This is a genomic window from Polaromonas eurypsychrophila, from assembly GCF_014641715.1.
GTDB lineage: Bacteria > Pseudomonadota > Gammaproteobacteria > Burkholderiales > Burkholderiaceae_C > Polaromonas > Polaromonas eurypsychrophila.
The window spans coordinates 1-57,256 of record NZ_BMIG01000002.1 but is presented as its reverse complement, the minus strand read 5'-3'; the positions used below and the strand labels follow the sequence as shown (position 1 = coordinate 57,256).

Annotated in this window: 51 protein-coding genes, 1 pseudogene and 1 riboswitch (1 of these 53 cut by a window edge); of the genes and pseudogenes, 30 read left to right on the top strand and 22 right to left on the bottom strand. The window is 62.6% G+C overall.

Going from position 1 to position 57,256, the window contains the following annotated elements; translation table 11 throughout:
- The 4 genes from IEX16_RS02785 to IEX16_RS02770 form a co-directional block, all read left to right on the top strand.
- Positions 1-799, top strand: the 3' portion of a protein-coding gene (locus tag IEX16_RS02785; RefSeq protein ID WP_188706397.1) for a phosphoribosylaminoimidazolesuccinocarboxamide synthase. It extends 110 nt beyond the left edge of the window; only the last 799 of its 909 coding nucleotides appear in the window; its start codon lies off the left edge, out of view; its stop codon occupies positions 797-799.
- A gap of 33 nt (positions 800-832) precedes the next feature.
- Positions 833-925, top strand: a riboswitch (S-adenosyl-L-homocysteine riboswitch).
- A gap of 41 nt (positions 926-966) precedes the next feature.
- Positions 967-3,750, top strand: coding sequence for a methionine synthase (gene metH / locus IEX16_RS02780; RefSeq protein WP_188707145.1), 2,784 nt, complete (start codon positions 967-969; stop codon positions 3,748-3,750).
- A gap of 39 nt (positions 3,751-3,789) precedes the next feature.
- Complete coding sequence (locus IEX16_RS02775) at positions 3,790-4,380, top strand: Crp/Fnr family transcriptional regulator (protein ID WP_188706395.1); 591 nt, start codon at positions 3,790-3,792, stop codon at positions 4,378-4,380.
- A gap of 34 nt (positions 4,381-4,414) precedes the next feature.
- Positions 4,415-4,918 carry an anthrone oxygenase family protein gene (locus IEX16_RS02770; protein WP_188706392.1) on the top strand — a complete coding sequence of 168 codons (504 nt, stop codon included), beginning with the start codon at positions 4,415-4,417 and terminating at the stop codon, positions 4,916-4,918.
- Between the two features lie 23 nt (positions 4,919-4,941).
- Here IEX16_RS02770 and IEX16_RS02765 read toward each other — a convergent pair whose 3' ends face one another.
- Positions 4,942-6,477 (bottom strand): YifB family Mg chelatase-like AAA ATPase, encoded by a 1,536-nt coding sequence (locus tag IEX16_RS02765; protein ID WP_188706390.1) that lies wholly within the window; start codon positions 6,475-6,477, stop codon positions 4,942-4,944.
- A 211-nt stretch (positions 6,478-6,688) separates the two neighbouring features.
- Between IEX16_RS02765 and IEX16_RS02760 the strand changes: the two genes are divergently transcribed.
- From IEX16_RS02760 to glcF, 7 genes are all read left to right on the top strand, one after another.
- Positions 6,689-7,456: a TorF family putative porin gene (locus tag IEX16_RS02760; protein WP_188706389.1), complete on the top strand. Its 768-nt coding sequence runs from the start codon at positions 6,689-6,691 to the stop codon at positions 7,454-7,456.
- A gap of 35 nt (positions 7,457-7,491) precedes the next feature.
- Positions 7,492-7,830 (top strand): P-II family nitrogen regulator, encoded by a 339-nt coding sequence (glnK, locus tag IEX16_RS02755; RefSeq protein WP_188706387.1) that lies wholly within the window; start codon positions 7,492-7,494, stop codon positions 7,828-7,830.
- A gap of 27 nt (positions 7,831-7,857) precedes the next feature.
- Positions 7,858-9,366, top strand: coding sequence for an ammonium transporter (gene amt, locus IEX16_RS02750; RefSeq protein ID WP_188706385.1), 1,509 nt, complete (start codon positions 7,858-7,860; stop codon positions 9,364-9,366).
- Positions 9,367-9,625: 259 nt separating this feature from the next.
- On the top strand, positions 9,626-10,492 hold the full coding sequence (locus tag IEX16_RS02745; RefSeq protein ID WP_188706383.1) for an aldose 1-epimerase: 867 nt from the start codon (positions 9,626-9,628) through the stop codon (positions 10,490-10,492).
- Positions 10,489-11,406: an SMP-30/gluconolactonase/LRE family protein gene (locus IEX16_RS02740; RefSeq protein ID WP_188706382.1), complete on the top strand. Its 918-nt coding sequence runs from the start codon at positions 10,489-10,491 to the stop codon at positions 11,404-11,406. Before IEX16_RS02745 ends, IEX16_RS02740 begins: the two co-directional genes overlap by 4 nt.
- An 83-nt stretch (positions 11,407-11,489) precedes the next feature.
- On the top strand, positions 11,490-12,587 hold the full coding sequence (gene glcE, locus IEX16_RS02735) for a glycolate oxidase subunit GlcE (protein WP_188706380.1): 1,098 nt from the start codon (positions 11,490-11,492) through the stop codon (positions 12,585-12,587).
- 13 nt (positions 12,588-12,600) lie between these two features.
- Positions 12,601-13,833: a glycolate oxidase subunit GlcF gene (gene glcF, locus IEX16_RS02730; protein WP_188706378.1), complete on the top strand. Its 1,233-nt coding sequence runs from the start codon at positions 12,601-12,603 to the stop codon at positions 13,831-13,833.
- Between the two features lie 9 nt (positions 13,834-13,842).
- Here glcF and IEX16_RS02725 read toward each other — a convergent pair whose 3' ends face one another.
- Positions 13,843-14,706 (bottom strand): LytTR family DNA-binding domain-containing protein, encoded by an 864-nt coding sequence (locus IEX16_RS02725; RefSeq protein WP_188706376.1) that lies wholly within the window; start codon positions 14,704-14,706, stop codon positions 13,843-13,845.
- 171 nt (positions 14,707-14,877) lie between these two features.
- Here IEX16_RS02725 and IEX16_RS02720 point away from each other — a divergent pair, with 171 nt between their 5' ends.
- Positions 14,878-16,065, top strand: a complete 1,188-nt coding sequence (locus tag IEX16_RS02720; protein WP_188706374.1) for an acyltransferase family protein — start codon at positions 14,878-14,880, stop codon at positions 16,063-16,065.
- On the opposite strand, the gene IEX16_RS02715 is transcribed toward IEX16_RS02720, so the two are convergent.
- The 3 genes from IEX16_RS02715 to lplT form a co-directional block, all read right to left on the bottom strand.
- Positions 15,995-16,480 carry a glutathione peroxidase gene (locus IEX16_RS02715; protein ID WP_188706371.1) on the bottom strand — a complete coding sequence of 162 codons (486 nt, stop codon included), beginning with the start codon at positions 16,478-16,480 and terminating at the stop codon, positions 15,995-15,997. The genes IEX16_RS02720 and IEX16_RS02715 overlap by 71 nt on opposite strands.
- Positions 16,481-16,533: 53 nt before the next feature.
- Positions 16,534-17,415 (bottom strand): DMT family transporter, encoded by an 882-nt coding sequence (locus IEX16_RS02710; protein WP_188706368.1) that lies wholly within the window; start codon positions 17,413-17,415, stop codon positions 16,534-16,536.
- Positions 17,416-17,479: 64 nt separating this feature from the next.
- A complete protein-coding gene (gene lplT, locus IEX16_RS02705; protein WP_188706366.1) occupies positions 17,480-18,760 on the bottom strand; it encodes a lysophospholipid transporter LplT in 1,281 nt (426 codons plus the stop codon).
- 186 nt (positions 18,761-18,946) lie between these two features.
- Here lplT and alr point away from each other — a divergent pair, with 186 nt between their 5' ends.
- A complete protein-coding gene (gene alr, locus IEX16_RS02700; RefSeq protein ID WP_188706364.1) occupies positions 18,947-20,044 on the top strand; it encodes an alanine racemase in 1,098 nt (365 codons plus the stop codon).
- Between the two features lie 624 nt (positions 20,045-20,668).
- Here the strand turns inward: alr and IEX16_RS02695 are convergent.
- The 11 genes from IEX16_RS02695 to hpaR all read right to left on the bottom strand — a co-directional run bounded on the left by IEX16_RS02695 (position 20,669) and on the right by hpaR (position 29,730).
- Positions 20,669-21,571 carry a DMT family transporter gene (locus IEX16_RS02695; RefSeq protein WP_188706362.1) on the bottom strand — a complete coding sequence of 301 codons (903 nt, stop codon included), beginning with the start codon at positions 21,569-21,571 and terminating at the stop codon, positions 20,669-20,671.
- Positions 21,571-22,551, bottom strand: coding sequence for a 2-dehydropantoate 2-reductase (locus IEX16_RS02690; RefSeq protein WP_268236584.1), 981 nt, complete (start codon positions 22,549-22,551; stop codon positions 21,571-21,573). The genes IEX16_RS02695 and IEX16_RS02690 overlap by 1 nt, the downstream gene beginning before the upstream one ends.
- Before the next feature lie 38 nt (positions 22,552-22,589).
- Positions 22,590-23,366 (bottom strand): class II aldolase/adducin family protein, encoded by a 777-nt coding sequence (locus tag IEX16_RS02685; protein WP_188706358.1) that lies wholly within the window; start codon positions 23,364-23,366, stop codon positions 22,590-22,592.
- A gap of 26 nt (positions 23,367-23,392) precedes the next feature.
- Positions 23,393-24,223, bottom strand: a complete 831-nt coding sequence (locus IEX16_RS02680; RefSeq protein WP_188706356.1) for an aldolase/citrate lyase family protein — start codon at positions 24,221-24,223, stop codon at positions 23,393-23,395.
- Between the two features lie 19 nt (positions 24,224-24,242).
- Positions 24,243-25,043: a 2-oxo-hept-4-ene-1,7-dioate hydratase gene (hpaH, locus tag IEX16_RS02675; RefSeq protein ID WP_188706354.1), complete on the bottom strand. Its 801-nt coding sequence runs from the start codon at positions 25,041-25,043 to the stop codon at positions 24,243-24,245.
- Positions 25,044-25,049: 6 nt separating this feature from the next.
- Positions 25,050-25,457 carry a 5-carboxymethyl-2-hydroxymuconate Delta-isomerase gene (locus IEX16_RS02670; protein WP_188706352.1) on the bottom strand — a complete coding sequence of 136 codons (408 nt, stop codon included), beginning with the start codon at positions 25,455-25,457 and terminating at the stop codon, positions 25,050-25,052.
- Between the two features lie 22 nt (positions 25,458-25,479).
- Positions 25,480-26,352: a 3,4-dihydroxyphenylacetate 2,3-dioxygenase gene (gene hpaD / locus IEX16_RS02665; protein WP_188706350.1), complete on the bottom strand. Its 873-nt coding sequence runs from the start codon at positions 26,350-26,352 to the stop codon at positions 25,480-25,482.
- A 118-nt stretch (positions 26,353-26,470) separates the two neighbouring features.
- On the bottom strand, positions 26,471-27,934 hold the full coding sequence (gene hpaE / locus IEX16_RS02660; RefSeq protein ID WP_188706348.1) for a 5-carboxymethyl-2-hydroxymuconate semialdehyde dehydrogenase: 1,464 nt from the start codon (positions 27,932-27,934) through the stop codon (positions 26,471-26,473).
- Between the two features lies 1 nt (position 27,935).
- A complete protein-coding gene (locus IEX16_RS02655; protein WP_188706346.1) occupies positions 27,936-28,682 on the bottom strand; it encodes a fumarylacetoacetate hydrolase family protein in 747 nt (248 codons plus the stop codon).
- The gene (locus IEX16_RS02650; protein WP_188706344.1) at positions 28,679-29,302 is read right to left on the bottom strand and encodes a fumarylacetoacetate hydrolase family protein; all 624 of its coding nucleotides are present in this window, start codon (positions 29,300-29,302) and stop codon (positions 28,679-28,681) included. Before IEX16_RS02650 ends, IEX16_RS02655 begins: the two co-directional genes overlap by 4 nt.
- Positions 29,299-29,730 carry a homoprotocatechuate degradation operon regulator HpaR gene (gene hpaR / locus IEX16_RS02645; RefSeq protein ID WP_188706342.1) on the bottom strand — a complete coding sequence of 144 codons (432 nt, stop codon included), beginning with the start codon at positions 29,728-29,730 and terminating at the stop codon, positions 29,299-29,301. The genes IEX16_RS02650 and hpaR overlap by 4 nt, the downstream gene beginning before the upstream one ends.
- 104 nt (positions 29,731-29,834) lie before the next feature.
- Here hpaR and radA point away from each other — a divergent pair, with 104 nt between their 5' ends.
- The 9 genes from radA (at position 29,835) to waaF (ending at position 40,588) form a co-directional block, all read left to right on the top strand.
- Entirely contained in the window at positions 29,835-31,202 is a 1,368-nt protein-coding gene (gene radA / locus IEX16_RS02640; RefSeq protein ID WP_188706340.1) for a DNA repair protein RadA, read from the top strand.
- Between the two features lie 221 nt (positions 31,203-31,423).
- Positions 31,424-34,258 carry a calcium-binding protein gene (locus tag IEX16_RS20200; protein WP_188706338.1) on the top strand — a complete coding sequence of 945 codons (2,835 nt, stop codon included), beginning with the start codon at positions 31,424-31,426 and terminating at the stop codon, positions 34,256-34,258.
- Between the two features lie 135 nt (positions 34,259-34,393).
- Positions 34,394-35,671 carry a type I secretion system permease/ATPase gene (locus IEX16_RS02630; RefSeq protein WP_229676139.1) on the top strand — a complete coding sequence of 426 codons (1,278 nt, stop codon included), beginning with the start codon at positions 34,394-34,396 and terminating at the stop codon, positions 35,669-35,671.
- Positions 35,569-36,144 carry an ATP-binding cassette domain-containing protein gene (locus tag IEX16_RS19850; protein WP_229676173.1) on the top strand — a complete coding sequence of 192 codons (576 nt, stop codon included), beginning with the start codon at positions 35,569-35,571 and terminating at the stop codon, positions 36,142-36,144. The genes IEX16_RS02630 and IEX16_RS19850 overlap by 103 nt, the downstream gene beginning before the upstream one ends.
- 7 nt (positions 36,145-36,151) lie before the next feature.
- On the top strand, positions 36,152-37,474 hold the full coding sequence (locus IEX16_RS02625; protein WP_188707143.1) for an HlyD family type I secretion periplasmic adaptor subunit: 1,323 nt from the start codon (positions 36,152-36,154) through the stop codon (positions 37,472-37,474).
- A gap of 216 nt (positions 37,475-37,690) precedes the next feature.
- Positions 37,691-38,116 carry an FKBP-type peptidyl-prolyl cis-trans isomerase gene (locus IEX16_RS02620; RefSeq protein ID WP_188706337.1) on the top strand — a complete coding sequence of 142 codons (426 nt, stop codon included), beginning with the start codon at positions 37,691-37,693 and terminating at the stop codon, positions 38,114-38,116.
- A gap of 98 nt (positions 38,117-38,214) precedes the next feature.
- Positions 38,215-39,153, top strand: a complete 939-nt coding sequence (locus IEX16_RS02615; protein ID WP_188706335.1) for a branched-chain amino acid transaminase — start codon at positions 38,215-38,217, stop codon at positions 39,151-39,153.
- Between the two features lie 124 nt (positions 39,154-39,277).
- Entirely contained in the window at positions 39,278-39,487 is a 210-nt protein-coding gene (locus IEX16_RS02610; RefSeq protein ID WP_188706334.1) for a zinc-finger domain-containing protein, read from the top strand.
- A gap of 93 nt (positions 39,488-39,580) precedes the next feature.
- Positions 39,581-40,588: a lipopolysaccharide heptosyltransferase II gene (waaF, locus tag IEX16_RS02605; RefSeq protein ID WP_188706332.1), complete on the top strand. Its 1,008-nt coding sequence runs from the start codon at positions 39,581-39,583 to the stop codon at positions 40,586-40,588.
- On the opposite strand, the gene IEX16_RS02600 is transcribed toward waaF, so the two are convergent.
- From IEX16_RS02600 to IEX16_RS02585, 4 genes are all read right to left on the bottom strand, one after another.
- On the bottom strand, positions 40,585-41,202 hold the full coding sequence (locus IEX16_RS02600; RefSeq protein WP_188706330.1) for a carboxymuconolactone decarboxylase family protein: 618 nt from the start codon (positions 41,200-41,202) through the stop codon (positions 40,585-40,587). The two genes, waaF and IEX16_RS02600, sit on opposite strands and share 4 nt — an antisense overlap.
- Positions 41,203-41,571: 369 nt before the next feature.
- On the bottom strand, positions 41,572-42,783 hold the full coding sequence (locus tag IEX16_RS02595; protein ID WP_188706328.1) for a HAMP domain-containing sensor histidine kinase: 1,212 nt from the start codon (positions 42,781-42,783) through the stop codon (positions 41,572-41,574).
- A 56-nt stretch (positions 42,784-42,839) separates the two neighbouring features.
- Positions 42,840-43,550: a response regulator gene (locus IEX16_RS02590; RefSeq protein ID WP_188707141.1), complete on the bottom strand. Its 711-nt coding sequence runs from the start codon at positions 43,548-43,550 to the stop codon at positions 42,840-42,842.
- Positions 43,551-43,822: 272 nt separating this feature from the next.
- The gene (locus IEX16_RS02585; protein WP_188706326.1) at positions 43,823-45,226 is read right to left on the bottom strand and encodes an AmpG family muropeptide MFS transporter; all 1,404 of its coding nucleotides are present in this window, start codon (positions 45,224-45,226) and stop codon (positions 43,823-43,825) included.
- Between the two features lie 37 nt (positions 45,227-45,263).
- Here IEX16_RS02585 and IEX16_RS02580 point away from each other — a divergent pair, with 37 nt between their 5' ends.
- From IEX16_RS02580 to IEX16_RS02545, 8 genes and pseudogenes are all read left to right on the top strand, one after another.
- A complete protein-coding gene (locus IEX16_RS02580) occupies positions 45,264-46,082 on the top strand; it encodes a M48 family metallopeptidase (protein ID WP_188706324.1) in 819 nt (272 codons plus the stop codon).
- 71 nt (positions 46,083-46,153) lie between these two features.
- Positions 46,154-47,344: an HPP family protein gene (locus IEX16_RS02575; protein ID WP_229676137.1), complete on the top strand. Its 1,191-nt coding sequence runs from the start codon at positions 46,154-46,156 to the stop codon at positions 47,342-47,344.
- Positions 47,345-47,465: 121 nt separating this feature from the next.
- Positions 47,466-47,648, top strand: a pseudogene (locus tag IEX16_RS19845) (M48 family peptidase); the annotation flags it as partial.
- Positions 47,649-47,757: 109 nt separating this feature from the next.
- A complete protein-coding gene (locus IEX16_RS02565; protein ID WP_188706320.1) occupies positions 47,758-48,162 on the top strand; it encodes an Hpt domain-containing protein in 405 nt (134 codons plus the stop codon).
- Positions 48,159-51,095 (top strand): PAS domain S-box protein, encoded by a 2,937-nt coding sequence (locus IEX16_RS02560; protein ID WP_188706319.1) that lies wholly within the window; start codon positions 48,159-48,161, stop codon positions 51,093-51,095. The genes IEX16_RS02565 and IEX16_RS02560 overlap by 4 nt, the downstream gene beginning before the upstream one ends.
- Before the next feature lie 104 nt (positions 51,096-51,199).
- Positions 51,200-53,560: an ATP-binding protein gene (locus tag IEX16_RS02555; protein WP_229676136.1), complete on the top strand. Its 2,361-nt coding sequence runs from the start codon at positions 51,200-51,202 to the stop codon at positions 53,558-53,560.
- Entirely contained in the window at positions 53,561-53,950 is a 390-nt protein-coding gene (locus IEX16_RS02550) for a response regulator (protein ID WP_188706317.1), read from the top strand.
- 56 nt (positions 53,951-54,006) lie between these two features.
- Positions 54,007-55,623, top strand: a complete 1,617-nt coding sequence (locus IEX16_RS02545; protein ID WP_188706315.1) for an MFS transporter — start codon at positions 54,007-54,009, stop codon at positions 55,621-55,623.
- Positions 55,624-55,666: 43 nt separating this feature from the next.
- Here the strand turns inward: IEX16_RS02545 and IEX16_RS02540 are convergent, their stop codons facing one another.
- A complete protein-coding gene (locus IEX16_RS02540; protein WP_188706313.1) occupies positions 55,667-56,395 on the bottom strand; it encodes a GntR family transcriptional regulator in 729 nt (242 codons plus the stop codon).
- Between the two features lie 9 nt (positions 56,396-56,404).
- On the bottom strand, positions 56,405-57,094 hold the full coding sequence (locus IEX16_RS02535) for a cysteine hydrolase family protein (RefSeq protein ID WP_188706311.1): 690 nt from the start codon (positions 57,092-57,094) through the stop codon (positions 56,405-56,407).
- Positions 57,095-57,256: the final 162 nt, after the last annotated feature.

Sequence of the window (57,256 nt, the reverse complement as noted above, 5' to 3'; positions counted from 1 at the left end):
CGACCGCCTGAGCGCCTTCGACGTGATCCTTGGCGAGCCGATCCCGGGTAAAGGCGCGCTGCTAACGCAGATGGCGCTGTTCTGGTTCGACAAGCTGGGCCACCTGTGTCCGAATCACCTGACCGGCGAAGCGCCCGAAAGCGTGGTCACGCCCGCCGAAGTGCCACAGGTCACCGGCCGCTCCATGCTGGTCAAGCGCCTGAAGCCGATCCCGGTCGAAGCCGTGGTGCGTGGCTACCTGGCCGGCAGCGGCTGGAAAGAGTACCAGGACAGCCAGGCGGTGTGTGGTGTGCCACTGCCGGCTGGCCTGAAAAACGCGTCCAAACTGCCCGCGCCCATCTTCACGCCGGCTGCCAAGGCAGCGGTCGGTGAACATGACGAAAACATCAGCTATGAGCAGGTGGTCAAGGTGGTCGGCCCCGGGCTGGCAGCGCAGATCCGTGACATCAGCATCCGCATCTACGAAGCGGCAGCGGCTTTTGCGCTGACCAAAGGCATCATCATTGCCGACACCAAGTTCGAGTTTGGCCTCGATGAAAACGGCACGCTGACCCTGATGGATGAGGTGCTCACGCCCGATTCCTCGCGATACTGGCCAATTGAGGGCTACGAGCAGGCATTTGCCGCTGGCAGCAACCCGCCCAGCTACGACAAGCAGTTTGTGCGCGACTGGCTGGAGCAGACCCTGGTCAACGGCAAGCCCTGGGACAAAACCCCGCCGGCGCCGCGGGTGCCGCAGGACGTGATCGAGAAAACCGCTGCCAAGTACCAGGAAGCAATGACGCGGTTGACAGCCTGATCCACCAGGCCATTGCTTGGTCTAAAATACGCCCAACCCAAGGAGCGTTGCAGCGAAACCCCGTTTCGTCAGGCTTGGGTGACAGCAGGGCCTATCAGCCTGCCTTTGCAACGGCGCTCACCTTTGATCTGCAAGGTGAGTGAATGTCTGAAATCCTGGTTCCCCCCATGAAACTGTCCGGCCTGGAGCCGGTGGCCATAGGCGCGGGCACGTTGTTCGTCAATATCGGCGAGCGCACCAATGTCACCGGCTCCAAGGCCTTCGCGCGCATGATCCTCAACGGCGAATACGAGCAGGCCTTGGTGGTCGCACGCCAGCAGGTGGAAAACGGCGCGCAGATCATCGACATCAACATGGACGAGGCCATGCTCGACAGCCAGGCCGCCATGGTGCGTTTTCTGAACTTGATCGCCAGCGAACCCGACATTGCACGTGTGCCCATCATGATCGACAGCTCCAAGTGGAGCGTGATAGAAGCCGGCCTGCGTTGCATTCAGGGCAAGGGCATCGTCAACTCGATTTCCATGAAGGAAGGGCTGGAGCCTTTCAAACAGCAGGCCAAACTGCTCAAGCGTTATGGTGCGGCGGCCGTGGTCATGGCCTTTGACGAAAAAGGCCAGGCCGACACCTATGAACGCAAGATCGAGATTTGCGAGCGCGCCTACCGCGTGCTGGTTGACGAGTTGGACTTCCCGCCGGAAGACATCATCTTCGACCCGAATATTTTCGCGATTGCCACCGGCATTGAAGAACACAACAACTACGCAGTCGATTTCATCAACGCCACGCGCTGGATCAAGCAGAATCTGCCGGGTGCCAAGGTCTCGGGCGGGGTGTCCAATGTGTCCTTCAGCTTTCGCGGCAACGACCCGGTGCGGGAAGCCATTCACACGGTGTTTCTTTACCACGCGATCCAGGCTGGCATGGACATGGGCATCGTTAACGCCGGCATGGTCGGCGTGTACGACGACCTGGAGCCGACGCTGCGCGAACGCGTGGAGGACGTGGTACTGAATCGAACACCCGTTTACAAGGACGGCGAAGAACAGTTGAGTCCGAGCGAGCGCCTGATCGAGGTTGCCGAGACCGCGAAAAGCGGCGCCAAGGACGACAGCAAGCGCAATGAATGGCGCGCCTTGCCGGTGCGCCAGCGCCTGTCGCACGCGCTGGTGCACGGCATGAACGAACACATCGTGATCGACACTGAAGAGGTCTGGCAGGCGATCAAGGCCGAGGGCGGCCGGCCGTTGCATGTGATCGAGGGCCCGTTGATGGACGGCATGAATGTCGTGGGCGACCTGTTCGGGCAGGGCAAGATGTTTTTGCCGCAGGTGGTGAAAAGCGCACGTGTGATGAAACAGGCCGTGGCGCATTTGCTGCCCTACATCGAGGCTGAGAAGCTGCTGCTCGAAGCGGCCGGCGGCGACGTCAAAACCAAGGGCAAGATCATCATTGCCACCGTCAAGGGCGATGTGCACGACATAGGCAAGAACATCGTGACCGTGGTGCTTCAGTGCAACAACTTCGACGTGGTCAACATGGGCGTGATGGTGCCCTGCCACGAAATCCTGGCGCGCGCCAAGGTCGAGGGCGCCGATATCGTCGGCCTGTCCGGCTTGATCACGCCCAGTCTGGAAGAGATGCAGTACGTGGCGGGTGAGATGCAGAAGGACGACCACTTTCGCATCAAAAAGATCCCGCTGATGATTGGCGGCGCGACCACGAGCCGGGTGCATACGGCGGTCAAGATTTCACCCCATTACGAAGGCCCGGTGGTGTACGTGCCGGACGCCTCGCGCAGCGTCAGCGTGGCGCAAAGCCTGCTCTCTGACCAGGCGGCCAAATACATAGCCGATCTCAATATTGACTATGACAAGGTGCGCACCCAGCACGCCAACAAGAAGCAGACACCGATGTGGCCGCTGGCCAAGGCGCGCGCCAACAGCACGCCTATCGACTGGACCCACTACACACCGCCCAAGCCGAAGTTCATCGGCCGCCGTGTGTTCAAGAATTTTGACCTGGCTGAACTGGCGGACTACATCGACTGGGGCCCGTTCTTCCAGACCTGGGACCTCGCCGGTCCCTTCCCGGCCATCCTGAAAGACGAGGTGGTTGGCGAGGAAGCGGTGCGCGTTTTTGGCGATGCCAAACGCATGCTCAAACGCCTGATCGAAGGCCGCTGGCTGACGGCCAGTGGCGTGATCGGGCTGTACCCGGCCAACAGCGTCGGCGACGACATCGAGATCTACACCGACGAGTCGCGCAACGAGGTCGCCATGACTTGGTACGGTCTGCGACAGCAGGCCGAAAAAACCGCGCTCGACGGCGTGATGCGGCCCAGCCGCTGTTTGTCGGATTTCTTGGCGCCGAAAGTGCTCACTCCTGATTTGATAGCTGCGCGTGCAAGATTGACAGGGGCTAAAGGCCAGAATGACTTGAAAATTGAGGACTATATCGGTGTCTTCGCTGTGACAGCCGGCTTGGGTGCCGAGAAAAAAGAAAAGTACTTTAACGACGACAACGATGACTACTCGTCCATCATGCTCAAGGCGCTGGCCGACCGGCTCGCCGAAGCCTTTGCCGAAGCCATGCACAAACGGGTGCGCCAGGACCTGTGGGGTTACGCCGCCAGCGAAACGCTGAGCCCGGAAGACATGATTGCCGAAAAATACCAGGGCATACGCCCGGCCCCCGGCTACCCGGCCTGCCCGGACCACAGCGTCAAGAAGGACATGTTCGAGTTGCTGCAGGCCGCCGACATCGGCATGGCGCTGACCAGCAGCCTGGCCATGACGCCGGCTGCGAGTGTCAGCGGTTTTTACCTGAGCCATCCGCAGAGCGTGTACTTCAACGTCGGCAAGATAGCCGACGACCAGCTGCAGGATCTGGCCAAACGGCGTGGTGAGAAGGCGGAAGACCTGCAGCGCTTGCTGGCTCCCAACCTGTAGGTTTTGCCGCCTACGCTTGAGTATTGATTCCAAGGCGTCATGAGTGACCACCTGCTGCTGGAAGGGCTGATGGCATTGATGCCTGATGCGCCGCATCCCGCCCTCCGGCGGGCGGCAACGGGCGCACGGCTGCGTTGTCTCGAAAAAGGAGACATCCTGCTGCGGGCGGGTGAGCGGTGGAGCGAGTTCTGGTGGGTAGAAAGCGGCCTGCTGAGGCTGTACTACCTGGATCAGAACGGTGTGGAAGCCAACAAGAACTTCTTCTCTGATGGGCAGCCGCTGTGGCCCATCACCTCTGCTCTGCGTGAAACGGACAGTTCTTTTTTTGTGGCTGCACTGGAGCCAACGCGGGTGCACGCCATCCCTTATGCAACGATCGACAAGGAGATGGCGGGTGAGGCGGCCTGGACCGAACTCCGAATGCGCGCTCTTCAGGGGCTGCTGGATGAAAAGATGTGGCGCGAGCGCATATTCCTGCAGTCTGACGCGAGCCAGCGTTATCAACAGGTGCTTGTCAATCGGCCGATGTGGTGTGAGCGAATCCCCTTGAAACACCTCGCCTCCTGGCTGGGCATGACAGATGTGTCCCTTTCCCGTGTGCGCGCCAGCCTGGGGCTTATCCGGCGTTAAGAGAGCCGGGCCGCAGCTGTCTCATACTGCACCGATGAGACATACCCCCACCTCCATCTCTTTTCATGTCCTGGCCGTTGTCTGGTTCGGCATCATGGCGGGCTTCTTCTGTACCTACAGTTTCAACGTCAACTTTGCGACCCAGCAAATGGACGGTGCGACCTATGCGGTCGTGCAGTCCTCGCTCAATCGGAACGTCCGGCACAGCCTTTTTTTTGTGTTCTTCTTTTTGGCGCCCTTGTGGTGTGTTCTGGCGATCGCCCTGGACTGGCAGCGCCGTGGCTGGCACCTCTGTTTGGCTGTAGCCGCTTTGCTTTACGTCGGAGGGATCATTTTTTTGACCCGTGAGGTCAACCTGCCTTTGAACGCCTACACCGAGTCCTGGAACCCGGACGCCTTGCCTTCCGACTGGGAGCCCACACGACGCGCATGGAGCCAGGCCAACATGTGGCGAAGCGCTGCAAGCGCGACCGCCTTTGTGCTGTCAGTGCTTGCATTGGCACTGAGGGGGCATGGGACCCCTGCACGTTCCAGCTGAGAGGCGCCATATTTTCCGGGGCATCAGTGTGCCTTGAGCGCCCGCCGGTACTGCACCGCCTCAGCCACATGCGTGAGCTGGACCGACTGCGCGCCGGCCAGGTCGGCTACCGTGCGCGCCACTTTAAGACAGCGGTGAATGCTGCGGCCCGACCAGCCCAGTCGCGCCGCCGCCGTGTTCAGGAATTTCGCGGCGGCTTCATCAAGCTGACACTGGGTGTCGATGGCCTTGCCCTGCAGCGCGTGATTGCTGCTGCCCTGGCGGGTCATGGCCCGTTCGCGCGCGGCGACCACGCGTTGCCGGATCGCAGCGGTGCTTTCGCCGGGCGGGGTGTTGATCAACTCGTCGGCCGCCAACGCGCCCACTTCCACGTGTATGTCGATGCGGTCCAACAATGGACCGCTGAGCTTGCCCTGATATCGCGAGACCTGGTCGGGCGAGCAACGGCAGGCGCGCAGCGAGGAGCCCAGATACCCGCAGGGGCAGGGGTTCATGGCGGCAATCAGCTGAAAACGCGCTGGAAATTCGGCGCGCTGGGCCGCGCGAGAGATCGTGATGGTCCCCGACTCCAGTGGTTCGCGCAGGGCCTCCAGCGCGGCACGCGGAAACTCCGGCAGCTCGTCAAGAAACAAAACGCCGTGATGGGCCAGCGAAATTTCACCCGGCTTGGGCGGTGAACCGCCACCGACCAGCGCGACGGCGCTGGCGGTGTGGTGCGGCGAGCATGTCGGGCGCTGGGCCCAGCGGTCCAGCGAAAAGCGGCCGCCCAGCGAGGCTATCGCCGCGCTTTGCAGCGCTTCTTCGGTGCTCATGGCCGGCAGCAGGCCCGCAAAGCGCTGCGCCAGCATGGACTTGCCCGAACCCGGTGCGCCCACCATGAGCACGCTGTGGCCGCCGGCTGCGGCAATTTCGAGTGCTCGTTTGGCCGCCGCCTGGCCCTTCACATCCGACAGGTCAGGATAGGCCGCTTCTTTGTGCGCTGCGCTGGGCTGCAAGCGTTCCCAGCCTGCCACGGTTTCGGGCAGCGTGTCGCCCGGCAGAAACTGGCGCACCACGTCGAGCAGGTGAGTGGCGCGATACACCTCCGTGCCCGGAACCAGCGCGGCTTCTTCGGCGCTGCCTTCGGGCAGCACAAGTCTGGGTTTGGCAGCGCCGGCATCCGGTCCCGGCAGCGCCAGACTCATGGCCAGCGCGCCGCGGATGGGGCGTAACTCGCCGCCCAGCGACAGCTCGCCGGCGAACTCGTAACCATTGAGTTTGCGGGTGTCGAGCTGGCCACTGGCCGCCAGGATGCCCAGCGCAATCGGCAGGTCGAAGCGGCCAGAATCCTTGGGCAGATCAGCCGGTGCCAGATTCACCGTGATGCGTTTGTTCCCGGGAAACTCCAGCCCGGTGTTCTGGATGGCAGAGCGCACGCGCTCACGTGCTTCCTTGACTTCCGTCTCGGCCAGGCCTACCAGCGTGAAGCTTGGCAGACCGTTGGCGAGGTGCACCTCGACGCACACAGGATGCGCTTGCATGCCCAGCAGGGCACGACTTTGCACTAAGGATAGGCTCATTGCTAGGTTCTCTCCCTTATGCACCACAAATGCGCATTCAGTGACGCACTAAATCGGTGCCAATCTTGTATCTATTCCAGTTCACTGTAACGCGGGACCCCCGTTATACGACGACGAACAAGCGCAAGGCCTACAAACTTTGGCACGCTCCGTGCTAAAGGAAACCAGTAATCAAGAAACATGTCCTTTCAACTTACCTTTGGAGCCATCGATGAAATTTAAAGCCACCCACATCGCCGTCGCAGCAGCTTTCCTCGCAGCAGGCAGTGCTTTTGCCCAAGCCGCAGCCCCCGCGCCGGAATCCACAGTGTCTTACAACATCGGTGCCACCACCGACTACCGCTATCGCGGAATTTCGCAATCGGGCAAAAAGCCTGCGATCAATGGTGGCATTGACTATGCGCACAGCAGCGGCTTTTACCTGGGCACCTGGGCTTCGAGCATCACCTGGATCAAGGATTCCACCGCCAACCCCAACACCACCAAGGGCCCGGTTGAAATCGATTTCTACGGCGGCTACAAAGGCTCCCTTGCCGAAGGCGTGGGTTACGACGTCGGTGGCCTGTACTACCTGTACGCCGGCAACAACATGAAGAAGACCCCCGGTTTCGTCAGCCCGAACACCTTCGAGCTGTACGGCGCCCTGACCTTGGGCATCGTCACCGCCAAGTATTCGCACTCGACCACCAACCTGTTCGGTACGGCCAACAGCAAGAACAGCGGCTACCTCGATCTGAGTGCCAACTTTGACCTCGGCTCGGGCTGGTCGATTGTTCCGCACATCGGTGCGCAGAAGATCAAGAACGGCAACTCCTATACCGACTACTCGGTCGCAGTCAACAAGGACATCGATGGCCTGATCTTCAGTCTCGCCGTCGTTGGCACCGACGGCCTTGGCGCTCCTTACACGCTGCCAGGCTCCGGCACCCGCGACCTTGCCAAAGACGGCCTGGTGTTCTCGATCAAGAAAAATTTCTGAAATAACACAGCATCCGCTGAGGTAAAGGAGAACTCATGAAACTAGTAACGGCCATCATCAAACCGTTCAAGCTGGACGAAGTGCGTGAAGCACTGTCCGGTATTGGCGTGCAGGGCATCACCGTGACCGAAGTCAAGGGCTTCGGTCGCCAGAAGGGCCACACCGAGCTGTACCGCGGTGCTGAATACGTCGTCGACTTTCTGCCCAAGGTCAAGATCGAAGCGGCCGTGTCCGACGAGCTCGTTGACCGTGTCATCGAAGCGGTTGAAGGCGCAGCCCGCACCGGCAAGATCGGCGACGGCAAGATTTTCGTCTACAACCTGGAGCAAGTAGTGCGCATCCGAACCGGCGAGACCGGCAAAGAAGCGCTGTAAGGCTCTACCCATCAAGAGGACATCAATATGAAAAAACTACTTGCCTCCCTGGCTTTGGGTTTAAGCCTGTTCAGCGGCGCTGCCGCTGTGCTGGCCCAGGCCCCTGTTGCTGCGCCCGAAGCTGCAGCACCTGCTGCTGCAGCAGCCACCCCCGCTGTGGCCGCACCGGCCGCTGCCGCAGCACCTGCTGCGCCCGTTGCCGTCCCTAACAAGGGCGACACCGCCTGGATGATGGTTTCGACCATGCTGGTCATCCTGATGACCATCCCTGGCCTGGCGCTTTTCTACGGCGGCCTGGTGCGCAGCAAAAACATGCTGTCGGTGCTGATGCAGGTCATGGTGACCTTCTCGATGATCGTGGTGCTGTGGTTCATCTACGGTTACAGCCTGGCGTTCACCGAGGGCAATGCCTTCTTTGGCGGCTTTGACCGGCTGTTCATGAAAGGTGTCTGGGACAACACTGCCGGCACCTTCGCCAACGCCGCTACCTTCAGCAAGGGCGTTGTGATTCCCGAGATCATCTTCGCAGCGTTCCAGGCCACCTTTGCCGGCATCACCTGCGCACTGATCGTCGGCGCCTTCGCCGAACGCATGAAGTTCTCCGCTGTGCTGATGTTCATGGTCATCTGGTTCACCTTCAGCTATGCCCCGATGGCCCATATGGTCTGGTTCTGGATGGGCCCTGACGCCTACACCGCCGCTGGCGTGGTCGACGAAATGACTTCCAAGGCCGGTTACATCTGGCAGTCGGGTGCGCTTGATTTTGCCGGCGGTACTGTCGTGCACATCAACGCCGCAGTCGCCGGTCTGATGGGCGCCTACATGGTGGGCAAGCGTATTGGTTACGGCAAGGAAGCCATGGCACCTCACAGCCTGACACTGACCATGGTCGGTTCGGCCCTGCTGTGGGTGGGCTGGTTCGGTTTCAACGCCGGCTCTGCCCTGGAAGCCAACGGCTTCGCCGCCCTGGCCTTCATCAACACCCTGGGTGCCACGGCAGCCGCGGTGCTGGCCTGGTGTGTCGGTGAAGCGCTGATGCGCGGCAAGGCCTCGATGCTGGGTGCAGCCTCCGGTGCTGTTGCTGGCCTGGTGGCCATTACGCCGGCAGCCGGTAACGTTGGTATCGGCGGCGGCCTGGTCATCGGTCTGATCGCTGGTTTCGCCTGTCTCTGGGGTGTCAACGGCCTGAAGAAATTGTTGGGCGCAGACGACTCGCTGGACGTGTTCGGCGTACACGGCATTGGCGGTATCGTGGGTGCGCTGCTGACCGGCGTGTTCAACTCGCCAAGCTTGGGCGGCCCTGGCTACGTGGCCGACTGGGTCACGGCTACCATGATCACGGCAGCGGATTACTCCATCGTCGGCCAGGTCTGGATTCAGCTCAAGGCGGTCCTGATCACCCTGGTATGGTCCGGTGTCGTGTCCTTCATCGCCTACAAGGTGGTGGACCTGACCATCGGCCTGCGTGTCAGCGAGGAAGACGAGCGCGAAGGCCTCGACATCACCTCCCACGGCGAAACCGCCTACAGCCGCTAACACCGGTACACGCCGCAGCTGCGGCAGCTGCGGCAGGATTCTGAATAACGAGAGTCTCCTTTGGATGTTTGGCCCGCAAGAACTTCGGTTCCTGCGGGCCATTTTTTCCCCTGAAGAGGCAACCGCGAAGGCAGCTCTTTGCAAGCAGGGGCCGCGGGTACGGCTTCGCCGGCCCGCAGGCGCAGCGCCCTCTCGGGGGGCAGGGAATTACGCGAAGCGAACGAACATGGGGGCCCAGTTTGCGATGCACAATGGCGCCATGAGCCCTGCCATCACCCTGTCCGGCGCCCGACTGCGTTGCGAGATCAAGCCCGAGCTGGGCGGCTGTATTGCCGGCCTGTGGCTGGACGATGTACCCGTGTTGCGCTCAACGCCGGCGGCCGAACTGGCCACCGTCCGCCTTTCGGGCAGCTACCCGCTGGTACCCTTTTCAAATCGGATCGGGCATGCCACGCTCAAGTGGCAGGGCACCAGCCACCCTCTGGTGCAGAACAACGGACCCGAGCCACATGCCATCCACGGGGTGGGCTGGCAACGGCCCTGGCAAGTGCTTGATCAGGGCGATGATCTGCTGATGCTGGCTTGCGAACACCGCGCCGACGCAGCCTGGCCGTTCGCCTTTGACGCCTCGCAGACTTTTCGCATCCGCGGCGATGTGCTGGAGCTGACGCTCAGCATGACCAACCAGTCGGCCGTGCCCGCACCGGCCGGGCTTGGCTGGCACCCTTACTTCGTCAAGCGCGCGGCCAGCCATGTCACGTTTGAGGCCAGCGGGCGCTGGGAAATGAGCGGCGAAAAATTGCCGACCTATCGTCAGCCTTCGGCCGGGCTGGACACCGACTGCAGCGGCCTTGATGTAGACCATTGTTTTGACGGCTGGACCGGCAGCGTCAGCCTGCGCGACGAGTTGCTGCACACACGTATCCACTCCAGCCTGAGCCGGCTGGTGGTCTTCACCAACGCGACGCGCGACTTTGTGGCGATCGAGCCGGTCAGCCATGTCAACAATGCTGTCAACCTGTTGCAGGCCGGTACCGCACGCGCCGAGGACCTGGGGCTGGAAGTGCTGGCGCCGGGTGAATCAATGAGCGCGCAAATGAGCATCCAGGTGGAGCACGCGCGGTGAGTGCGGCCTGGCAGGTGGTTTCAAAGGCGCCTTGCGAGGTCGGTGAGTCGCCGTTCTGGCACCCACAGGAACAACTGCTGTACTGGGTCGACATTCCCGGAAAAACCATTCACCGCAGCAATGTGTTCATGGGCACGGTGGAAAACTGGTCCATGACGGCGCCGCATGATCTGGAGCCCGGCTGCATCGCACCGGCGGCCGGCGGCGGGCTGGTGATCGCGCTGCGCGACGGCATCTACCGCGCACAAAGCTGGGGCGGGGCGTTGGAAGCACTCGCGGCGGCAGGCCATGACAGCGCGACCACCCGTTTCAACGACGGCAAGTGCGACCCATTGGGCCGCTTTTGGGCCAGCACCATCTACGAGCCACGCGATGCGCGCCAAGCGGCGTTGTTTTGCCTGCAAGGTGGCGCGCTGGAGCGTATGGCGGGCGACGCAACCGTCGGCAACGGCCTGGCCTGGTCGCTGGATAGCCGCACGCTGTACTGGTCCGACACCACCGCCCATGTGATCCGCGCCTGGGACTGGGACGCGGCCGGCAATGTGCTGTCCAGCCCGCGCGTGTTCATGCAGTTCCCCTTCAAACCGGCGGGCTGGCAGACTGGTCAGCCCGGTTATGGCGGCCGGCCCGACGGCGCGGCTGTGGACAGCCAGGGCAACTACTGGGTGGCGATGTTTGAAGGCGCGCGCGTGCTCAAATTGTCTCCCGCAGGGGAACTGCTGGATGACATCGCGACCCCGATGATGTGCCCGACCATGGTGTGTTTCGGTGGCGACGACCTGCAGACCCTGTACCTGACCAGCGCGCGCCACGGTCGGCCGGCCGCAGAACTGCAGGCCATGCCCTTGTCGGGTGCCGTGTTGTCCCTGCGCGTCGATGTGCCCGGCCTGCCAGTCAGCTTCTTTGCCGGTTGACGGTACCAGCGTAAAAAACGGAACGGCCACCGTTCAAAAAAATCAAACAGGCCCGCACTGGGCCGACTTACCATTCAAGCATCATGGATTCAGCGCTTCAATTGATCACCGACCAGGTGCGGGAGGCCGCAGCAGCCGGTACCGCCCTGCGCATACGCGGCGGTGGCAGCAAGGATTTTTACGGTGAGGCGTCCACCGGCGAATTGCTGGACACCACGCCGCTGTCTGGCATCACGAGTTACGAGCCCAGTGAGCTGGTGGTCACCGTGCGCGCTGGAACGCCGCTCGCCGAACTCGAGGCCGTGCTGGCCGAACGCGGCCAGTGCCTGCCGTTTGAACCGCCACATTTCGCGGGCGGCGCGACCGTGGGAGGCATGGTGGCGTCCGGATTGAGCGGTCCGGCGCGTGCCAGTGTGGGCGCGGTGCGCGACTACGTGCTGGGGGTGACCTTGCTTAACGGCAAGGCTGAGCTGCTGACTTTTGGCGGCCAGGTCATGAAAAACGTCGCCGGTTACGACGTCTCGCGCCTGATGTGCGGCGCGCTCGGCACACTGGGCCTGATCAGCGAGCTCAGCCTCAAGGTGTTGCCGTTGGCTCCGGCCGAGGCCACGCTGAAATTTCATATGAGCCAGGCTGAAGCACTGGCGCAACTCAACACCTGGGGTGGGAAACCGCTGCCGCTCAACGCCAGTTGCTGGGTCGACGATGCCGGAGCCCCGACGCTGTACCTGCGACTGCGCGGCGCTGTCGCGGCGGTGGAGGCTGCTTGCAAATCACTCGGCGGCGAGCGCCAGGATAACGCGGCCACCGCGCCCGACTGGACCCTGTGCCGCGACCAGCAGCTGCCGTGGTTCCTGGAGCGCGGGACGCGTGAGCTGTGGCGCCTGTCGGTGCCGCAAACGGCGCCGTTGCTGGACCTGCCTGAGCCGCCACTGGTCGAGTGGCATGGCGGCTTGCGCTGGGTGCGTGCCATGTCCGAAGATGCATCTCGCCTGCGCGCAGCCGCCGCCGCCGTGGGTGGAAGCGCTACGCTTTTTATAGCTGATGACGCCCGTCCGACAAGGGATGAAGGCCGATTTGGTACCCTGAAACCGCCGCTGAACCGGATTCACCGCCAGCTCAAGCAAGAGTTCGATCCGGCCGGAATTTTCAATCGCGGTCGACTCTACCCGGACTTTTGACGCCTGACTTCTGATGCAAACCCACCTCGCCCCCGAATTCAAAAACAGCGCCGACGGCCAGGCCGCCGAGGCGATTTTGCGCAAGTGTGTGCATTGCGGTTTCTGCACCGCGACCTGTCCCACCTACCAGTTGCTCGGTGATGAACTCGACGGGCCGCGCGGGCGCATCTACCTGATCAAGCAGGTGCTCGAAGGTGAAGTGCCGACGCGCAAGACGCAGATGCACCTGGACCGCTGCCTGACCTGCCGCAATTGCGAAACCACCTGCCCCAGCGGTGTGCAGTACGGCCACCTGATCGACATCGGCCGCAAGCTGGTGGATGAACGTGTGCCGCGCCCGGCCAGGGAGAAGGCTCTGCGCTGGGCGCTCAAGGAGGGGCTGCCTTCGCCGCTGTTTGCACCTGCCATGAAAGTCGGCCAGTCCGTGCGCAGCCTGCTGCCTGCGGCACTGCAAGCCAAGGTGCCGGCGCCGCAGCCGGCCGGAGTCTGGCCCCAGCGCGAGCACCCGCGCAAGGTGTTGATGCTGGCGGGTTGTGTGCAACCGGCCATGATGCCCAACATCAATTCGGCCACTGCGCGCGTGCTTGACGCCGCCGGCATCCAGACCGTGCTGGCGCCGAAAGCCGGTTGTTGCGGTGCCGTCAAGTTTCATCTGAACGACCAGGACGGCGGCAAGGCCGAGATGAAGAACAACATTGATGCGTGGTGGCCGTTTGTGGAAAGCGGGGTCGAGGCCATCGTCATGAATGCATCGGGCTGTGGCGTGACCGTCAAGGAGTACGGCTACCACCTGAAGCAGGATGCGGCCTATGCGGCAAAAGCGGCACGTATCAGCGGCCTCACGCGCGACCTCAGCGAGCTGCTGCCCGAGCTGGTGGCGCCGCTGCGTGCGAAGGTGTCGGCCCAGGCCGGCAATATTGCCTTTCACCCGCCCTGCACGCTGCAGCACGGCCAGCAATTGCGCGGTGGCGTTGAAAAATACCTGAACGAACTCGGCTTCAGGATCAGCACATCGCCGAACGAAGCACATCTGTGCTGCGGCTCGGCCGGCACCTACTCGGTGCTCAACCCGGAGATTGCGACGCAGTTGCGCGACCGCAAGCTAGGCCATCTGGGGGCTATCAAACCCGAGGTGATTGTGTCGGCCAACATCGGTTGCATCACCCATTTGCAAAGTGGCACGGCCACGCCGGTGCGGCACTGGGTGGAAGTGCTTGACGACGCCCTGACCCCAAGCCTCAACTGAAGTTGGCAGTCAGTTGCGGCCCAGTGCCTCGCGGTAGCGCCGGCTGCAGGCGACCTGGCTGCCGTCTTTCATGTGCAGGCGGGCGTCGCCGCTGTCGAGCGGCGCTATCTCAGCCACGCGGTCCAGGTTGACAGCGTAGCTGCGGTGCACCTGGACGAAGCGGGCCGGGTCCAGCTGGCCCAGGAAGTCCGCCAGGGTGGAGCGCAGCAGGTAATCGTGGCCGTTGACGTGGATGCCGACGTAGTTGCCCTGGGCCTGCAGCCATTCAATGTCCGCCGCAGCAATCAGGAATTCACTGCGCAGCTTGCGCACCAGAAAACGCTCGGGCCGCGCCGGCGGGGTGCCGGAGGGCGGTACGCCGGGCGCCGTTTCGGGGGCATCAAGCAGCCGCGCTTCGCCCTGTAGCCGCCGCAGCAGCAGGCGGTAGCCGAGCACGGCGCCAAGAATCAGCACATAACTGCGCACGTCCTTGAGGTACTCGTAGCCGAACACGCTGATCCAGTAGCCAGTGGTGTAGCTGGCGCCTGCGGCCGCATAAGCCGCCTTGCGCAGGGCCACCATCACCAGCACATGGGCGGCGCAGAACATCAGTGTGCCGGCCAGGTGCCAGGGCAGGTTGCGGCCCAGCGTGTCCCAGCGCAGGGGAAAGCGCCGTTCAAACGCAATCAGAACCGGAATCAGCAAACCGACGGTCAGGTTGCTCGACAGCTCCCAGGCCAGGGGCTGGACAAAGGGTGCGGTGCGCAGGTCTATCCAGGTTGTGATGCTGTTGGCCAGCATCTGAATTGTCAGCACGAGCACCCAGAAGCCGACTTCGGCGCGGCGGCGCCAGGGCTGGTAACGCGCCAGCCAGGTGCTTGTTTTGTCTGACATGGCGTCAGTCTAGAGCCTTGACAGGCCTTGGGGGAAGCGCCGCCATTTTTCGTCCCCAGCCGGCCACCACCCGTCACAAAACCCCCGGTACCCGTCCCATGCCTTCACCCGGGCGGCAGCATGGGCGTAAAAATCGCGACCGTTTGCGATGTTTGCTTTCAGGAGAAACCCATGAACCGCCGCCACGATATTGACGCCTTGCGCGCTCTGGCTTTTGCCCTCGTCATTCTCTACCACGTGGCCATGTATTACGTGGCCGGCTGGCACTGGCACATAAAAAGCCCGCATGCGGCTGAATGGCTGCAAATGCCGATGCGGGCGCTCAATTTGTGGCGCATGGACCTGGTTTTCCTGATCTCAGGACTGGCGCTCGGCTTTCTGCAGCGTGGCCAGAGCCGGCTGGCCCTGCTGCGCTCGCGCAGCTGGCGGCTTTTGTTGCCACTGGTATTTGGCATGGCGGTGGTGGTTCCCTTCCAGGCCTATGCACAGGGTGTGGCCAACGGCAGCATCGCGCCGGGATTCGGCGCTTTCCTGCTGCGTTACGCCACCGGTGGACCCTGGCCGAAAAATGCGTTTGACGGCTCGGACTTCGGCATGACCTGGAACCACCTCTGGTACCTGCCTTATCTGTGGCTTTACACCAGCGTGCTGATAGTGCTGCTCCCCATGCTGCAGTTGGTCGCCGGGCAGCGCCTGCGCAGTGCTTTTACACGCTTGCGGGGTACTGCGCTGCTGATCGTGCCGGCTTTGCCGCTGATGGCCTGGTCGCTGTTGCTCTGGCCGCATTTTCCGCCCACATATGACCTGATCGGCGACGGCTGGCTGCACGCGGTGTATTTCACGCTGTTTCTCTACGGCTGGTGGATAGGGACGGACCCACACTGGTGGGCTGAGACGGCCCGGTTGCGCTGGCCGTCGCTGGGTATCGCCCTGGCATTGCTGGCGCTCTACATGGGACTGCGCGCGCTACCGGCCGGGCTGGCCGTGCCGCGCCAGTTGCTGCGCCTGATCGCTGACCTGCATGTGTGGACGGCGCTGCTGGCCATTCTCGGCTTGGCCCATGTGACGCTCAATCACCCCTGGCGCTGGCTGCCCTGGGCCAACGAGTCGGTCTATCCCTGGTATGTGCTGCACCAAACCCTCATCATCGTGGGGGTCTGGTGGCTGGCGCCGCTGCGGCTGGGACCCGTGCAAGAGCCGGTTTTGCTGGTGGCGGGCACGGTGCTCGCTTGCTGGGCGCTGACTGGCTGCGTGCGCCGCACGCCCTGGCTGCGGCCGCTGTTCGGGCTCAAGCGTTCAACGCGGCTTCCACGTCTTTCGCCAGGTCGGCCGGCTTGTCCGTCGGCGCATAACGCCTGATCACCTGGCCGTCCTTGCCCACCAGAAATTTGGTGAAATTCCACTTGATGGACTTGCTACCCAGCAGGCCGGGCGCTTCGGAAGACAGCCACTTGTACAGCGGATGCGCGGCCGGACCGTTGACATCGATCTTGCCCATCATCGGAAAACTCACGCCGTAGTTGACCTGGCAGAACTCGGCGATTTCACCGTCAGCGCCGGGATCCTGCGAGCCAAACTGGTTGCACGGGAAACCCAGCACCACCAGGCCCTTGCCGGTGTAGGCCTTGTGCAGCTCCTGCAGCCCGCCGAACTGCGGTGTGAAGCCGCACTTGCTGGCGGTATTGACGATCAGCATGACCTTGCCGCGGTATTCTGACAGCGAAATGTCCTGCCCGTTGATCTGCTGGGCTTGGAAGTCGTAAATGCTGCTCATGGTGTCCTCATGATTGGATCTGTCACTGTACTGCAGCGAGCGAATCGCGGGGGCTATTTCTGCGGAGCCGGAGCGAGCGCCGCCAGCAAGGCAGCCAGCACGATCAGGCTTCCGCCCAGCAAGGTGCGCGGGCTGAACTCGGCCGCACCCAGCAGGGCGGCGGACGCGCTGGCAAACAGGATTTCGGTCAACATCACAATCGCTGTGGTGCTGGCGGCCAGTCGCGCCGCGCCATATTGCAGCGCCATGTTGCTGACCAGGAAGGCCAGGCTCAGGCCCAGCGCCACCGGCAGCCAGGCGCCGCTCCACAGCGGTACGCTCACGATGCCGCCGGCCAGACCCAGCAACGCCGCGCCGGTGGCCAGCATCGCGCCGCCACCGAACATGGCCATCATGCGCGACGCGCTGGGCGTGTACTCCAGCTTGCGGAGCATCACATTGGTTCCGGCGAAACTGAGCCCACCCATCAGCGCCAGCCAGTCTGCCGCGTCCTGCGGCAACGGCCAGGGTGACGTGGGCTCCTTGAGCACGATCAGCACGCCGGCCATGGCCAGCATCAGGCGCAGCAGCGAAGCGCGTGTCGGTTGCTCGCCCAGCACCGCCCAGGCTAACAGCACCGACCACGCCGGCATCAGGTAAAACAGCAGCACCACGCGCACCACATCGCCGACGGTGACGGCCCAGTTGAAGCCGACATTGGTCAGGCCGGCGGCGACGGCCAGCCACCAGAGCTGCGGATGCTGCGCGAAGCTGCGCCAGCCGCCGGGTCGCCATGCCGAGATGCAGGCCAGGCAGAAGAAGTAGATCAGCGCGGTGGACCAAAGCGGGTGCAGGCCCATGGACTGCAGTTCGCGAAACGGCCACCAGGACACGCCCCAGACGAAAGCATTGCAGACCAGGGCGCCGATGGCTAGTGCGGTGGCGCGGGGGCTCACCGTGCCACCCCGGCCATAGGCTGAAAGCTGCGCGCAGGCGCATGAACCATCGCGCCGTCCCGCATCAGTGCGACTTGTCGCTGCGCGCGATACTCAGCAGGTGTTCAAGCTGCTCTTTGTGCTTGATGCAATTGCTCTTGTGCCAGCGCTGGATCAGCCACATGAAGCCCGCGACCACCACGCCAAAGGTGGTGATGGCGCCGAAGGCCGACAGGCCCATGCCGGTGGACAGGCTGTAACCGGCGCCCAGTGCCAGGATGCAGGCCTGCTCGTTGAAGTTCTGCACAGCAATCGAGCGGCCGGCGCCCATCAGGTTGTGGCCGCGGTGCTGCAGCAGGGCGTTCATCGGCACCACCAGGAAGCCGCCCAGACCGCCCAGCAAAATCAGGAAGGGCGCAGCCACCCAGACGTTGTTGATGAAGTTCATCAAAATCACCAGCACACCCATGGCAATGCCCAGCGGCATCACCATGGTTGCGTGCTCCAGCCGCATACGCATCGACGCCAGGATGGCGCCAAAAGCGGTGCCTATGGCCACCACGCCAACCAGCGAGGAAGCCTGCGTGGTGCTATAGCCCAGCGCCGCGGCACTCCAGGCCAGCACGATGTAACGCAGGTTGCCAGAGACGCCCCAGAACAAGGTGGTGGTGGCCAGCGAGATCTGTCCGAGCTTGTCGCGCCACAGCGCCGAATTGCAGTTCCAGAAGTCGGGCAACAGCTCAAGCTTGTTGCGCGGCATGGCACGCATTTCAACACCGGTGTGCGGGATGCGTGTGTTGAACCAGGCGGCCAGCGCGTACAGCAAAATCAGTGCGCAGATGGCGGCTTCAGGCGGGGAGTCGATGCCGGTGGCGAAAATTGGGAAGTCAAAGGTCAGCAGCAGGTGCGATACGGAATGGCCGACCAGTTGGCCACCCAGCAACACGCCAAGAATGATGGAGGCAATCGTCAGGCCCTCGATCCAGCCGTTGGCCTTGACCAGTTGCGAGGCCGGCAGCAGTTCGGTCAGGATGCCGTACTTGGCTGGAGAATAGGCGGCGGCGCCCAGGCCGACAATCGCATAGGCCAGCAGCGGGTGCGTGCCGAACAGCATCATCAGGCAGCCGACCACCTTGATGGCGTTGCTGATGAACATCACCTTGCCCTTGGGCTGCGCGTCGGCAAAAGCGCCGACAAAAGGCGCGAGCACCACATAAAACAGCGCAAACATGGGAACCAGCGCGGCCGGCTGCCATTTGGGCGCACCCCCGGTTCGGAGCAACTCGACGGCGGCGACGAACAGCGCATTATCAGCCAACGAGCTGAAAAACTGGGCCGCCATGATGGTGTAAAAACCGCGCTTCATTAAACTGTTTTGGTCGCCATTGTGAATGCAGCAGGCTGGCTGATGCCACAAGATAAAGTGAATGTCTCCTGACGATCAAGGTTTATAGCACGCGGCAAGCTGGCAAAATCCATAAATTGACCTTGCATTCCCTGTGTTAACCCGTGGCGCCGCCCTCCCTCCCTCCGTCCCACCCAGCCCCTTGCCATGCCCCGTCCGATTCTCTCCACCATCCACACCGCCGCGCTTGGCCACAATCTGGCGCGCGTGCGCGCGGCAGCGCCGGACGCGCGGGTCTGGGCAGTGGTCAAAGCCAATGCCTACGGCCACGGCATCGAACGGGCGTTTGAAGGCCTGCGCGGTGCCGACGGTTTTGCCCTGCTGGATCTGGACGAGGCGCGGCGCATGCGCGCGCTGGACTGGCGCGGCCCCATCCTGCTGCTGGAAGGCTGCTTTGAGTTGCGCGACCTTGAACTGTGTTCACGCCTTGGCCTGTGGCACACAGTGCACTGCGACGAACAGATTGACATGCTGGCCACGCACAAGACCCAGTTGCCGCACCGGGTGTTCCTGAAAATGAACTCGGGCATGAACCGCCTGGGTTTCACGCCCGCGCGCTACCGCGCCGCGTGGACGCGGCTCAACGCCTTGCCGCAAGTCGAAGAAATCTCGCTGATGACGCACTTCAGTGACGCCGACGGCACCAAGGGCATTGCCGCGCAACTCCAGGCCTTTGAAGCTGCCACGCATGACCTGCCCGGTGAACGCACGCTGAGCAACAGTGCCGCCGCCCTGCGCCATGGTGCGGCCATCGGGGAAAAATCCGACTGGGTACGACCGGGCATTGCTGTGTACGGCAGCTCGCCCGACTTTCCTGAACACAGTGCCACCGACTGGGGCTTGCTGCCGACCATGACACTGGCGTCAAAAATCATCGGCGTGCAGAACCTGGTGGCCGGCGACACGGTAGGTTACGGCTCCAGCTTCACCGCCGACGGCCCACTGCGCATCGGTGTCTTGGCCTGCGGTTATGCCGACGGTTACCCCCGGCACTGCACCACCGGCACACCGGTGCTGGTGGGCGGTGTGCGCTGCCGGATGGTTGGGCGGGTCAGCATGGACATGCTCACGGTGGACCTGACGCCGGTGCCCGAGGCCGGCATCGGGTCTGATGTAACGCTGTGGGGGCAATCCGCCACAGGCGTGGTGTTGTCCATCGATGAGATCGCGCGGGCGGCGGGTACGGTGGGGTATGAGCTGATGTGTGCACTGGCGCTGCGGGTGCCGGTGGTGGTGACGGACTAGTTTCCGGGCTTGTCACCCCGGACCGGTGGAGGCAGAACAAGGGCTCGGATCTCCCGCCTGTCATCCCGGACTTGATCCGGGATCCATGTGGGCAATCCCCGAGCACCGTTCGGGCTGAGCCTGTCGAAGCCATCTTTGCCTCAAGGCTTCAGGTCCTCCAACAAGCCGGGGGTTGCCCGGCGGCAACTCACTTTCTTTTTGCGTCGCCAAAAAGAAAGTAAGCAAAGAAAAAGGCGACCCGATGGTCTGGGTCCCCTTCGCTTGCGCTCAGGGGCAACCTGCGGTGCTCGCTGAAAATGGGGTCGAGCTCGAACTCGCTGCGCTCAGACAATCGCTCGCCCTGATCCATTTTCGGCTGCGCTCCTCGGCCCAGCCCGACGGGTGGGGAACAAACTAATCGGGGAAAGAATCCGGAGTGCATGAAGCGCGCAGCGCTTCATGCACGGGAATCCCAACGAACGGTCATGTTTGCACGTGAGCGCAGCGCACGCGGCCAAATGAGGCTCCCTTCCCTCGCCCAGCGGGGCGAGGGAAGGGCGGGGGGTTGGGAGTGGGGAGTCAGGCCTTGCTGTCTTCTGCATACCCGGGTGCTGGAGCTGGCCCCGCTACGGCGCGCTGGGAGTTTCAGCGCTTCCTCAGCCCCAGTACCATCACCGCGCCCACCACCAGCAACGCGCCGGCCACCTGCACCGGCGCAATCTCCTGGCCCAGGATCAGCCAGGCCAACACCAGCGCAAACACCGGCTCCACATTCATGATGGCCGAGTTGCCGACCACGCCGAGTTTCGGCAGCACGGTGAACATGATGGTGAAGGCCGTGCCGTAGAGAAAAGTCAGCGCCGCCAGGCCGGCCCAGCCGGCCACTGCCTGCGGCAAGTGAAAACCGCCCTGAGCACCCACCATCGCCAGAGCGATCAGGCCGGCCACCGTCATGGTGGTGGCGGTGCGCACGCGGCCGTCCACGTCGGCGGTTTCCTGCTGGGTGACGACCAGTGCCAGACCGAAGGTGCCGGCCGCTGCCAGGGCAAACGCCGCGCCCGCGCCTATGCGTGCCCATTGCCCGGAAGCGCCCAGGCCCGAGGCGGCGCCGAACACGTCCAGCGCCAGCGCCAGCCCGACCAGAATTACCGGCATCGCGATCAGCATGGCGCGTTCCGGCTTCTGGCGGTACACCACTGCGGCCCACAGCGCGGTCCAGATCGGGTAAGTGTTGAAGGCCAGCAGGGCCAAGGCCACCGGCAGGCGCGCCACGGCCGAGTAAAGACACAGGCTCTGGATGCCGATCAGCAGCCCAATCAGCGGCAACATGCGTTTGTGGCGCGCGCTGAAGCTGACACGCACGCGTGCCACCGCCAGCAGCGCCACGATGACCAGCGTGGTGACGCCGCTGCGGAACACCACCGCGGTTGCCACATCCACGCCATTGTTGAAGGCGATGCGCGCGGCCACATGGTTGGCGCCCATCATCAGCGCGATCAGCAGCAAGGTGGCAAAGGCGGTGCCGCTGATGGCTTTGGTGTTGGCCATCAGTACAAACCGCGGACGCGGGCATGGAGACGTGAAAGTCCCAGCAAGGCGTCGGTGAAAGGTGTCGGCACCTGGGTCAGTTCCCCCAGCTCCTTGACCACCGTGACCAGGGCGTCAAGTTCGACCTCCTTGCCGGATTCCACATCCTGCAGCATGGAGGTCTTGAAAGCGCCGAGCTTGAGTGTGACCGCATGCCGGTCTTCCGGTTGCTGGTCTATTGGTATGCCGATGCGTGCGCCTATTTCTTTCGCTTCGAGCATCACTTTCGAAATGAAATCGCGCACCAGCGGATCGCCCAGGATCAGGTCGGTGGTGGCGCCGGTAAAGGCACTGATCGGGTTGACCGTCATGTTGCCCCAGAGTTTGTACCAGCTGTCCTTCTGGATTTGCTCCGACACCGCGACCTCGTGGCCGGAATGCTCCAGCAGCGCCGCCAGCGCTAACACGCGCGCGCTTTTTTCGCCCGAGGGTTCGCCAATGATGAGCTTGTTGCCGAAGTGATTCTTCACAAAAGCCGGGCTGTTGAGCGAGCAGCTCGCGTGCACCACGCAACCGATGATGTGGCGCGAAGGAATGGCGGCGGCAATTGCGCCGTCCGGGTCCACGGCTTTGAGCCGCGTGCCGGCGTACTGCGCCCCGAAGCCTTCAAAAAACCACCAGGGCACGCCGTTCATGGCGGTCAATACGATGGTGTCGGGTCCGATCAGCGGCGCGATGGCGTTGGCGACCTCGGCCAGCGCCGGTGCCTTTACCGCAATGATGACGAGGTCCTGCACGCCGAGTGCCGCCGGGTCGGCACTGGCCTTGACCTTGACCGAGGCGATCACATCACCCGTCTGCAGCCGCAAGTCGTGTTGCTGCAGCGCCGCCAGGGTCCCACCGCGCGCCACCAGGCTGAGCGCGCAGCCGGCTTGCGCCAGCTTCACGCCCATCCAGCCGCCGATTGCGCCGGCGCCGTAAATGCATACTTTATTGATCAAATTGGCCTCCGGCCCATCCCCTGCGGGCATTGTTCGCTCTAGTTTTTATAGCTGTCATCGATCCGGTCGACCTGCCGCACCAGCGCATCGAAGACGTCCTGTCCGGCGCCGAACTGCGCGTCGAACTGAAAGGAATCGTGGGTGGTCTTTTTTGCCACGGCTTCGGGCACGGCAATCGCTGGCCCCATCGCCGCCTGCGCGAGCTGGATGTCGCAGGCGCGCTGCAAGGTCCACAGCCGCACAAAACACAGCGGCAAGGTTGATGCCCAGGCCAGCAGACCGTGGTTGCGCAGGATCACCACCGGCTTGTTGCCGATGTTTTTGAGCAGGCGCGGCGCCTCGTCGGCATGGATGGTGATGCCCTCGAAGTCGTGATAGGCCACCAGATCGTGAAGCTGCGCCGAGTAAAAATTGTTCTGCGCCAAGCCGCCCTCAGTGCAGGCCACGGCCACGCCGGCGGTGGTGTGGGTGTGCATCACGCAATGTGCGTCGGGCAGGCCATCGTGGAGAGCCGCATGTACCGTGAAGCCAGCCGGATTGACCGGCCAGGGGTTGTTGTCGAGCTTTTTGCCCTGCAGGTCGATCTTGAGTAGCTTGCTTGCCGTGACTTCGGAGTAGTGCAGGCCGAAGGGGTTGATCAGGAACTGTTTGTCGCCACCGGTTACGCTGTCCGGCAGGCGCACCGTGATGTGGTTGTAAATCATCTCGGTCCAGCCCAGCATGGCGAAGACGCGGTAACAGGCGGCCAGTTGCAGGCGGGCGGTCCACTCCTCGGGATGCATGGTGGCGGGTGGCGGGTTCAGGACGGCGTTCATGGTTCGGGCTCCGGATGAAGGGTGTGTCAGTAGGTCTTGCCGACCGGCGCGACGCTGATACTGGTTTTGAAGCTGGCGGCCAGCGCGCTGGTATGGCGCACCAGCAGATTGGTGTCCAGGCCAACAGCGACAAAAGTGCAACCGAGGGCGATGTAGTGGCGTGCCAGTTTTTCGTCGGTGGTCAGGATGCCGGCCGCCTTGCCGGACCGGATGATGCGTGCGATCGCCGACTCGATGGCCGCCTGTACCTTCGGATGGCCAGGGTTGCCGACATGACCCAGCGAGGCCGACAGGTCGGCCGGGCCGATAAAGACGCCATCTATACCGTCCACAGCAGCAATCGCGTCGAGGTTGTCCAGCGCGGTTTGCGTTTCGGCCTGCACCAGCAGGCAGACCTGTGCATTGGCCTCATGCGCGTAGCCGGGAATGCGGCCCCAGCGCGAGGCGCGCGCGCCGGCCATGCCGCGTATGCCGCCGATGTCCGTGCCCTGCGCATCGTATTGCGGGTAACGCGTGGCGCGCACCAGCGCGGCGGCCTGCCCGGCGGTATCGACCATGGGTACCAGCAGTGTCTGCACGCCGATGTCCAGGTACTGTTTGATCAGCGCTTCGCCGATATGGCCGTGGCCCATGGGCACGCGCGCAATCGGGTGCGAGGGGTAGGCCGCCACCACCTGCAGTTGCGCCAGGATGCTGCGCACATCGTTGGGCGCATGTTCGCCGTCGATCAGCAGCCAGTCGAAACCGGCGCCAGCGCAGATCTCGGTGCTGTAGGCATCGGCCAGGCTGACCCACAGGCCGATCTGCGTCTGTCCGGCGGCGATCGCCTGCTTGAAGGTGTTGGCGGTTGTTTGCATGATTTGTGCTTGGTTGTGCTCAGGAAAAAGAAAACTCAAAACGACCGAGCGGGCCGTAGTCGGCGTCGAACACATTGCCGGATTTGGCAACAACCGGCCGGGTGAAGGAACCGGCCAGCACGACCTCACCGGCCTGCAGGCATTCGCCCCAGGGCGCGAGTTTCATCGCCAGCCAGGCCACGCCGATGGCCGGGTGGCCCTGCACGCCGGCGGCCAGGCCGGTCTCCTCGACCACGCCGTTCTGCCGCAGGATGGCGCCGATCCAGGGCAGGTCCACCTCGCGCGGCGAGACCCTGCGCCCGCCGAGCACGATGCCGGCATTGGCCGCGTTGTCGCTGATGGTGTCCTGCACCTTGCGCATGGCCTTGCTGTGGCGATCAAACTGCTCGATGCGCGCGTCGATGATCTCGATGGCGGGCTGCACGTAGTCGGTAGCGTCCAGAACCTCGTCGATGGTGATGTGTGTGCCTTCCAGTTTCTTCTTCAGGATGAAGGCCAGCTCGACTTCGACACGCGGCGCGATAAAACGCGCAGACGGAAGCTCACCCGGCTCAAAAAACATGTCGTCCAGCAATGTGCCGTAGTCGGGCTCGTCGATCTGGCTGGAGATCTGCATGGCGCGCGAGGTCAGGCCGATCTTGTGGCCACGCGCAATACGTCCTCCAGCGATTTTCATCTGCACCCATGCGCGGGAGACCGCATAGCCGTCGGCCACCGTCATGTCGGGGAAGCGTTTGCTGAAGTGCTCGATTTGCACGCGGGCCTTCTCGGCCCGATCCAGTTCGGCGGCAAGCTGCTCAATCAGTTCTTTGCTGAACATAGGAAGTCAGATCTTGTTGAAAAGCGGATGCAGGCTGCTGTGTTTGCCGTCGTAGACCTGGCCTGGGCTTTCGTCGATCTGCAGGGTCATACCGACGGCCTGTCGCTCAAAAAGTGTGCCGAAATGGTCTCTAGCCCCTGCCAGAAGCGCGTCTCCTGCTCTTTTTTTTGTAGCATCCGAGCGGCCGGCAGCCATCCGCACATTGAGGTAGATGAAGCCGTAGTCCCCCTTTCCGTCGGCCACGGCGTAATGGGCCGCCGGGTAGGCCAGCACCCGTGTACCGCCGGTGGGGAAGACCTGTTTGCCCGCCTCGTCGAGGGTCTCCAGCATGATGTCGGCCAGCTTGCGACACAGCGCCGTCATGTCGGCTTCCGCTTCCAGGTTGGGGGTGTAGAGAATGACGAGGTGGGGCATGTGAAACTTGTTCAGAGTCCAGTTAATTGGCGGAGGCAGGCAGCGGGGTGACCGGGAAAATCGCATTGATCTGCCCGGTGCCCGAACTGCCGAAGTAGGGTGTGATGATTTCGGCCGGCGCCTTGTAGCTGTCCCAGCCCAGCAGGCCCAGCAGCATGGCGGTGTCGTGCATGTCGCCTTCGCCCCAGCATTTGTCGGCGTACATGGGCAGCATGCCGACAAAGGTTTTCCATTCGCCGGCTTTCCACAGCTCGACCACGCGCTGGTCCACTTGCTCGAGGAAGGGATCGTAGACCTTGTGCATGAACTCGGGCGCGCGGCCGTTGTCGGCAAAGTGGTGCGACAGCGAGCCGCTGGCAAACACCGCAACGGTGCCGGCGTAGTCCTCCTCGATGGCCTTGCGCACCGCCAGGCCGAAGCGGCCGGACTCTGCCAGGTCGTGCCAGTCGCACCAGCCGCTGATGCTGATGACCTTGTAGTGCTGGTCGCTGTTCATGTAACGCATAGGCACCAGCGTGCCGTAGCCGAGTTCCAGCGTGGTGTCCGAATGCGCGCGGCTTTTCACGCCCATGGCATTGGCCATGTTGGCCATCAGGTGGCCAAGTTCGGGATTGCCCGGATAGGCATAGGGCATGTTCTTGATGAAGTGCGGCAACTCGTTGCTGGTGTAGTTGCCCTCGAAGCGCGGCCCGCAGTTGATGTGGTACTCGCTGTTGACCTGCCAGTGCACGTCGAACACCACGATGGTGTCCACGCAGAGCGCGCGGCAGCGGCGGTCGATCTCCTTGTGACCATTGATGGCAGCGTCGCGACAGCCGAAGTTGGGCCCCGGAAATTCCGACAAATACATGGACGGAACATGCGTGATTTTGGCGGCGAGTGCTAGGGTTCCCATCGGAATGTCTCCCGGTTTGTCATTGCGGGCCTGACCCGCAATCCATCGTGGTGAACCGGGATGCAGCTTCTCGCGAGCGTGGATCCCGGATCAAGTCCGGGATGACAACCCAGGATACTCATGCGTTTCCCCAGTGCGGGATGTGGTGGCTTCCCAACGAGACCGCCACATTCTTCGGCTCGCAGAACACCTCATAACTCCAGGTGCCGCCCTCGCGGCCGGTGCCGGATGCCTTGGTGCCGCCGAACGGCTGGCGCAGGTCGCGCACATTCTGGCTGTTGACGAAACACATGCCGGCTTCGACGGCGGCGGCGACGCGGTGCGCCTTCCCGATGTTTTCGGTCCAGACATAACTTGATAAACCGTACTGCGTGTCGTTAGCCAGGCGGATCGCCTCGGCCTCGTCCTTGAAAGGGATGAGGCAGGCGACCGGGCCGAAGATTTCCTCCTGCGCGATACGCATGCGGTTGTCCACATCGGCAAATACGGTGGGCAGCACGTAGTTGCCTTTTTGCACACGCGCTGGCAAGTCCGGTGCACCGAGGCCACCACAGAGCAGTGTTGCGCCTTCTTTCGGGCCCAGTGCTATGTAGCTGCGCACTTTAGCCAGATGGGCCTGCGAAATCATGGGGCCGATGGTGGTGGCTTCGTCCAGCGGGTCGCCGACCTGGATGCGTTTGGCGCGCGCCACGAACTTTGCGGCGAAGTCGGCATAAATCGATTGCTGAACCAGAATGCGCGAACCGGCGGTGCAGCGCTCTCCGTTGTTTGAAAAAATCATGAAGATCGCAGCGTCGAGCGCGCGTTCCAGGTTCGCATCGTCGAAGATCACAAAGGGCGATTTGCCACCCAGCTCCATGCTGAATTTTTTCAGGCCTGCGGCCTGCACGATGCGGTTGCCGGTGGCGGTGGAGCCGGTGAACGAGATCGCGCGCACGTCCGGATGGCGGCACAGCGGCTCGCCGGTTTCCTTGCCGTAGCCATGCACGATGTTGAGCACGCCAGGCGGAATGCCGGCTTCCAGCGCCAGCTCGCCCAGTCGCGCCGCCGTCATCGGCGAGAGCTCGCTCATCTTGAGCACCGCGGTGTTGCCAAAGGCCAGGCAGGGCGCAACCTTCCAGGTGGCCGTCATGAAGGGCACATTCCACGGCGAGATCAGCGCGCATACGCCGGTCGGGTGGTACAGCGTGTAGTTCAGGTGCGTCTCGGTCGGGTAGGTGTGGCCATTGACCCGGGTACACATCTCGGCAAAGTAGTAAAAGTTGTCAGCCGCGCGCGGGATCAGTTGTTTGCCGGTCTGGGCAATGACCTGGCCGCAATCATTGGTCTCGGTTTGCGCGATCCCGGGCACATGCGCGGCGATCAGGTCGCCGAGCTTGCGGATGATTTTGGCGCGCTGCGGCGCCGGCATGCTTGCCCACTTCGGGAAGGCTTCTTTTGCGGCTGCCACAGCGGCGTTGACTTCCGCCTCGCCGCCGGAAGCCACTTCGGCCAGCACCTCCTGCGTGGCCGGGTTGACGGTGTCGAAATAGCTGCTGCCGGCTACGGACTTGCCGTTGATGAGGTGATCGATCTTTTTCATGTCATTCAATGGTGTTGATGAGGCCACCCAAACGTTCGATGCTCGTCACAATGACATCACCGGGCCTGCAGTCGACCACGCCGTCGGGCGTGCCGGTCAGGATCAGGTCGCCGGGTTGCAGGGTCATGAAGCTGCTGAAGTATTCGATCAGGAAGTTCACGTCAAAGATCATGTCCTTCGTGTTGCCGGATTGCGTGACCTTTCCGTTGACGGTGGTCTGCAGCGCCAGCGCCATTGGGTCGGCGACATCTGCCGCATCGACCAGCCATGGGCCCAGCGGCGTGCAGGTGTCGCGATTTTTCACACACAGGTTCGGACGGTACCAGTTCTCCAGGTAGTCGCGGATCGCGTAGTCGTTGGCGATGGTGTAGCCGGCGATGAAGTCATGCGCGTCGTCGCATTTCACCTTTTTTGCAGTCTTGCCGATCACGATGGTGAGTTCGCACTCGTAATGCATGAACTGCACCCCGGCCGGCCGACGCGTGAGCTTGCGATGCCCTATCAGCGTGCTTTCACCCTTCACAAAAACCAGCGGCTCTTCGGGGGCCTTGAATTCCAGTTCCTTTGCGTGATCGGCGTAGTTCAGCCCGAGCGCGAGGATGGTGCGCGGACGGTGGGTGGGCGCCAGTGGCGGCAGCCAGCTTACGGCGTCTTCGGCGACGAGTTGTCCGTTGTCCAGCAGGAGTTGGCCGTCGCGTTCTGTGGCTGAATGCACGTTGCCTAGGTGAACAACCCGTGCATGTTTCATGGGGCCTCCGCGACGAGTATGTTGCTCAGCGTGCCGAAACCGGGCGCCGTGATGTCAATGCGATCGCCCACTTTGGCCAGTGGCCGACCGGCGTCACAGCCGAGCATCAACACGTCGCTGACGCGCAAGGTCATGAACTCGCCAACATCAACCAGAAGTTGCGCGGCGGGGCGCACCAGCTGCGAAAAATCGGCGCTCTGCTTCAGCTCGCCGTTGATGCGTACCTCCAGCTTGAATATTGAAGGATCGCTGGCTTCTGATGCCGATAACAGGCGCTCGGCTATGCCGAGAAAGCCGTCCAGGTTTTTGAACTTGACTGGCGGACGGAAAAAACTGCCGTGGGGGATCGACAGGTCGTTCATCAGGACATAACCCTGCGCCTTGCCCGCTTCGCCGATCACCATCGCGATGGTGGCGCCGATCTCGACTTCGGGCACATGGGCCGGCACGGTGATCGCCGCGCCGTGCGCGCTCCAGGTGTTGGCCGTCTTGACATACAGCACCGGGGCTTTCGGCGGCGCCTTGTACGGCGGCTGGTTCATTTGCGGCGCGAGGGCATCCATTTCGTTCTTGAAATTGAGCAACACCCCGTACACCGTTCCTTCAGGCATCCAGCTCATGGCTGCTCCAGTTCAATCACCTTGTCGAGCAGCTCGTAAAGCTGCGACAGATTTTGTTTGCCCAGCGATTGCTCCATCCAGGCGTAGTGCGCTTCAATGGTTTGCGACAGGGTGCTAACCAGTTGCGTGCCCTTGTCGGTGGCCTCGACCACGCTGCGGCGCTGGTCGGCCGGATCGCGCGCGCGGCGGATCAGGCCGTCGCGTTCCATGCGGCTCAAAACCCCGGTCAGGCTGGGGCCGAGGATGAACGCTTCGCGCGCGACCCTGCCGGTTTCCACCACGCCGTGTTCGCCGAGCACCCGCAGCACACGCCACTGCTGGTCGCTCAGCGCATGTTCGCGTAGCCGAGGCCGGGTATGCGCCATCACGGATTCACGCGCCTGCAGCAGCAAGCGGGGCAAATTGCGGTGGATAAAAGGCGTGGTCATTGAGGTGTTTATTTATTTAACATGTTAAATGAAAGCAGCAAACACCCTCCCGGCCGCAACGCTGGGACTTACCCTTACTGTGTATAAATACAGTAACATTCGGCATGGCCAAAGACAAGACGATTTACAGCTGCACCGAGTGCGGCGGAACCAACTCGAAATGGCTGGGCAAATGCCCGCATTGCGGCGCCTGGAACACGCTGGTCGAATCGGCCGCCGAAAGTTCCTCGCCGGTCAAAAACCGTTTTGCTTCGCTGGCCAAACCCTCGGAAGTCGCCACCCTTGCTGATATCGAGGCCACCGACATGGCGCGCACCCCGACCGGCCATGAGGAACTGGACCGCGTGCTGGGCGGCGGCATCGTTGAAGGCGGCGTAGTGCTGATAGGCGGCGATCCCGGCATCGGCAAATCCACCCTTCTGCTGCAGGCGCTGGACTCTCTCCAGCGCGGCGGCCTCGATACCTTGTACGTGACCGGCGAAGAAAGCGGCGCTCAAGTCGCCTTGCGTTCCCGCCGTCTCGGGCTGGACGGTTCGCAGGTCAAGGTGCTGGCGGAAATCCAGCTTGAGAAAATTCTTGCCACGCTGGACGCCACCAAGCCGGCGGTGGCGGTGATCGACTCGATCCAGACCGTGTATTCCGACCAGCTCACCTCCGCGCCGGGCTCGGTGGCCCAGGTGCGCGAATGTGCAGCCCACCTGACACGCGCGGCCAAGTCCAGCGGCGTTTGCATCATTCTTGTCGGCCATGTCACCAAGGAGGGCGCGCTGGCCGGCCCGCGTGTGCTGGAGCACATGGTGGATACCGTGCTGTACTTTGAGGGCGACACCCATTCGAGCTTTCGCCTGGTGCGCGCGATCAAAAACCGCTTTGGTGCGGTCAACGAAATCGGCGTGTTCGCCATGACCGAAAAAGGCCTCAAGGGTGTAACCAATCCCAGCGCCATCTTTTTAAGCCAGCACAGCGAGCCGGTGCCCGGCAGTTGCGTGCTGGTCACGCTGGAAGGCACGCGGCCCATGCTGGTCGAAATCCAGGCGCTGGTTGACAGCGGTGGCCCGAGCCCACGCCGGCTGTCGGTCGGCCTGGACCGGGACCGCCTGGCCATGCTGCTGGCGGTGCTGCACCGCCACGCCGGTATCGCCTGCATGGATCAGGACGTGTTCGTCAATGCCGTGGGCGGCGTGCGCATCAGCGAGCCGGCGGCCGATCTGTCAGTGATGCTGGCCATCACCTCCAGCCTGCGCGGCAAGCCACTGCCCAAGGGTTTCATCGCTTTCGGCGAAGTCGGCCTGGCAGGCGAGGTGCGCCCTGCACCACGCGGTCAGGAGCGGCTCAAGGAAGCCGCCAAGCTGGGTTTCAGCGTGGCCGTGGTGCCCAAGGCCAATGCGCCGAAAAAGCCAATCGAGGGTTTGACCATCCATGCGGTAGAGCGTGTCGATCAGGCCATGGAAGTCGTGCGCAGCCTGAGCTGATCTACCGCAGCAGCCGTCACCAAGGCGCTTTGAGCCGAGCTCGCGCGCGGGTTGCAGGATCCAATTGCGCCATTGACCAGACAGGGGACTGACGCCTTGTCAGTCAAGGCCCCGTGAACAATGGCTTACCTTAATACGCAAGTCATTGGCGGCAGATCGCACATACATCGGCTTCCATCGGTTCTCATAATGAATTTATTCATTCAACCCAAGGAACCGACATGAGCTACACCCCGGCCTCCACCTCTGGCGACGACACCATCAACGGCGACGCGCAGCCTGACATCATTGACGCGCTTCAAGGCAACGACACTATTTACGGCGGCGGCGGCGATGACGAGTTGCTAGGCGGCCCCGGCAACGACAAGTTGTTCGGCGAAGCGGGTAATGATCGCTTGCTGGGCGGAACGGGCGATGACCGATACGAGATTGATCGCACGGACACCGTCATTGAGGAACTCAATGAGGGCAACGACAGCGTCTACTTTCGGGACGATACGTTCACCGGCATCTACTACATGCCTGCCAACGTTGAAAACCTGGTCTTGGTTGGCCGCTTTAACAACATGTCCGCGCTTGGCAACGGGCTTGATAACCGTATCTTTGGCAACAACACCGGTAACGACACGGTGTATGGCTACATAGGAGATGACTACATTCAGGGCGACTTTGCTTACTTCGGAGGAAGCAACTCGTTTTCCGGCAATACGGGCGCGGACATGCTTTACGGCGGCCATGGCAATGACGTGATCTGGGGCGACCAGGGCGAAGGCAGAGACCTGATTTATTCGCTGGCCGACGACATGTTGTTTGGTGACTACGGCAACGACATTCTGTATGGTCAAGCCGGCGCCGACACCCTGGACGGCGGCTTGGGCAACGACACGCTGTATGGCGGTGCCGGTAACGATGTGCTGAACGGTGGCTTTGACTTATTGCCCCCCGGTAAAGAGGCGGACCTCTTTGGCAGCAATTACTTTCCGGGAAACGACACGATGTCGGGAGGCGCAGGCGACGACGCTTACCTGTTTGGCCGCAGTTCGCGGTCTGACCGTATCGTGGATACATCGGTCAGCGGCGAAACCGACCAGTTGCGCTTTGAGGCCGGCGTCATTGCCGCCGACGTTGCAGTGCGCCATGAAGGCAATGACCTGAATTTTTACATCGTTGGCTTTATAGACAACAAGCTGTCGGTGGTGGACTACTTCAGCTCGGTAAACCGCCCACTCACCACAGCGGTGTTCAGTGACGGCACGGTGTGGACCAGTGCCCAGTTCGAAGCTGCGCAGCTCGGACCCATAGGCAACGGTGACCGGTTTATACGCGGCACCGACGGCAATGAAACGCTGACCGGACTGGGCGGGAATGACACCATTGATGGCAAGGATGGTTCAGACCAAATTTCAGGTGGCGATGGCAATGATTATTTGCTCGGCGGAGCCGGCCGTGACCTGTTGATGGGCGGCAATGGCAACGACGTGCTCAACGGCGGTGGCGACGGTGACCGCCTGCTCGGCGGTGCTGGTGCCGACACTCTTTTGGGCGATGTAGGTGATGATTTTCTGGATGGAGGCCATGGCAATGACGTGCTGGATGCCGGAACCGGTCAAAACCGGTTGATCTTCCAATTGGGTGATGGGCAGGACATTGTTCGCGGCATCGCTACCGCAGGTGTAGCGGACCGTACGACCATTGAACTGATGAAGTCTTACGCTGTAGGCTCTCTGGGTTCCAGCCCGGTGGGCATCGCATCTACCGAGGTTGTGCTGACCCGCACGGGAAACGATTTGGTGATTGATCGCAACGATGGCGACGACAGCGTGACGGTCGAAAACTACTTTGCATCGTCTGCGGCCAACCTTTATCCCGTTCACAACATCAGGTTTTCGGATACCGCCTGGAGCAATGCTGACATCAATGCACGCGTGGTCGCCGCGACGCCATCGCCAGTTCCGCCAAGCCCCGGCACGACGCAAATTGGCACCGATGGCAATGACGTGCTGACCGGCACCGCAGGCCACGACAACCTGTTTGGCCGTGCTGGTGACGACTATCTGTCAGGCGGTGCTGGCAACGACTTTTTGAACGGCGAAACCGGTAAGGATCTTCTGGAAGGTGGCGCTGGCGACGACATGCTGGTTGTGGACAGCGTGCTGGATGCGATCACTGAGCGCCCTGCCGAGGGGACAGACACGGTGCAAAGCTACATCAGCTACGCGCTTGGTGGCAACGTGGAAAACCTGACACTGATTGGCAACATTGCCATCAGCGCTACCGGTAATGAGCTGGACAATTACCTCGTGGGCAACGGCTTGGACAACGTGATGCTCGGCCGTTTTGGCAATGATGTGCTGTATGGCGACGCTGGAGATGATTTTCTCAATGGTGAGTTGGGCCAAGACCAGATGTTCGGCGGTGTGGGCAGCGACACCGTGATCGTCGACGATCTTGGCGACTTCGTCTGGGAGGCGGCCAACGAAGGCACAGACACTGTTCAAAGCTACATCAGCTACTCCTTGCAGGGCAATTTCGAGAACCTGATCCTGATCGGCCAGACCGGCGTGGTGGCCAACGGCAACGCGCTGGCAAATGTGATTCAGGGCAATGATTCTGACAACAGCATCGACGGCATGGGGGGGCTGGACAGCTTGAGTGGCAACGGCGGCAACGACACCCTGACCATTCATTCCGGCCAAGAGCAGGTGGCAGGGGGCAGCGGCGGCGACACCCTCCAGTTGGCAGCGGACCTCAGTTTCCTGAACATGGCAGGTCTGGCGGGCACGACTCTGACCGGTCTCGAGTCGGTGGACATGGGCAACGGCAGCGCCACATCCGTCCGACTCACCCTGGAACAGATGTTGGCTCTGTCCGCTGAAAGTGACACCCTCACCGTCGATGGCGATGCCGGGGATCAGCTTCAAATCGAGACAGGCTGGCGCCGTGACACATCAGGAACCGCAGGATATGACCAGTACAGCTCTACGGCAGGTGGCGAAACCGGCATCCTGCTAGTGGGCCAGGCCGTGACCGTGACCATGGCTGACTGGGCGGCGTAAACAGCGGTTTTCAGCAGGCCGAGGGCAGGCGCCAAGTCGAACGTAGAAAAAAGACGTGTCTGGCTTGGCGCCAAGTCGTCTCCGTCCGTCCAGGCCCCCAGAGTTCAGGCAACCAAGAGTAGTAAGCAGTCATTCATGAGCCCCCCTCCTGCCAGTTCCCCCTTGCGAGACGAGTTGCCATCGACTCTGCGCAAGTTGCGCGGGGCATTTGTGACCGTCGCCATCTTCAGCGGATTTTTGAATCTGTTGATGCTCGCGCCATCGCTCTACATGCTGCAGGTCTATGACCGGGTATTGGCAAGTCGCAATGAAACCACCCTCGTTGTTTTGACCGTTTTGCTCGTGGGGGCCATTGTGTTCATGAGCGCATTGGAGGCCATACGGACCTGGGTGCTGGTGAGAGTGGGTGCTCAACTGGATGCCGAACTCAATGCCCCGGTGTTCAACGCCACCTTCGATCGAAGTTTGGCGCAGTCAGGCAGCAATGCAACGCAGCCCATGCTTGACCTGGACACATTGCGCCAGACCCTGACCGGCCCTGCGCTGTTGACCTTGTTCGACGCGCCCTGGATGCCCATCTATCTGATCGTGATCTCGCTTTTCTCCATTGAGCTGGGCATCTTTGCTTTGGTCGGTGCCTTGCTGCTTGGCGTGCTCGCTGTGGTGAATGAAAAAATCTCCAAGCCCAAGCTTGACGAAGCGCAAAAGTACAGCGCCCAGTCGCAGTTGGCCTTGGGCCACCATCTGCGAAACGCCGAGATCATCGAGGCTCTGGGGATGCTGCCCCAGATTCGCCGGCGCTGGCATGGGCTGCATCAGAAGCAGATCCACCTGCAGGCCATAGCCAGCGATCAGGCGGCAGTGATGGGCGGCGTGACCAAATTTATCCGTATCACCATGCAATCGCTGGCGCTGGGTTTCGGCGCCCTGCTGGTACTGGAGGGCAAGATGTCGCCAGGCAGCATGATTGCCGCGTCGATATTGGTGAGCAGAGCCTTGGCGCCTGTTGAAATGCTGGTGGGGAACTGGAAGCAGATCATCACCGGGCGCTCCTCCTATGCGCGCATCAAGGAGCTCCTGAATAACTACCCGGTTCGGCAACATGGCATGCCCCTGGCCGCACCCAGTGGCGCAGTGCGTTTTGAAGGTGTTGCCGCGGCGGCGCCTTCTTCCAGGCAGTTCATACTGAAAAATCTCAACTTCACTATCGCTGCTGGCGAATCGGTGGCCATCATTGGCGCCAGTGGAGTGCCATGGCGGGGACGGTGCGCCTGGACGGCGCAGACCTTCATCAGTGGAACAAGGATCAGCTGGGACCTCATCTGGGCTACCTGCCGCAAGACATTGAATTGTTTGACGGAACAGTCGCTGAAAACATTGCCCGTTTTGGCGAACTCGACCCGGAGAAAGTGATACAGGCAGCGCAGCGCGCAGGCATGCATGAGTTGATTTTGCGTTTGCCCGAGGGTTACGACACGCCGCTGGGCGTGGGGGGCAGTGCATTGTCGGGCGGCCAAAAGCAGCGCATTGGCCTGGCGCGGGCCTTGTATGGGGACCCGGCCCTGGTGGTTCTGGATGAGCCCAATTCAAACCTGGACGAGGCTGGGGAAAGGGCGTTGTCCGAGACGATCGGTGAGCTGACTGCGCGAGGATGCACCACGATTTTGATCACGCATCGCACTGCGTCATTGGATGCGGTGCAAAAAATCATGATTCTCGCTGAGGGGACCGTGCGAGCTTACGGCCCACGGACCGAAATTCTGACTGCGATGAGAGCGCTTGCGGTGCCGAGTCCGGTGGCCGCCGCCTCCAGAGCCGCGCCACGCAAAGGGCTTGCCGCACTTCACCGTGTACCCGACAAGAAAGACATTCATCTTGACGCCTGAACCTTCGATGCGTGGCTCAGCCGAGCTTCAACCCCCGGTCCTTGTCGACACGGACAGCGCGCGACCACAGCGCTGGGGTTGGGGGCTATTGATCCTTGGGTTCGGAGGGTTTTTGGCATGGGCTTTGCTGGCGCCCCTGGATGCAGGTATTTCAGCAACGGGCACGGTGGTGGTGACCGGGAGCCGCAAGGTGGTTCAGCCCATGGTGCCCGGCAAGATTGCGGCGATTCTCGCCAAAGACGGCGACCAGGTCACCGCTGGCCAGGTGCTCATACGCTTTGACGAGACGCAGAGCCGGTCGCAGCTGGATATTTACAAGGGCCAATGGTTTACCAGCCTGGCCACGGAAGCCCGACTGACGGCAGAGCGTACCGCGCGCGAAACCCCAGAATTTCCCTCAACACTGAAAAACGAAAAATCCGACCCGAGGGCACTTGCCGCCATGGCGCTGCAAGACCAGCTTTTTATAACGCGGCGCAAGTCCCTGAGCAGTGAACTGGCGGCCATGAGAGAAAACATGCGCGGGCTGGAACTTCAAGTGCAGGGAACCGAGGCGTCGCGGCAGGCGAAGGAGGAGCAATTGAAAATACTGCAGGAGCAACTGAAAAACCTGCGCAATCTTGCGGACGACGGCTTTATGCCGCGCACTCGTGTCCTTGACCAGGAACGGGCCAACTCTGCCATGTTGGGTGCGATTGCAGAGGACAACGGCAGCATAGGGCGCAGCCGGCAGGCGATTGCCGAGATCAAAATCCGCATGGTGACGCGCGATCAAGAAGTTCGCAAGGAAGTGGAGTCGCAGCTGTCCGATGTCCAGCGCGATGCATCCTCGCTGGGCAGCCGGCTTGAGGGGCTGCAGTTTGATGTGCTCAATACCGAGATCAAGTCGCCAGCCACAGGTTTGGTGATGGGTCTTTCGGTGCACACAGTCGGTGGTGTGGTGCCGGCCGGCAGCCCCCTGATGGAAATTGTGCCGCGCGACGAGGTCTTGAAAATAGAAGCGCAAATTCCCCCTCATCTCATCGACAAGATCAAACCCGGCTTGCCCGTGGACATTTTGTTTACTGCGTTCGACCAGGTAAGCACGCCCAAGGTGGCAGGCAGGCTGACCCAGGTATCCGCTGACGTGTTGATGGACCCCAAGACAAACTTGCTTTTTTTCAAGGCATCCATTGATGTTACGACCGAGGGCATGGTCAAGCTGAAAAAAAATGAAATCAGGGCGGGCATGCCGGCTGAAATATTTGTCCGCACTGGCGAGCGTACAGCGATGAATTACCTGTTGAAGCCGCTGCTAGATCGAGTCAGACGCTCCATGACTGAGCCCTGAAGCGGCGACAACCACCTAGGCCGAGGGGGGGGTGCGAAAGGGGCTTGAGCGTCGGTTCGGGAGGCTACATATTTTGCTATCAAAATAGCAGCAAATTAATGCCGCGTTAAAGGGCAGCGTGCCCAAAATGCTGGAGACCAGCGATGAAGTGGCTCCTGCGGGCCAGCTACGCACTCTCCGCAGCCCATCGCTTTCCAGTCCTGCCAAAATGGCAACATGAACTTCCAGAAAATTCTTGTGCCCATCGCCGGCGTTACCTTTGTGGTGCTGGCCTACCGCTTTTATGGCTGGGCCGGTGTGGCGGCCGCAGTCGGCGGGCTGGTGATGTGGGTCATGCTGCACTTCACCCGGATGATGCAGGTGCTCAGGCGCGCAGCGAGCCGACCTATCGGTCATGTCGACAGCGCGGTCATGCTCAATGCCAAGCTCAGGTCACGCGTCACATTGCTGCACGTGGTGGCTCTGACCCGGTCGCTGGGTGAGTTGCTGTCTCCCAAGGATGAACAGCCGGAGGTATTCCGCTGGACAGATGCTTCGGGGTCCTCGGTGAGTTGCACATTTACCGGCGGCAAGCTGAGCCACCACGCTTTGTTTCGTCCCGCCGCAGTGGACGATTCCGGTGCGCCTGCGCCCGCCCCTTAAAATCAGTGTTCCCGGTTTTCCGGCTTCTGCCCGTCAACGGGCTGTTTGTTCGGGCTTGAAGAAATCGTTTTCATGACACTCACCACAGGATCAGCACCATGTCCCCAGTAGCCCCCTCCATGGAAGACCGCGACGGCAAAATCTGGATGGACGGCCAGATGGTGGACTGGCGTGACGCCAAGATCCACGTTTTGACGCACACGCTGCATTACGGCTGCGGCGCCTTTGAAGGTGTGCGCGCATACAACACCGCCGATGGCACGGCGATCTTCCGGCTGGAAGAACACACCGAACGGCTGTTCAACAGCGCCAAGATTCTGCGCATGAAAATCCCGTTCAGCCAGCAAGAGGTGATGGACGCGCAAAAAGCCGTTGTCCGCGAGAACAATCTGGAAAGCTGCTACCTGCGTCCGCTGACCTGGATCGGTTCGCAAAAACTCGGCGTTTCGCCCAAGGGCAACACCATCCATCTGATGGTTGCCGCCTGGGCCTGGGGCGCTTACCTCGGCGAAGAGGGCATGCGCCGTGGCATCCGCGTCAAGACATCCAGCTACACGCGACACCACGTCAACATCACCATGACGCAGGCCAAGGCGGTCAGCAACTACACAAACTCCATCCTGGCGAACATGGAGGCGCTGGACGACGGCTACGACGAAGCCCTGCTGCTTGACGCCTCGGGTTTCGTCAGCGAAGGTGCGGGCGAAAACATTTTTGTCATCAAGGGCGGCGTGGTCTACACGCCCGATTTGTCGGCCGGCGCGCTCAACGGCATCACGCGCAACACCATCCTGCACATCTGCAAGGACCTCGGCCTGGAACTGATCCAGAAGCGCATCACGCGCGATGAGGTGTACATCTCCGACGAGGCCTTTTTCACCGGCACTGCGGCCGAGGTCACGCCGATCCGCGAACTCGACCGCATCGAGATCGGCGCCGGCTCGCGCGGCCCCATCACCGAAAAAATCCAGAGCGCGTTTTTTGACATCGTCAACGGCCGCAACTCCAAATACGCCCACTGGCTCGCGAGAATATGAAGCCCCCACGGTCGCCCACTGCGTGTGGCTCCCTGCCCCCCGAGGGGGCGCTGCGCCTGCGGGCCGGCAGAGCCGGACCCGCGGCCCCTGTTTGGAAAGACCGGTCCGTTTTATCAAGGAACTTATGAGTACCTCTTCCACAGTTGAACTGCTGGCCAAAGACCTGAACCCGCAGGGCGGCGTGTTCTGCCCCAGCCCCAAGGCCGATATGGCCGTCTGGAACAGCCACCCCAAGGTTTACCTGGATGTGGCGCGTACCGGCCAGGCCAAGTGCCCCTATTGCGGCACGCTGTACACGCTGAAAGACGGCGAGCATTTTGGTAGCCATCACTGAGGGCTCGCCTCAAGCCTGTCATGCCGGACTTGATCCGGCATCCATGTTGGTGTGCCGGCGACGGATTGCGGGTCAAGCCCGCAATGACAAGACTTGAGCAGTTCCCTGATCATTGCCCCCCAGTGGATAGGCGACGCGGTGATGACCGAGCCGCTGCTGCGGCGTCTGCACGCGCGCGGTGAGAAACTCACTGTCGGCGCGCTGCCCTGGGTGGCGCCGGTGTACCGCGCCATGCCGCAGGTGAGCGAAGTCATTGAATTCCCGTTCGCGCACGGTGGCCTGCAATTGAAGGCGCGCCGTTCACTGGCAAAACGCATCGCCGGCCGGTTCGATACCGCCTACGTTCTGCCCAACTCGCTAAAAAGCGCCTTGCTGCCGCTGCTGGCCGGCATCCCGAAACGCATCGGCTACCTCGGGGAGGCGCGCATCGGCCTGCTGACACATCGCCTGAAAAACCCACGCAAGGGAAAGCGCCCGCCCATGGTGGCGTTCTATTCAGCGCTAAGCGGCGACACCCACCTGGACACGGACCGGCCCGTGCTGGCCATGCCGCCGGCCGAGGTGGACCAGGCGCTCGCCGAACTTGGCCTGCAGCACGCTACTTATGTGGTGTTTGCGCCCGGCGCCGAATACGGTCCGGCCAAACGCTGGCCGGCCACCCATTTTTCGGCGCTGGCCCAAAGCCTGGACGTGCCTGTGGTGCTGCTCGGCTCCGGCAAGGAGACGGCGCTGTGCGAAGAGATCGCGGCACCCGTCAATGCGCTGCAGCCGGGTCGCTGCCTGAACTTCGCCGGCAAAACGACGCTGGTGCAGGCCCTGTGCGCCATCGCCGCCGCCCGGCAGGTCGTCAGCAACGATTCGGGCTTGATGCATGTGGCGGCGGCTTTCGGCGTGCCGCAGGTCGCCATTTTCGGTTCGTCCAGCCCGCTGCACACACCGCCGCTGAGTGAGCGCGCCGCCGTGTTATGGCTCAAGAGTGATCCGGACTACCAGCCGCCGCTGGACTGCGCGCCCTGCTTCGAGCGCGAATGCCCGCTGGGCCACACCCGCTGCCTGAATGACATCACCGCCGCGCGGGTGCTGGCGGCCCTTACGGTTTAAGCCGGAAAAGCATCCAGCGCGTTGAAGCTGACCTGCGGCTGGCCCGGGGTGCGCGCCACGTTCATGACCCAGCAGACCATCGCGAAATAACCCACAAGCGTCGTCAGCTCGACCACGCCTTGTTCGCCGAAAATTTCAAGCGCCGCGGCATAGGACGCGTCACACACGCCGTGGTGGGCCAGCAGCTCCAGCACGAGGTCTACCGTGGCGGCCTCGTCGGCGGCGGCGCTGTGCGGGTACTTGCCGACTGCTACCGCATCCAGCACAGGCTGCGCGACACCGGCTTTCAGCGCCAGTGGCGCATGCATCAGCCATTCGAACTGGTTGCTCACATGGCGCGCGACCAGGCACATCGCGAGTTCGCGAATGCGAACCTCCAGCATGCAGTCAAAACGCAGGTACTCGCCGACTTTTCCGACACGGGCCATCAACTCGGGGCTGCGCAACAGCGGAATAAAGGGCCCCAGTACGGCCTTGCGCGGGCCCGCGATCAGCTCGTCGGCCGATGCGCGCTGCGCTGCCGTCATGGCTTGCGGTGACATCATCGGCAACCGCTCCTGCGGCACGGGCGAAAAGCCCTGGGGCACAAGCGGGGCCGGGTTCGGTGATGGCACGTGGAACTCCTGCGTCGGGTGGTTGGCGGGCAACCATGGTAACGCGGTGCAGTCCGGCCACCGGCAAAAAAAAGCCACCTCGCGGTGGCTTCCAAGTCCTCTTTCGAGAACGTCATTGAGATCCATCGGGTCTGTTGGTCGACCTGCTTCCTCGCCTTTTGCCTTGTTTTTTTACTTCCCATGTGTTGTCACAGCAACTTTTCGACTGTAGGGGGGCGCCGCCTGTGCGGCATCCCCCAAATAGGGGGGAGATGTCTCTTTGAGCATGAAAAACGCGAAAAATCGGGAGTTATTTCACGCTTGTGGCCAGCCACACGACTCGCCGTGGACTGAACGCGATCAAGCGGGCTGCTGCCCGGCCGTCGCCTGTCAGGTGGCAGCTAGCACCGGCAGTTCGACCACAAAAGAGGCGCCGCCACCCGGCCGGTCTTCGCAGCGTACCTTGCCGCCGTGACGCTCGGTGATGGACTTGACCAGCGCCAAGCCGAGGCCCACGCCGCCTTCGCGCTCGCTGGCGCCCGGCAGGCGGTAAAAGGGCTCGAAAATGCGTTCACGCTGGCTGGCCGGAACGCCGGGGCCTCGGTCATTCACGCGAATCACTACGCTTTCCTGCGTGCCCATGCCCGATTGCGACAATTCCAGGCTGATCTCGCCGGTGCCGTAACGCCTGGCGTTCTCCAGCAGGTTGCGGATCAGGCGCCGCAGCAGGCGCGCCGAGCCCTGCACCGTCAGGCTGTGGCTCTGGACGGCGGTGCCGAGCTCGGCCTGCACACGGGCGCATTCCTCCGCGGCCAGGCCGGTCAGGTCCAGGGTTTCAAACGGCTCGGCGTCGGCCTGGCGCGCGTCCAGCCGGCTGGCCAGCAGGATTTCGTCGATCAGCTGGTCCAGCTCGCTGATGCTGCGCGAGATTTCGGCGTGTTGCGCCGAGCCCGCGCCTTCGCCCATGAGCTCCAGCCCCATGCGGATGCGCGCCAGCGGCGAGCGCAATTCATGGGAGGCGTTGGCCAGCAGCGACTTGTGGGAGACGAGCAGCGACTTCTGGGTGTCCATCAGCGTCTCGATGCGCTCGGCCGCGTGGTTGAAACGCTCGGCCAGGAAAGCCACCTCGTCGCTGCCATTGACCGAGACACGCGCCGAAAGGTCGCCGTCGCCCCAGCGCTCGACGCCGCGTTGCAGGCCTTCCAGGCGCTGCGTCAGGCGACGCACGATGGGGTAAGTGCCCAGCGCTACTGCCAGCGCCACCACACCCAGCATCCAGCCAAAGCCAAAGCCAAAGGGCGGGCGGGTCCAGGAGTTGGCCTGCGGGCGCTTGGGACGCGGCAATACAAGGTGCAGATTCTGTCCATCCAGCGTCTGCACATTGAACTCGAGGCCTTCGCCGAGCTTGCGGTCGGGTTTGGTCTGGGCCTTGCCGATCACCTCGCCGGCGCTGTTGTGCACCAGCACTTCACGGATCGGCAGTTGCGGCGGATCGGTGCTCAGTTGCCAGGCCGCACCGACCAGAAAAGCCAGCACGACCACGGTGGCGACCACGGCCAGCCAGATGCGCACATACAGGTGTGAAGTAAATCGTAGCCACATAACAGCAGGCAGAAGAACAGCAGCAGGCAGAAGGTCAGGGGATGGACGCCGAAGCGTTAATCCTGCTGCTTGGCAAAAACATACCCCACGCCGCGCACCGTCAGGATGCGTTTGGGGTCCTTGGCATCGACTTCAATGGCGCTGCGGATGCGACCCATGTGCACGTCGATGGAGCGGTCAAAGGCCTCAAGCTCGCGGCCGCGCACGGCCTCCATGATCTGGTCGCGGCTGAGGACGCGACCGGCGCGTTCGGCCAGCGCCACCAGCAGGTCAAACTGGTAGGAGGTCAGGTCGCAGGTTTTGCCGCTGACCTGCACGGTGCGCGCATCGCGGTCAATCTCCAGTGAACCGAAACGCATCGCTTTCTGCGTGCCGGCGGCGGCGCCGCTTTCACTGCCTCGGCGCAGCACGGCACGTATGCGGGCAAGCAACTCGCGCGGCTCAAAAGGCTTGGGCAGGTAGTCGTCGGCACCGATTTCCAGGCCGACGATACGGTCCATCGGGTCGCCTTTGGCGGTCAGCATCAGCACGGCAGTGCGGGCGCTGTCGCCCCCCAGGTTCTTGATGCGCCGGCAGACTTCAAGGCCATCCACGTCGGGCAGCATCAGATCCAGGATCACCAGGTCGGGCTTGCAGACCTCCAGCGCCTCCAGCCCTTTCGCGCCGTCAACCGCGTGGGTGAAGCCATAACCGGACTGGCGCAGGTATTCGCCCACCATGGTGGCCAGGCGGGTGTCGTCCTCGATCATCAAAAGTTGCTGCGTCATGGTCTGGCTCGCTGGACGTTGGGAGGCATGTGGGTCAGTGTAGCCATTGGAGCTTGTGCTGTCAGGCGCGAGTAGGTCCGCGCCGGCGAAAGGGCTGGCGGTATCGGCGCGATGGCTTGGGCTGCTGCGGTGTTCGCTCATGGTGTTCTCCTGGACAGCCCATGCTGTGCCCGCCGCAACAAGTCGCGTTGAAGCGACTGTAAAGTTAGGTAAACCGTTGCAGTCAGCCGTTCGAATTTGCTATGTTTTTAATAGCGATTTGCAGCCGTGAATCATGGGCCGGAGGGCGATTTCATGCGTGAGGCCAGCCACACGAGCAGCAGCACCGGCAGGCCCAACAGCGCCGTGGCAGTGAAGAAGTGGCTGTAACCGAAGCTGTCCACATAACTGCCGGAATACCCGGCCAGGAACTTCGGCAGCAGCAGCATCATTGAGCTGAACAGCGCGTACTGCGTGGCCGAGTAGTTGATGTTGGTCAGGCTCGAGAGGTAGGCGATGAAGGCGGCCGAGGCAATGCCGCTGGACAGGTTGTCGGCCGAGATCACCAAGACCAGCGCCTGGACGTCGTGGCCGCGCGAGCCCAGCCAGGCAAACAGCAGGTTGCTGGCAGCGCTCAGCACCGCGCCCAGCATCAGCACCTTCATCACGCCGAAACGCATGGTCAGTGCGCCGCCGGCAAAAGCGCCGACCAGTGTCATCAGCACCCCATAGACCTTGGTGACGCTGGCCACCTCGTCCTTGGTGTAGCCCATGTCCACGTAAAAGGGGTTGGCCATGATGCCCATCACCACGTCGCTGATGCGGTACACGGCAATCAGTGCCAGGATCAGCAGCGCGTGTTTGCCGTAACGGCGCAGAAAGTCGGCAAACGGCGCGATCAGCGCGCTTTTGAGCCACTCGGTGGCATTGCGCGCCGCAGGCATCTCACGCGCAGCCGGTTCTGGCGAAAACAGCACCGTCACCATGCCCAGCAGCATGGAGGCGGCCATCACCAGGTAGGCGGCTTGCCAGGCGCCGTGCTGGTAGGCACCGCCACCGGCCACCTCGGCACGCGCGGCAATCCAGAGCACGCCGGCGCCGGCCCAGATCATCGCGATGCGGTAACCGGTCTGGTAGGTGGCGGCCAGCGCCGCCTGGCGCCGTGTGTCGGCTGATTCGATGCGAAAAGCGTCGAGCGCAATGTCCTGGGTGGCCGAGGCAAAGGCCACAGCCAGTGCGCACCAGACCACCGGCAGCAGCGCGGCTCGTGGATCGGTCAGCGCCATGCTGACCAGCGCCGCCATGATCACCGCCTGCGACAGCAGCAGCCAGCTTCGTCGGCGCCCGAGAAGGCGCGTCAACACTGGAATCGGCAGCCGGTCCACCAGCGGCGCCCAGACCCACTTGAAGCCGTAAGCCAGCCCGACCCAGCTCAGGTAGCCGATGGTGGTGCGGTCGATGCCGGCCTCTCGCAGCCAGAAGCTCAGCGTGCCGAACACCAGCAGCAGCGGCAGGCCGGCGGAAAAGCCCAGCAGCAGCATGCGCAGCGTGGGCGCCTCAAGGTAAACCCGCAGCGTCTCCCCCCAACCCGGCTTGGCCGCGGCGACTTCGGGCACAGCTTCAGGCGCAAGAGCGACGGCCGGATGCGGCGATGGATGACGCGCGGACTGCGGATTTTCGGATACGGTATCGCTCATGCGGGAATAATACGCTGTGACCTAATCCGGAGATGCCATGAGAATTGCTGCGACGTTGAACCTTGCCGCCCTGTCCACCGCCCTGTTGCTGGGTGCCGTGCCGGCGTTGGCCCAGAACGACGGCGTTCAGGTGGGGGGCAATTCCGGCTTCACCAAGCTGGTTCCGGCTGAAGAGATCGAGCAGGCGGCCAAACAGCAATACGCCAAGATGATGCAGGAGGCGGCGGCGCAGAATGCGCTGGCCCCCCCGAGCAATGCGCAGTTGCAGCGCCTGCGCCGGATTGCCCAGCGCGTCATTCCGCACGCCGTGGCCTGGAACCCACGTGCCAAGGCCTGGGAGTGGGAAGTCAACCTGATCGGCAGCAAGCAGATCAACGCCTTTTGCATGCCCGGCGGAAAAATTGCCTTTTACACCGGCATTCTGGAGCAACTGCAACTGACCGACGATGAGGTCGCGATGATCATGGGCCACGAGATGGCGCATGCGCTGCGCGAACATGCGCGTGAGCGCATGGGCAAGTCGGCCGCTACCAGCATAGGCGCCAGCGTGCTGTCGCAGCTGTTCGGACTCGGCGACCTGGGCCAGACAGTGGCCAGCTACGGCGTGCAACTGCTCAATCTGCGCTTCGGCCGGGAGGATGAGTCCGAGGCCGATCTGGTCGGGATGGAACTTGGTGCGCGTGCCGGCTTCAATCCGCGCGCCGGCATCACGCTGTGGCAAAAAATGGCGGCTGCCAACAAGGGTGCTCCACCGCAGTGGCTGAGCACTCACCCGGCCGGCGCCACCCGGATTGCGGACATGGAGCGCAACCTGCCGCGTGTGATGCCGCTGTACGAGCGTGCACGCAAGGGATGAGCTTGACGGGCCGAAGCGCCCGTCTTCAGGGTTTGCCCCCACCAGCGCTGCGGTAAGCTGCGATTTTCACCATGAGTCCTACCCCTTCCAATGCTGCTGCTGCCCGCGAGCCTTTGCTGATGCGCGTTTTGTCGTGGCTGCAGGCGCTGCGCCCGGCGCGTACCCGCATCAATGCCCGCGAGCGTTGGCGCATCATTGTCGGCGCCTTTCTGGGCATCCTGCTGGCGGGCGGGCTCAGCCATCTGGCCGGCGGCACAACGCTGGCTATCTTGCCCTGGCTGGTCGCGCCCATGGGTGCCAGCGCGGTGTTGGTGTTCGGTGTGCCGTCCAGCCCGTTGGCTCAGCCCTGGTCAGTGGTCGGTGGCAACACACTGTCGGCGCTGGTCGGCATCGCCTGCGCGCGATGGCTCGGTCCGCCGGAACTCGCCGCCGCAGTCGCGGTGGGCGTGGCCATTGCCCTGATGCTGGCGCTGCGCTGCCTGCATCCACCGGGGGGCGCGTCTGCGCTGATGATGGTGCTGGGCGGCATCACCAACCCCTGGTTCGCAGTGTTTCCGGTGCTGCTCAATTCCTTGTTGCTCGCCTTCGCCGGGATGGCCTGGAACAATGCCACGCGGCGCCCTTACCCGCATCGGCAACGCCCTGCGCTGGCGGAGCACGAAAAACCGCTGCAGGTGCGCGACGCCGAAGCCGACCTCGACGCCGTACTCGCGCGTTACAACCAGGTGCTGGACGTCAGTCGCGACGACCTGCAGGCCTTGCTGGAGCAGATGAAGTGGCAGGCTTACCAGCGCAAGCTGGCCGGCGTGCGCTGCGCAGACGTCATGTCGCACGACCTGGTCACGGTCACCCACAGCACGCCGCTGCGGGACGCCTGGGCGCTGCTGCGTGAGCGCCGCATCAAGGCCTTGCCGGTGGTTGACGCGGATTTCCGCATCGTCGGCATCGTCACGCTTGCCGACTTCATGCGAGCGGCCGAGTTGGAAAGCTACGAAGGCATGGATGCCAAGCTGCGCAAGCTGCTTGCAGCCATCGGTCCGTCCGGCAAGCCGCCGGTGGTGGGGCAGATCATGACGCGCCAGGTCCGGGTTGCCGGCAGTCAGCGTTATCTGGTGGATCTGGTGCCGCTGTTTGGTGGCTCTGGCCACCACCACATCCCCATCATCGGCGACGACGGGCGGCTTGTGGGCATCATCACCCAGTCTGACATGGTGGCGGCCCTGTTCGAGCCACCGACGCGACCACACGAGTCCACACCATGAGCACACCGCAAGAGCAGTTTCAGCAATTTCTCGAACCGCAGCGCATCGATTACAAACGTGCCTTGCCGGGAAAACTGGCGCATCTTCAGACGCTCTGGGCGGCATTGGACGCCGGCACCATGCCGACCACGCAGGCTTCAATCCGCGTGCCGGCATCACGCTGTGGCAGAAGATGGCGGAGGCCAACAAAGGCGCGCCGCCGCAATGGCTCAGTACGCACCCGGCAGGCGCTACCCGCATAGCCGATATGCAGCGCAACCTGCCCCGGGTTCTCCCTCTTTACGAGCGCGCCCGCAAGGGTTGATGTCGTGCTCCAATAGGGGCACTTTGCAAAAACCCCCTTCGGATCCTTCGTCCTCATTGCGCTGGGCGCAATCGGCCCCCTGGCAGCCGCTTCGGCGGCGTTTCCAGGCATGAGCACGCAGCAGCAGCTGTTCCAGCAATTTCTCGATGAGCAGCGGCGGGAGTATGGGCGCAGCTTGCCGGGCAAGCTAGGCCAGATCGAGGCCCAGTGGCGTCTTGCCGCCGCTGTTCCCTCTGCAGCGGAGCCACTGGCCCAGTTGGAGCGCCTGGCGCATACGCTGGCCGGCACCGCCGGAACCCTAGGTTATATGGCTACAGGTCACGCCGCCAAGGCGCTGGAACTGCTGCTGCAAGAGGCCGCGCAGGCTGGGGCCGGTGGCCCGGGGCTGCACGCAGAGATCGAACGCGCTATCTGCTGTTTGCAGGACAGCCTGCCGGACGCGGCTGTAGTGCCGCCAGGCGCACCGACACAAACACCCGACAACAGCCCGGACAACCCGAAAGCCGCCACATGAAAACCTCTACCCCTGCGAGGATCAACCTCGCCCTGGGGTTGGGTGCGGCCATGGTGCTGATCGTGGCGATGGCTGCCTACAGCACTATTGACAAGCTGGTCAATGACGCGCAGCAATCATTGAAGTTGCAGCAGTCAACCACCTTGCTGGAGCGCGTGGGGCGCAGTCTGGCCAACGCAGAGTCCACGCAGCGCAGATTTTTGATCGAGGCAAGTGATGAAAACCTGTTTGGTTATGAGGACGCGCGCTCTGGGGTGGTTGCGGTTTTGAGCCAGCTGCGAGCCGCTGATGAGGTCAATGGAGCCGACCCTAAATTGCCGGCACTCGCTGGCTCTGTTGACCGGCGTCTGGGCATGCTGGATGAGGCGGTTCGGGCCCGGCGCGCAGAAGGTTTGACGGCTGCCAGCATGGTGGTTAATAGCGATGTGAATCGCCAGCTCAAGGAAGAAATCGACTCACTGTCAGAATCGTTGGTTAACGACAACATGCAGGATTTGGCCCGCGCCCAGGCGGGTGGCCATGCAGACGCGCAGCAAACCGAACTGCTGGTTGCTGGCGCGGGACTTCTGACCCTGCTGCTGATCCTCGGTGCGCTGAAGTCGATCCACCACTACCATGCGACGCAGCAACGTGCCGAAGACAAGTTGCGTGACAGCGAGGCCATGAGCCGGGCATTGACGCTTGGCATGGCCGAGGGCGTGGTCACCACCAGCGAGGATGGTGTGATCACCGAAGCCAATCCAGCCGCGTTGAAGCTGTTTGGCTACACCCGCCATGAAATGCTGGGAAGCCAGGTGACGCACTTGATGCCCGAGCGCCACCGTGGGCAGTTTGACATGCTGCTGGACGACCTGCGCGCGCGCAAGAGCGGCTTCAGCGAGGCAGGCCGCGAGGTGCTGGCCATGCGAAAGGACGGCTCGGAGTTTCCTGTCACTGTGTCTTTTGGCGATGTGGTGGTGGCCGGCAAACGGCTTTTTTCTGCCATCGTGCACGACATCACAGAGCGCGTTCGCACCGAAGAGGCGCTGCAGGCCAGCGAATACCAGCTTCGGCAGATCACCGATTCGGTACCGGCGCTGATTGCCTACCTGGACCGCGACGGGCGCTATATTTTTCACAACAAGGCCTATGGCCAAGTCGTTCGGCCACGCGATGGCGTCATCTTGGGCAAAACCCTGCAAGAGGTGCTGGGCGAGGTGATGTACCAGGAGATTCGCCCGAATGTAGAGCGGGTGCTGGCTGGTGAGCCCGTCAGTTATGAGCGTACCCAAGGCTCGTCGGAGCTTGGCGAGCGTGACTACGCTGTCAGCTATGTACCGCGTTACGAAGATGAGAACCAGCAGGGCCAGGTGATGGGCTTTATTGCGTTGGCAACCGACATCACTGCCATGAAGCGCATGGACCGCATGAAAACCGAGTTTGTCTCGACTGTCAGCCACGAGTTGCGGACCCCGCTGACCTCGATACGCGGCTCCCTGGGGCTGATTGCCGGCGGGGTGGCGGGCCAGCTGCCGCCGGCTGCCCAGGGCCTGGTGGACATTGCCAAGAACAATTGTGAACGTTTGATCCGGCTGATCAACGATATCCTGGACGTTGAGAAAATCGAGTCAGGCCAGATGCGTCTGGCGCTGCAGACGGTAGCGCTACAGCCCCTGCTGGGACAAGCCATGGCTGCCAATGAAGGCTTTGCCGGGCAGCATGGTGTGACCTTGCGTCTGCAGGCCCCTGATGAAGCCGTGCTGGTCAGCGTGGACACCGACCGGCTCACGCAGGTATTTACCAATCTGTTGTCCAATGCGGTGAAGTTTTCGCCCCAGTCCGATGTGGTGGAGATCACGCTGTCCGTGCGCGCGCAGCATGTGCGGGTGGAGGTGCGGGACCACGGGCCCGGCATACCAGCAGAATTCCAATCACGCATTTTCCAGAAGTTTTCTCAGGCCGATTCGTCCGACACCCGGCAAAAAGGAGGCACTGGCCTGGGCTTGAGCATCTCCAAAGCGATTGTTGAAAGAATGGACGGAAGCATCGGGTTCGACAATCCCCCGGGGGGCGGCACGGTTTTTTACTTCGAGTTGCCACGTATCGCAGAGCCGGCCGCAGCCATACCGGGCGCATCGGCCAGGCCCGGCGCTCCGGGTACCCGGCCACGTATTCTTGTTTGCGAGGACGACGGCGACGTGGCGCGCCTGATTGTCCTGATGCTGGAGAAAGTCGGCTTTTACGCCGACGTGGCGCACGGCGCTGAACGCGCGCTGGTCATGTTGGGTGAGCAGCCTTATGACGCGATGACGGTGGATCTCGCGCTGTTGCCCGATCAAGGCGGCGCGGCACTGATCGCCGCCGTGCGGCGTAATGCCCACATCGCCAATCTGCCCATCGTGGTGATTTCTGTCAGCGCCGGGCAGGCGCGGCTGCGCCCGGATCATCAAGGCCTGGGCGTGTCCGACTGGATTGAAAAACCGATCAACGAGCAACTGATGGTGCGCAGCCTGCGCGGCGCCATTCATGGTGTGCCCGCCGGGCGGCCGCGTATTTTGCATGTGGAAGACGACCTCGACATTCAGCGCATTGCAGCGGCCATCACCCAGGAGTTTGCAAGCTTTGAGTTTGCGACCACTGTGCAAGAGGCCAGAGTCGCTTTGCAGGCCCAGCATTTTGACCTGGTCCTGCTGGACCTGAGTCTGCCAGGGGGCTCCGGTTGGGACCTCTTCCCTGACATCGACGCCTTGCCGTACCATCCGCCAGTGGTTGTTTTTTCTGCCACCGATGTCGCCGAAGCAGATGACCGCGGCGCCGCTGCCATTCTTGTCAAAGCGCACACCAGCAACGAGGAGTTGCTGTCAACCATTCAGCGCGTGTTGAAAAACTCCTCTGTCAAACCTGCTACTCCGGCCAAATCTGCCACGCCTGCCACTGAATCCAGGGATTCCTGAATGTCCAAACCGCTCGCACGCATTCTTGATGTCACTGGCAAACCCGATATCCGGGCCCTTGCTGCTGTTACCGCTTGCAGTACGGCTCCATTGAAAGAGGCAGCATGCTGGAACCTTTAATACCCTTTGATGAGCCGGCGCGTCTGGCCGAATTGCAGGGCTTGCGCTTGCTCGACAGTCTGCCCGAGGAACGTTTTGACCGGCTGACCCGCCTGGCCATCAAACTGTTTGGCGTCAAAACCGCGCTGGTGTCGCTGATTGACCATGAACGCCAGTGGTTCAAATCGCGGCAGGGGCTGGATGCCCCTGAGACGCCACGCAATATCTCTTTTTGTGGCCACGCAATTTTGAATGATGGTCTTTTTGTCATTGAAGATGCCAGCAAAGACGTGCGTTTTGCCGATAACCCGCTGGTGACGGGCGGGCCCTACCTGCGGTTTTACGCCGGTATGCCGCTCAGGGGTCCGAACGGCCACATGGTCGGGACGTTCTGCCTGATCGACCCGGTTGCGCGTCGCTTTGATGAGGAAGACCGGGCGGCGCTGCGCGATTTGGCGGCTGTGGCGGCGGCAGAAATCGCCAACAAGGACCTGAGCATTGCGCTGCACACCGCAAGCGAAAATGAGCTCCGGTTGCGGCAGATCACCGACGCAGTGCCGGCCTTGATTGCCTACGTCGATGCCGGGCAGCACCTTGTCTTCCACAACCGGGCCTACGAAGAGGTTTTTGGGCTGACGGCGCAGCAAATCCACGGCAAAACCTTGCGCGAGGTGATGGGCGAGGAGTTATATGAGACCGTGCGCCGCCACGTTGACAAAGCGCTGGCCGGTGAGGCGGTCAGTTATGAAAGGTTGCAGCCAGTTGCCGGACAGCAGGCGCGCGACTACGCCATGAATTACTTTCCGCGGTTTGGCGAGGGCGCGCAGCGCGAGCAGACCATAGGCTTTTATGTGCTGGGCACCGACATCACCGAGATGAAACGCCTGAACCGCATGAAAAGCGAGTTTGTCTCCACCGTCAGTCACGAGCTGCGCACGCCGCTGACCTCGATTCGCGGCTCGTTGGGGCTGCTGGCTGGCGGCGTAGCGGGAGCCGTGCCGGATGCGGTCCGCAACCTGATCGATATCGCCAGGAGCAACTGCGAACGGCTGATCCGGTTGATCAACGACATTCTGGACGCAGAAAAAATCGAATCGGGCCAGATGCGCCTGGCGCTTAAGGTGGTGGCGCTGCAGCCCCTGGTGCAGCAGGGGCTGGTAGCCAATGAGGGTTTTGCCAGCCAGCATGGCGTGACCCTGCAACTGCATGCGCCCGACGAGCCGCTGTGGGTCAACATCGACAACGACCGCATCACCCAGGTGCTGACCAACCTGGTCTCCAATGCGGTGAAGTTTTCCCCGCGTTCGGCTGCGGTCGAGGTCACGCTGTCAAGGCGGGATGAATCGGTGCGCATCGAGGTCCGTGACCACGGGCCGGGTATTCCCGAGGAGTTCCGTTCGCGCATCTTCCAGAAATTTTCGCAGGCTGACTCCTCTGATACGCGTGTGAAGGGCGGCACTGGCCTGGGACTGGCGATCTCGAAAGCAATTGTCGAGCGGCTCGGCGGTAACATCGGTTTCACTTCTACAGCCGGCGTGGGCAGCTGTTTCTTTTTTGAACTGCCCGAATGGCAAGCTGCGCCGGTTCCCGCCGCGATCGACCTGCCAGCGCCGGCACAGCGCATCCTTGTCTGCGAGCCCGACCCGGATATCGCCCGGTTGATCAGCATGATGCTGGAGAAGGCTGGCTTCGAGGTTGATGCGGTCCATGGCTGCCAGCAGGTACTGGCCCGTCTGGCAACGCGGTCCTATGCGGCGATGACGGTGGATCTGCAGCCGACCGACCATGCGGGTGTTGCGTTGATTCTGGCATTGCGCAGCGAAGCCCGCACGAGCAACATGCCGATTGTGGTGGTCTCGGCAGCGGCCGGTGAAAGCCAGATTCGTTTCAACAACCAGCCGCTGTCGGTTTCCAACTGGCTGGACAAACCCATTGACGAAAACCTGCTGGTATGCGGCCTGCGCAGCTCAATTGCCAGCATGGCCGCCGGCTTGCCGCGTATCCTGCATGTGGAGGACGATATGGACATTCAGCGTATCACCGCTGCGCTGGCACAGGACTTTGCAGTCTTCGAATTTGCGGCAACGCTTCCGCAGGCCAGGGCGCAGCTGCAGGCTCACCGCTTTGACCTGATCCTGCTGGATTTGGGCCTGCCGGGTGGTTCCGGCTGGGACCTGTTTCCCGACATCGACGCCTTGCCGCACCGGCCGCCGGTGGTGGTTTTTTCTGCCACCGATGTGGCCGATGGCGATGATCGCGGCGCCGCTGCCATTCTTGTCAAAGCCCAGACCAGCAACGAGGAGTTGCTTTCCACCATCCAGAGCGTGTTAAAAATCACCCCTGCCACTGACTCCAAGGATTCCTGAATGTCCAAACCACTTGCCCGTATTCTTTATGTCGAGGATGAGCCCGATATCCGGGCCATTGCCCAAATGGCGCTGGAGGCGGTTGGCGGTTTTACCGTGATCGCCTGCGCTTCCGGCAGCGAGGCGCTGGCTGCCGCGCCCGCCGCCGCCGCTGACCTGCTGCTGCTCGACGTGATGATGCCGGGCATGGATGGGCCCAGCACCCTGAAAGCCCTGCGGGAATTGCCGGCCACGGCGCAGACGCCGGTGATTTTCATGACCGCCAAGGTGCAGGCGGCCGAGGTGGCCCAGTACATGGCGCTTGGCGCCATCGACGTGATCCACAAGCCGTTTGATCCGATGGAGCTGTCCGCCCAGATCGGCCGCATCTGGGCACTTAAAGGCGGTTGATCGGGCGGTGAGCGCGCCGCCGGGACGGCGCCCCAAAGTTTGCGGACAATAGGCCCATGTCAGAACCCAGCCCCGGCGGCAACACGCTCCCTGCTTCCCCATCGGATAAGGCTCCCTTGTCGGCCTGGGCGCCGCTGAGTTCGCCGGTGTTCCGGATGTTGTGGTTCACCTGGCTGACGGCCAACATCTGCATGTGGATGAACGACGTGGCAGCAGCCTGGCTGATGACCTCGCTGACCACCTCGCCCATCTGGGTGGCGCTGGTCCAGTCCGCCTCAACCTTGCCTGTGTTTTTGCTGGGCCTGCCCAGCGGCGCAATGGCCGACATCCTGGACCGGCGGCGCTATTTCATCATCACGCAGTTCTGGGTGGCGGCGGTGGCCGTCATTCTGTGCATCACCATCGTGATGGGCGGCATGACCGCGCCCTTGCTCTTGGCGCTGACTTTTGCCAACGGCGTCGGTCTCGCGATGCGCTGGCCGGTGTTTGCCGCCATCGTGCCCGAACTGGTGCCGCGCACGCAGTTGCCGGCCGCGCTGGCGCTCAACGGTTTGGCCATGAATGCGTCACGCATCATCGGCCCGCTGGTCGCCGGCGCACTGATCGCCAGCGCAGGCAGCGAATATGTGTTTGTGCTCAATGCGGTGCTGTCGCTGATTTCGGGCTTTGTCATCATGCGCTGGCGCCGCGAACATGTGCCCAGCCCGCTCGGGCGCGAGCGGCTGGTCAGCGCCATGCGCGTCGGCGTGCAGTTTGTGCGCCAGTCGGCGCGTCTGCGTGCGGTGCTGCTGCGCGTGGCGTTGTTCTTCTTTCACTCCACCGCTCTGCTGGCCCTGCTACCGCTGGTAGCGCGCGGCCTGGGCGGCGGCGCCAGTACCTTCACCCTGCTGCTGGCGTCCATGGGTGTGGGGGCGATTGCACTGGTGTTTGTGTTGCCGCGCCTGCGCCAGCGGCTGTCGCGCGATGCGCTGGTGCTGGGCGGCGTGCTGCTGCAGTCGGGCGCCACCGCACTGGTGGCGCTGGCACCCAGCATCTATGTCGCGTCGCCCGCAATGGCACTGGCCGGCGCGGCCTGGCTGACCACCGCCAACACCCTGAGCGTGTCGGCCCAGGTGGCGCTGCCCGACTGGGTGCGGGCGCGCGGCATGTCGATTTTCCAGATGGCCATCATGGGCGCCAGCGCTGCCGGGGCCGCTGTCTGGGGCCAGGTGGCTACCGTGAGCAGCGTGCCGACCGCCATGCTGGTGGCCGCGCTGACCGGCGCTGTGGCGAACTTCGCGACCCAGTGGTTCTTCAAGGACCGCAGTATCGAGGAAGACATGACCCCGTCGCATGAGTTCAAGGCGCCGAGCGCGGCCGCTCCGCCCCTGACCGGGCATGTGCGCGTCACCATCGAATACCAGATCGATCCGGCCAAGGCGGTGGAGTTTCGCGCCCTCATGCAAGAGAGCCGGCGCAGCCGACTGCGCCAGGGTGCACTCGCGTGGGAACTGCTGCGCGACATCTCCGACCCTGGCCGCTACATCGAGCAAATCACCGACGAGTCGTGGACGGAACACCTGCGCCGCTTTGACCGCGTGACCGCCGGCGATGTGGCACTGCGCGACCGCAAACTGGCGTTTCATCTGCCCGAGACGCCGCCGGTGATTGCACGCAGTGTGGTGGAAGGCTAGGAACCTGCGCGGCAGACTTCAGAGGCGCTTGCCGCAGGACACGTCAGCCAGTCCCGCCTCCCGTTTGCCGCGCCAGATGCACCTGATGCAGCGTGATCTTGCGCACCTCGGCCTGACTGGTCTGGATGTGTGAGCGCAGCAGCAGGGCAGCCTGATCACCGCGCTTGCGCTGAATCGCCTTGAGAATCTTCGCGTGCTCCTCGTAGGTGGCGTCGATGCGCGGCTGCTTGGTGAAGTCGAGCCGGCGGATCACGCGTATGCGTTCTGTCACGTCGCGGTGAACCCGCGCCATCTCGGCGTTGCCGGCTGCGGTCACCAGCGCGCAGTGAAACGCTTCGTCCCATTGCGCGACCTGCACGGTGTCGTTGCTGCGCTGCTCCGGGCTGACCAGCCAGATGGCCACGAGCTCATCCAGCACCGCCGGATTGACTTTCAAGGCGTCTTCGCAAAGCCGGTGCGCCGCCGTGGTCTCCAGCACCATGCGCAGGTCATACAGCTCTTCAAACTGGTCGAAATCGAAAGGCAACACGCGCCAGCCGCTGCGAAACAGCACTTCGACAAAACCTTCATGCTGCAGGCGAAACAACGCCTGACGTACCGGCGTGCGCGACACGCCCAAGCGCTCGCTGATTTCAGTTTCGGTGAAACGGTCTCCCGGAACAAGTTTGAACTCAGAAACATCGCGCTTGAGTTGTTCATACACCTCGTCGGCACGCGAGCGGTGAACGGGCGCATCCCCGAGAGCGGCAGTATGGCTGGCGGCGGTGTGCATGGCGGAACTCTAGCAGTGTTGAGGTTGTGCTGGCAGGGCCGCCAGCGCAGGCAGCAAGTGGGAGCTGGTTGCGGTCCAGCCAACGATGGCCCCTTGGGCGCGCATCATCGCTACGGCTGCCGCCTTGAAGGCGGGGAAATAACTTTCAGTGCAGTCCTCCAGCAGCAGGCAGTCATAACCCCGGTCGTTGGCTTCACGCATCGAGGTCTGCACACAGACCTCGGTGGTCACACCCATGAACAGCAGGTGCGTGATGCCGGCCTGCTGCAGCAGCTCGTGCAGGCCGGTGGCGTAGAACGCACCCTTGCCGGGTTTGTCGATGGCCATCTCGCCGGGCAGCGGCGCCAGCGCGGCAATGATCTGGTTGCCCGGTTCGCCGGCGATCAGGATTCGGCCCATCGCGCCCCTGTCGCCGATGCGCAGAGCCGGGTTGCCGCGGTTGCGTTTGGCGGGTGGGCAATCGGCCAGGTCGGCCTTGTGTGCCTCGCGCGTGTGTACCACGAGGCCGCGAGCCCGGCGCCATGCCTCAAGCACGGCCTGGCAAGCCGGCACGATGGCCTGCAGCAGCGACACGTCGTTACCCAGCGTTTCACCAAAGCCGCCGGGCTCGATGAAGTCGCGTTGCATGTCGATGATCACGAGGGCGCTGGACTTCAGTTCGAAGTTGTAGGGGAAGGGTTGGGCCTGGGTTAGTTGCATGATGACTTTGGTGTGAGTTTCGTGCTGCCGCTGGGGTCTCTGCCAGTGCTGGCTTGGCCAGTGCTTCGGGCAAGCCGGGGGTTGCCCGGCAGCAACTCACTTTCTCTTGCTTCGCCAAGAGAAAGTAAGGGCGGTCTCAAACCCCAAGTGCAACACTGTCAG

Bases quoted from the DNA above. Each gene is read 5' to 3' on its own strand.
- metH (WP_188707145.1), top strand. From the start codon at position 967: ATGAAACTGTCCGGCCTGGAGCCGGTGGCCATAGGCGCGGGCACGTTG.
- IEX16_RS02775 (WP_188706395.1), top strand. From the start codon at position 3,790: ATGAGTGACCACCTGCTGCTGGAAGGGCTGATGGCATTGATGCCTGAT.
- IEX16_RS02770 (WP_188706392.1), top strand. From the start codon at position 4,415: ATGAGACATACCCCCACCTCCATCTCTTTTCATGTCCTGGCCGTTGTC.
- IEX16_RS02765 (WP_188706390.1), bottom strand. From the start codon at position 6,477: ATGAGCCTATCCTTAGTGCAAAGTCGTGCCCTGCTGGGCATGCAAGCG.
- IEX16_RS02760 (WP_188706389.1), top strand. From the start codon at position 6,689: ATGAAATTTAAAGCCACCCACATCGCCGTCGCAGCAGCTTTCCTCGCA.
- glnK (WP_188706387.1), top strand. From the start codon at position 7,492: ATGAAACTAGTAACGGCCATCATCAAACCGTTCAAGCTGGACGAAGTG.
- amt (WP_188706385.1), top strand. From the start codon at position 7,858: ATGAAAAAACTACTTGCCTCCCTGGCTTTGGGTTTAAGCCTGTTCAGC.
- IEX16_RS02745 (WP_188706383.1), top strand. From the start codon at position 9,626: ATGAGCCCTGCCATCACCCTGTCCGGCGCCCGACTGCGTTGCGAGATC.
- glcE (WP_188706380.1), top strand. From the start codon at position 11,490: ATGGATTCAGCGCTTCAATTGATCACCGACCAGGTGCGGGAGGCCGCA.
- glcF (WP_188706378.1), top strand. From the start codon at position 12,601: ATGCAAACCCACCTCGCCCCCGAATTCAAAAACAGCGCCGACGGCCAG.
- IEX16_RS02725 (WP_188706376.1), bottom strand. From the start codon at position 14,706: ATGTCAGACAAAACAAGCACCTGGCTGGCGCGTTACCAGCCCTGGCGC.
- IEX16_RS02720 (WP_188706374.1), top strand. From the start codon at position 14,878: ATGAACCGCCGCCACGATATTGACGCCTTGCGCGCTCTGGCTTTTGCC.
- IEX16_RS02715 (WP_188706371.1), bottom strand. From the start codon at position 16,480: ATGAGCAGCATTTACGACTTCCAAGCCCAGCAGATCAACGGGCAGGAC.
- lplT (WP_188706366.1), bottom strand. From the start codon at position 18,760: ATGAAGCGCGGTTTTTACACCATCATGGCGGCCCAGTTTTTCAGCTCG.
- alr (WP_188706364.1), top strand. From the start codon at position 18,947: ATGCCCCGTCCGATTCTCTCCACCATCCACACCGCCGCGCTTGGCCAC.
- IEX16_RS02695 (WP_188706362.1), bottom strand. From the start codon at position 21,571: ATGGCCAACACCAAAGCCATCAGCGGCACCGCCTTTGCCACCTTGCTG.
- IEX16_RS02685 (WP_188706358.1), bottom strand. From the start codon at position 23,366: ATGAACGCCGTCCTGAACCCGCCACCCGCCACCATGCATCCCGAGGAG.
- IEX16_RS02680 (WP_188706356.1), bottom strand. From the start codon at position 24,223: ATGCAAACAACCGCCAACACCTTCAAGCAGGCGATCGCCGCCGGACAG.
- hpaH (WP_188706354.1), bottom strand. From the start codon at position 25,043: ATGTTCAGCAAAGAACTGATTGAGCAGCTTGCCGCCGAACTGGATCGG.
- IEX16_RS02670 (WP_188706352.1), bottom strand. From the start codon at position 25,457: ATGCCCCACCTCGTCATTCTCTACACCCCCAACCTGGAAGCGGAAGCC.
- hpaD (WP_188706350.1), bottom strand. From the start codon at position 26,352: ATGGGAACCCTAGCACTCGCCGCCAAAATCACGCATGTTCCGTCCATG.
- hpaE (WP_188706348.1), bottom strand. From the start codon at position 27,934: ATGAAAAAGATCGATCACCTCATCAACGGCAAGTCCGTAGCCGGCAGC.
- IEX16_RS02655 (WP_188706346.1), bottom strand. From the start codon at position 28,682: ATGAAACATGCACGGGTTGTTCACCTAGGCAACGTGCATTCAGCCACA.
- IEX16_RS02650 (WP_188706344.1), bottom strand. From the start codon at position 29,302: ATGAGCTGGATGCCTGAAGGAACGGTGTACGGGGTGTTGCTCAATTTC.
- hpaR (WP_188706342.1), bottom strand. From the start codon at position 29,730: ATGACCACGCCTTTTATCCACCGCAATTTGCCCCGCTTGCTGCTGCAG.
- radA (WP_188706340.1), top strand. From the start codon at position 29,835: ATGGCCAAAGACAAGACGATTTACAGCTGCACCGAGTGCGGCGGAACC.
- IEX16_RS20200 (WP_188706338.1), top strand. From the start codon at position 31,424: ATGAGCTACACCCCGGCCTCCACCTCTGGCGACGACACCATCAACGGC.
- IEX16_RS02630 (WP_229676139.1), top strand. From the start codon at position 34,394: ATGAGCCCCCCTCCTGCCAGTTCCCCCTTGCGAGACGAGTTGCCATCG.
- IEX16_RS02625 (WP_188707143.1), top strand. From the start codon at position 36,152: ATGCGTGGCTCAGCCGAGCTTCAACCCCCGGTCCTTGTCGACACGGAC.
- IEX16_RS02620 (WP_188706337.1), top strand. From the start codon at position 37,691: ATGAACTTCCAGAAAATTCTTGTGCCCATCGCCGGCGTTACCTTTGTG.
- IEX16_RS02615 (WP_188706335.1), top strand. From the start codon at position 38,215: ATGTCCCCAGTAGCCCCCTCCATGGAAGACCGCGACGGCAAAATCTGG.
- IEX16_RS02610 (WP_188706334.1), top strand. From the start codon at position 39,278: ATGAGTACCTCTTCCACAGTTGAACTGCTGGCCAAAGACCTGAACCCG.
- IEX16_RS02595 (WP_188706328.1), bottom strand. From the start codon at position 42,783: ATGTGGCTACGATTTACTTCACACCTGTATGTGCGCATCTGGCTGGCC.
- IEX16_RS02590 (WP_188707141.1), bottom strand. From the start codon at position 43,550: ATGACGCAGCAACTTTTGATGATCGAGGACGACACCCGCCTGGCCACC.
- IEX16_RS02585 (WP_188706326.1), bottom strand. From the start codon at position 45,226: ATGAGCGATACCGTATCCGAAAATCCGCAGTCCGCGCGTCATCCATCG.
- IEX16_RS02580 (WP_188706324.1), top strand. From the start codon at position 45,264: ATGAGAATTGCTGCGACGTTGAACCTTGCCGCCCTGTCCACCGCCCTG.
- IEX16_RS02575 (WP_229676137.1), top strand. From the start codon at position 46,154: ATGAGTCCTACCCCTTCCAATGCTGCTGCTGCCCGCGAGCCTTTGCTG.
- IEX16_RS02565 (WP_188706320.1), top strand. From the start codon at position 47,758: ATGAGCACGCAGCAGCAGCTGTTCCAGCAATTTCTCGATGAGCAGCGG.
- IEX16_RS02560 (WP_188706319.1), top strand. From the start codon at position 48,159: ATGAAAACCTCTACCCCTGCGAGGATCAACCTCGCCCTGGGGTTGGGT.
- IEX16_RS02555 (WP_229676136.1), top strand. From the start codon at position 51,200: ATGCTGGAACCTTTAATACCCTTTGATGAGCCGGCGCGTCTGGCCGAA.
- IEX16_RS02550 (WP_188706317.1), top strand. From the start codon at position 53,561: ATGTCCAAACCACTTGCCCGTATTCTTTATGTCGAGGATGAGCCCGAT.
- IEX16_RS02545 (WP_188706315.1), top strand. From the start codon at position 54,007: ATGTCAGAACCCAGCCCCGGCGGCAACACGCTCCCTGCTTCCCCATCG.
- IEX16_RS02540 (WP_188706313.1), bottom strand. From the start codon at position 56,395: ATGCACACCGCCGCCAGCCATACTGCCGCTCTCGGGGATGCGCCCGTT.
- IEX16_RS02535 (WP_188706311.1), bottom strand. From the start codon at position 57,094: ATGCAACTAACCCAGGCCCAACCCTTCCCCTACAACTTCGAACTGAAG.